This window comes from Bacillus zhangzhouensis (genome assembly GCF_000715205.1).
GTDB classification, from domain to species: Bacteria; Bacillota; Bacilli; order Bacillales; family Bacillaceae; genus Bacillus; species Bacillus zhangzhouensis.
On sequence record NZ_JOTP01000005.1, the window covers coordinates 1 to 57671 of the forward strand.

General features: G+C 41.5%; 61 protein-coding genes, 2 pseudogenes and 1 other annotated feature (1 of these 64 running past the window's edge). Of the genes and pseudogenes, 55 read left to right on the top strand and 8 right to left on the bottom strand.

Going from position 1 to position 57671, the window contains the following annotated elements:
* Positions 1–24: 24 nt before the first annotated feature.
* A pseudogene (locus tag BA70_RS05755) lies at positions 25–258 on the top strand (SGNH/GDSL hydrolase family protein); the annotation flags it as partial.
* Positions 259–816: 558 nt separating this feature from the next.
* On the opposite strand, the pseudogene BA70_RS19385 reads toward BA70_RS05755, so the two are convergent.
* Positions 817–1149, bottom strand: a pseudogene (locus BA70_RS19385) (sigma-70 family RNA polymerase sigma factor); the annotation flags it as partial.
* 234 nt (positions 1150–1383) lie between these two features.
* On the opposite strand from BA70_RS19385, the gene BA70_RS05765 reads away from it, so the two are divergent.
* The 4 genes from BA70_RS05765 (at position 1384) to BA70_RS20270 (ending at position 4465) form a co-directional block, all read left to right on the top strand.
* Positions 1384–2505 (top strand): response regulator aspartate phosphatase, encoded by a 1122-nt coding sequence (locus tag BA70_RS05765; RefSeq protein WP_034319412.1) that lies wholly within the window; start codon positions 1384–1386, stop codon positions 2503–2505.
* Positions 2506–2683: 178 nt separating this feature from the next.
* Positions 2684–3424 (top strand): polysaccharide deacetylase family protein, encoded by a 741-nt coding sequence (locus tag BA70_RS05770; protein ID WP_034319414.1) that lies wholly within the window; start codon positions 2684–2686, stop codon positions 3422–3424.
* 84 nt (positions 3425–3508) lie between these two features.
* Complete coding sequence (locus tag BA70_RS05775) at positions 3509–4237, top strand: SGNH/GDSL hydrolase family protein (RefSeq protein ID WP_034319416.1); 729 nt, start codon at positions 3509–3511, stop codon at positions 4235–4237.
* A 78-nt stretch (positions 4238–4315) separates the two neighbouring features.
* Entirely contained in the window at positions 4316–4465 is a 150-nt protein-coding gene (locus BA70_RS20270; protein WP_003217499.1) for a hypothetical protein, read from the top strand.
* A gap of 135 nt (positions 4466–4600) precedes the next feature.
* On the opposite strand, the gene BA70_RS05780 is transcribed toward BA70_RS20270, so the two are convergent.
* Positions 4601–4741, bottom strand: a complete 141-nt coding sequence (locus BA70_RS05780; RefSeq protein WP_003217327.1) for a sporulation histidine kinase inhibitor Sda — start codon at positions 4739–4741, stop codon at positions 4601–4603.
* Positions 4742–5103: 362 nt separating this feature from the next.
* Here BA70_RS05780 and BA70_RS05785 point away from each other — a divergent pair, with 362 nt between their 5' ends.
* Genes BA70_RS05785 through BA70_RS05820 form a run of 8 tightly spaced genes read left to right on the top strand, consistent with a single transcriptional unit; the run spans position 5104 to position 10123 of the window.
* Complete coding sequence (locus BA70_RS05785; protein WP_034319970.1) at positions 5104–5625, top strand: YqeG family HAD IIIA-type phosphatase; 522 nt, start codon at positions 5104–5106, stop codon at positions 5623–5625.
* Between the two features lie 2 nt (positions 5626–5627).
* Positions 5628–6728 carry a ribosome biogenesis GTPase YqeH gene (gene yqeH / locus BA70_RS05790; protein WP_034319417.1) on the top strand — a complete coding sequence of 367 codons (1101 nt, stop codon included), beginning with the start codon at positions 5628–5630 and terminating at the stop codon, positions 6726–6728.
* Between the two features lie 22 nt (positions 6729–6750).
* Entirely contained in the window at positions 6751–7593 is an 843-nt protein-coding gene (gene aroE / locus BA70_RS05795) for a shikimate dehydrogenase (RefSeq protein WP_034319420.1), read from the top strand.
* Entirely contained in the window at positions 7587–7877 is a 291-nt protein-coding gene (yhbY, locus tag BA70_RS05800; protein WP_034319423.1) for a ribosome assembly RNA-binding protein YhbY, read from the top strand. Before aroE ends, yhbY begins: the two co-directional genes overlap by 7 nt.
* A gap of 13 nt (positions 7878–7890) precedes the next feature.
* The gene (locus tag BA70_RS05805) at positions 7891–8460 is read left to right on the top strand and encodes a nicotinate-nucleotide adenylyltransferase (protein WP_034319425.1); all 570 of its coding nucleotides are present in this window, start codon (positions 7891–7893) and stop codon (positions 8458–8460) included.
* A complete protein-coding gene (yqeK, locus tag BA70_RS05810; RefSeq protein ID WP_034319426.1) occupies positions 8450–9013 on the top strand; it encodes a bis(5'-nucleosyl)-tetraphosphatase (symmetrical) YqeK in 564 nt (187 codons plus the stop codon). The genes BA70_RS05805 and yqeK overlap by 11 nt, the downstream gene beginning before the upstream one ends.
* Before the next feature lie 13 nt (positions 9014–9026).
* Positions 9027–9383 (top strand): ribosome silencing factor, encoded by a 357-nt coding sequence (gene rsfS, locus BA70_RS05815; RefSeq protein WP_034319428.1) that lies wholly within the window; start codon positions 9027–9029, stop codon positions 9381–9383.
* A complete protein-coding gene (locus BA70_RS05820; protein WP_034319431.1) occupies positions 9380–10123 on the top strand; it encodes a class I SAM-dependent DNA methyltransferase in 744 nt (247 codons plus the stop codon). Before rsfS ends, BA70_RS05820 begins: the two co-directional genes overlap by 4 nt.
* 48 nt (positions 10124–10171) lie before the next feature.
* On the opposite strand, the gene comER is transcribed toward BA70_RS05820, so the two are convergent.
* Positions 10172–11020, bottom strand: a complete 849-nt coding sequence (comER, locus tag BA70_RS05825; RefSeq protein WP_034319434.1) for a late competence protein ComER — start codon at positions 11018–11020, stop codon at positions 10172–10174.
* A gap of 90 nt (positions 11021–11110) precedes the next feature.
* Here comER and BA70_RS05830 point away from each other — a divergent pair, with 90 nt between their 5' ends.
* From BA70_RS05830 to BA70_RS05840, 3 genes are all read left to right on the top strand, one after another.
* Positions 11111–11740 carry a helix-hairpin-helix domain-containing protein gene (locus tag BA70_RS05830; protein ID WP_034319438.1) on the top strand — a complete coding sequence of 210 codons (630 nt, stop codon included), beginning with the start codon at positions 11111–11113 and terminating at the stop codon, positions 11738–11740.
* Positions 11741–11805: 65 nt separating this feature from the next.
* The gene (locus BA70_RS05835; RefSeq protein ID WP_034319441.1) at positions 11806–12375 is read left to right on the top strand and encodes a ComE operon protein 2; all 570 of its coding nucleotides are present in this window, start codon (positions 11806–11808) and stop codon (positions 12373–12375) included.
* A complete protein-coding gene (locus tag BA70_RS05840; protein ID WP_034319443.1) occupies positions 12368–14695 on the top strand; it encodes a DNA internalization-related competence protein ComEC/Rec2 in 2328 nt (775 codons plus the stop codon). Before BA70_RS05835 ends, BA70_RS05840 begins: the two co-directional genes overlap by 8 nt.
* A gap of 39 nt (positions 14696–14734) precedes the next feature.
* Here the strand turns inward: BA70_RS05840 and BA70_RS19390 are convergent, their stop codons facing one another.
* Positions 14735–14869 (bottom strand): YqzM family protein, encoded by a 135-nt coding sequence (locus BA70_RS19390; protein ID WP_003217416.1) that lies wholly within the window; start codon positions 14867–14869, stop codon positions 14735–14737.
* A 237-nt stretch (positions 14870–15106) separates the two neighbouring features.
* On the opposite strand from BA70_RS19390, the gene holA reads away from it, so the two are divergent.
* A complete protein-coding gene (gene holA / locus BA70_RS05850; protein WP_034319445.1) occupies positions 15107–16126 on the top strand; it encodes a DNA polymerase III subunit delta in 1020 nt (339 codons plus the stop codon).
* Positions 16127–16260: 134 nt separating this feature from the next.
* On the opposite strand, the gene rpsT is transcribed toward holA, so the two are convergent.
* Entirely contained in the window at positions 16261–16527 is a 267-nt protein-coding gene (gene rpsT / locus BA70_RS05855; protein WP_003217506.1) for a 30S ribosomal protein S20, read from the bottom strand.
* A gap of 198 nt (positions 16528–16725) precedes the next feature.
* Here rpsT and gpr point away from each other — a divergent pair, with 198 nt between their 5' ends.
* From gpr to mtaB, 12 genes are all read left to right on the top strand, one after another.
* Positions 16726–17841 (top strand): GPR endopeptidase, encoded by a 1116-nt coding sequence (gene gpr / locus BA70_RS05860; RefSeq protein ID WP_034319447.1) that lies wholly within the window; start codon positions 16726–16728, stop codon positions 17839–17841.
* 66 nt (positions 17842–17907) lie between these two features.
* Positions 17908–19116, top strand: a complete 1209-nt coding sequence (locus tag BA70_RS05865; protein WP_034319449.1) for a stage II sporulation protein P — start codon at positions 17908–17910, stop codon at positions 19114–19116.
* Between the two features lie 13 nt (positions 19117–19129).
* Positions 19130–19462 carry a YqxA family protein gene (locus BA70_RS05870; protein ID WP_034319451.1) on the top strand — a complete coding sequence of 111 codons (333 nt, stop codon included), beginning with the start codon at positions 19130–19132 and terminating at the stop codon, positions 19460–19462.
* A 168-nt stretch (positions 19463–19630) separates the two neighbouring features.
* Positions 19631–21469, top strand: coding sequence for a translation elongation factor 4 (gene lepA, locus BA70_RS05875; RefSeq protein WP_034319452.1), 1839 nt, complete (start codon positions 19631–19633; stop codon positions 21467–21469).
* 114 nt (positions 21470–21583) lie between these two features.
* On the top strand, positions 21584–22723 hold the full coding sequence (gene hemW, locus BA70_RS05880) for a radical SAM family heme chaperone HemW (RefSeq protein WP_034319453.1): 1140 nt from the start codon (positions 21584–21586) through the stop codon (positions 22721–22723).
* 81 nt (positions 22724–22804) lie between these two features.
* Positions 22805–23836: a heat-inducible transcriptional repressor HrcA gene (hrcA, locus tag BA70_RS05885; RefSeq protein WP_034319455.1), complete on the top strand. Its 1032-nt coding sequence runs from the start codon at positions 22805–22807 to the stop codon at positions 23834–23836.
* A gap of 64 nt (positions 23837–23900) precedes the next feature.
* A complete protein-coding gene (gene grpE, locus BA70_RS05890) occupies positions 23901–24458 on the top strand; it encodes a nucleotide exchange factor GrpE (RefSeq protein WP_034319457.1) in 558 nt (185 codons plus the stop codon).
* Positions 24459–24487: 29 nt separating this feature from the next.
* Complete coding sequence (gene dnaK, locus BA70_RS05895; protein ID WP_034319460.1) at positions 24488–26326, top strand: molecular chaperone DnaK; 1839 nt, start codon at positions 24488–24490, stop codon at positions 26324–26326.
* A gap of 165 nt (positions 26327–26491) precedes the next feature.
* Positions 26492–27625, top strand: a complete 1134-nt coding sequence (gene dnaJ, locus BA70_RS05900; RefSeq protein WP_034319463.1) for a molecular chaperone DnaJ — start codon at positions 26492–26494, stop codon at positions 27623–27625.
* 22 nt (positions 27626–27647) lie between these two features.
* Positions 27648–28583 (top strand): 50S ribosomal protein L11 methyltransferase, encoded by a 936-nt coding sequence (gene prmA / locus BA70_RS05905; RefSeq protein ID WP_034319465.1) that lies wholly within the window; start codon positions 27648–27650, stop codon positions 28581–28583.
* Between the two features lie 23 nt (positions 28584–28606).
* The gene (locus tag BA70_RS05910; RefSeq protein ID WP_034319468.1) at positions 28607–29377 is read left to right on the top strand and encodes a 16S rRNA (uracil(1498)-N(3))-methyltransferase; all 771 of its coding nucleotides are present in this window, start codon (positions 28607–28609) and stop codon (positions 29375–29377) included.
* Positions 29377–30735 (top strand): tRNA (N(6)-L-threonylcarbamoyladenosine(37)-C(2))-methylthiotransferase MtaB, encoded by a 1359-nt coding sequence (gene mtaB, locus BA70_RS05915; RefSeq protein ID WP_034319471.1) that lies wholly within the window; start codon positions 29377–29379, stop codon positions 30733–30735. Before BA70_RS05910 ends, mtaB begins: the two co-directional genes overlap by 1 nt.
* Positions 30736–30776: 41 nt before the next feature.
* Here the strand turns inward: mtaB and BA70_RS05920 are convergent, their stop codons facing one another.
* On the bottom strand, positions 30777–31706 hold the full coding sequence (locus BA70_RS05920; protein ID WP_034319474.1) for a Na/Pi symporter: 930 nt from the start codon (positions 31704–31706) through the stop codon (positions 30777–30779).
* A 183-nt stretch (positions 31707–31889) separates the two neighbouring features.
* On the opposite strand from BA70_RS05920, the gene rpsU reads away from it, so the two are divergent.
* The 25 genes from rpsU to BA70_RS06040 all read left to right on the top strand — a co-directional run bounded on the left by rpsU (position 31890) and on the right by BA70_RS06040 (position 55246).
* Positions 31890–32063 (top strand): 30S ribosomal protein S21, encoded by a 174-nt coding sequence (gene rpsU / locus BA70_RS05925; protein ID WP_003152957.1) that lies wholly within the window; start codon positions 31890–31892, stop codon positions 32061–32063.
* A gap of 14 nt (positions 32064–32077) precedes the next feature.
* Entirely contained in the window at positions 32078–32527 is a 450-nt protein-coding gene (locus BA70_RS05930; protein WP_034319476.1) for a GatB/YqeY domain-containing protein, read from the top strand.
* A gap of 141 nt (positions 32528–32668) precedes the next feature.
* On the top strand, positions 32669–33982 hold the full coding sequence (locus tag BA70_RS05935) for an NfeD family protein (protein WP_034319479.1): 1314 nt from the start codon (positions 32669–32671) through the stop codon (positions 33980–33982).
* Positions 33983–34009: 27 nt separating this feature from the next.
* Complete coding sequence (gene floA, locus BA70_RS05940) at positions 34010–35002, top strand: flotillin-like protein FloA (protein ID WP_008356247.1); 993 nt, start codon at positions 34010–34012, stop codon at positions 35000–35002.
* Between the two features lie 31 nt (positions 35003–35033).
* Positions 35034–35534, top strand: a complete 501-nt coding sequence (locus tag BA70_RS05945; RefSeq protein WP_034319482.1) for a hypothetical protein — start codon at positions 35034–35036, stop codon at positions 35532–35534.
* Positions 35535–35739: 205 nt separating this feature from the next.
* A complete protein-coding gene (gene yqfC, locus BA70_RS05950; protein WP_012010618.1) occupies positions 35740–36021 on the top strand; it encodes a sporulation protein YqfC in 282 nt (93 codons plus the stop codon).
* An 18-nt stretch (positions 36022–36039) separates the two neighbouring features.
* On the top strand, positions 36040–37230 hold the full coding sequence (gene yqfD / locus BA70_RS05955; protein WP_034319483.1) for a sporulation protein YqfD: 1191 nt from the start codon (positions 36040–36042) through the stop codon (positions 37228–37230).
* Positions 37231–37233: 3 nt separating this feature from the next.
* Positions 37234–38193 (top strand): PhoH family protein, encoded by a 960-nt coding sequence (locus BA70_RS05960; protein ID WP_034319485.1) that lies wholly within the window; start codon positions 37234–37236, stop codon positions 38191–38193.
* A 114-nt stretch (positions 38194–38307) separates the two neighbouring features.
* Positions 38308–40419, top strand: coding sequence for an HD family phosphohydrolase (locus BA70_RS05965; protein ID WP_420834677.1), 2112 nt, complete (start codon positions 38308–38310; stop codon positions 40417–40419).
* Positions 40420–40899: an rRNA maturation RNase YbeY gene (gene ybeY, locus BA70_RS05970; protein ID WP_034319491.1), complete on the top strand. Its 480-nt coding sequence runs from the start codon at positions 40420–40422 to the stop codon at positions 40897–40899.
* A complete protein-coding gene (locus BA70_RS05975) occupies positions 40877–41263 on the top strand; it encodes a diacylglycerol kinase family protein (protein WP_034319494.1) in 387 nt (128 codons plus the stop codon). Before ybeY ends, BA70_RS05975 begins: the two co-directional genes overlap by 23 nt.
* A gap of 113 nt (positions 41264–41376) precedes the next feature.
* The gene (locus BA70_RS05980; protein ID WP_008356263.1) at positions 41377–41775 is read left to right on the top strand and encodes a cytidine deaminase; all 399 of its coding nucleotides are present in this window, start codon (positions 41377–41379) and stop codon (positions 41773–41775) included.
* On the top strand, positions 41768–42673 hold the full coding sequence (gene era, locus BA70_RS05985; RefSeq protein WP_034319496.1) for a GTPase Era: 906 nt from the start codon (positions 41768–41770) through the stop codon (positions 42671–42673). The genes BA70_RS05980 and era overlap by 8 nt, the downstream gene beginning before the upstream one ends.
* A gap of 150 nt (positions 42674–42823) precedes the next feature.
* Positions 42824–42967, top strand: a complete 144-nt coding sequence (locus tag BA70_RS19395; protein WP_078061658.1) for a YqzL family protein — start codon at positions 42824–42826, stop codon at positions 42965–42967.
* Positions 42968–43002: 35 nt separating this feature from the next.
* Entirely contained in the window at positions 43003–43773 is a 771-nt protein-coding gene (gene recO / locus BA70_RS05990; RefSeq protein WP_034319498.1) for a DNA repair protein RecO, read from the top strand.
* Between the two features lie 39 nt (positions 43774–43812).
* Positions 43813–43991: a binding site (T-box leader), on the top strand.
* A 114-nt stretch (positions 43992–44105) separates the two neighbouring features.
* On the top strand, positions 44106–44993 hold the full coding sequence (glyQ, locus tag BA70_RS05995) for a glycine--tRNA ligase subunit alpha (protein ID WP_003217487.1): 888 nt from the start codon (positions 44106–44108) through the stop codon (positions 44991–44993).
* Positions 44986–47031, top strand: coding sequence for a glycine--tRNA ligase subunit beta (gene glyS / locus BA70_RS06000; protein ID WP_034319500.1), 2046 nt, complete (start codon positions 44986–44988; stop codon positions 47029–47031). The genes glyQ and glyS overlap by 8 nt, the downstream gene beginning before the upstream one ends.
* Positions 47032–47197: 166 nt before the next feature.
* Positions 47198–47836 (top strand): transcriptional regulator CcpN, encoded by a 639-nt coding sequence (ccpN, locus tag BA70_RS06005; protein ID WP_034319972.1) that lies wholly within the window; start codon positions 47198–47200, stop codon positions 47834–47836.
* 25 nt (positions 47837–47861) lie between these two features.
* Positions 47862–48683 carry a pyruvate, water dikinase regulatory protein gene (locus BA70_RS06010; protein ID WP_034319503.1) on the top strand — a complete coding sequence of 274 codons (822 nt, stop codon included), beginning with the start codon at positions 47862–47864 and terminating at the stop codon, positions 48681–48683.
* 261 nt (positions 48684–48944) lie between these two features.
* Complete coding sequence (locus BA70_RS06015) at positions 48945–49445, top strand: YaiI/YqxD family protein (protein ID WP_034319506.1); 501 nt, start codon at positions 48945–48947, stop codon at positions 49443–49445.
* A 33-nt stretch (positions 49446–49478) separates the two neighbouring features.
* Positions 49479–51308, top strand: coding sequence for a DNA primase (dnaG, locus tag BA70_RS06020; protein ID WP_034319509.1), 1830 nt, complete (start codon positions 49479–49481; stop codon positions 51306–51308).
* A 201-nt stretch (positions 51309–51509) separates the two neighbouring features.
* A complete protein-coding gene (gene rpoD / locus BA70_RS06025; RefSeq protein WP_008342392.1) occupies positions 51510–52631 on the top strand; it encodes an RNA polymerase sigma factor RpoD in 1122 nt (373 codons plus the stop codon).
* Positions 52632–52934: 303 nt separating this feature from the next.
* The gene (cccA, locus tag BA70_RS06030; protein ID WP_034319511.1) at positions 52935–53294 is read left to right on the top strand and encodes a cytochrome c550; all 360 of its coding nucleotides are present in this window, start codon (positions 52935–52937) and stop codon (positions 53292–53294) included.
* A 121-nt stretch (positions 53295–53415) separates the two neighbouring features.
* The gene (locus BA70_RS06035) at positions 53416–54132 is read left to right on the top strand and encodes a tRNA (adenine(22)-N(1))-methyltransferase (RefSeq protein WP_034319513.1); all 717 of its coding nucleotides are present in this window, start codon (positions 53416–53418) and stop codon (positions 54130–54132) included.
* Entirely contained in the window at positions 54125–55246 is a 1122-nt protein-coding gene (locus tag BA70_RS06040) for a Nif3-like dinuclear metal center hexameric protein (protein WP_034319516.1), read from the top strand. Before BA70_RS06035 ends, BA70_RS06040 begins: the two co-directional genes overlap by 8 nt.
* A 38-nt stretch (positions 55247–55284) precedes the next feature.
* Here BA70_RS06040 and BA70_RS06045 read toward each other — a convergent pair whose 3' ends face one another.
* Together BA70_RS06045 and vrrA are read right to left on the bottom strand one after the other, a co-directional pair.
* Positions 55285–56229, bottom strand: a complete 945-nt coding sequence (locus BA70_RS06045) for a 4-hydroxy-3-methylbut-2-enyl diphosphate reductase (protein WP_034319519.1) — start codon at positions 56227–56229, stop codon at positions 55285–55287.
* Between the two features lie 157 nt (positions 56230–56386).
* Positions 56387–57103 carry a VrrA/YqfQ family protein gene (vrrA, locus tag BA70_RS06050; RefSeq protein ID WP_034319522.1) on the bottom strand — a complete coding sequence of 239 codons (717 nt, stop codon included), beginning with the start codon at positions 57101–57103 and terminating at the stop codon, positions 56387–56389.
* A 155-nt stretch (positions 57104–57258) separates the two neighbouring features.
* Here vrrA and BA70_RS06055 point away from each other — a divergent pair, with 155 nt between their 5' ends.
* Positions 57259–57671 carry the 5' portion of a DEAD/DEAH box helicase gene (locus BA70_RS06055; RefSeq protein ID WP_034319524.1) on the top strand. Its footprint extends 907 nt past the window's final position, so only the first 413 of its 1320 coding nucleotides appear in the window; the start codon lies at positions 57259–57261; its stop codon lies off the right edge, out of view.

Below are 57671 nucleotides of genomic sequence, written 5' to 3' on the forward strand. Positions count from 1 at the left end.
GTCGCTGCTTGATGCTCAAAACCAGTGCAGGAAAGCGTCATTGCATTCGGCGACAGTAATACAAGAGGATCAAACTGGGACTTTCGAGATTACCCAACATCTGAAAAATGGGTGAATCTCATGAAAAACGTCGAGCGCGGCCAAATACAAGTGAAGAATGCAGGAATTGGCGGGCAGACGACTGAAGATGCGAAGCTTCGCTTTGAGCAGGATATTTTAAAGCAGAAACCAACGTACGTCCTCATCATGTTCTCCACCATGTTTAGGCCACTGCCTATATCCTCAAATGTATGTATGAAGGTCATAAACTATTTGAGCGTTTTTTAAAAGAAAACAGCATAGTGAAATAAATGGAGAATGTAAACATTACTTAGCTATTTTTCTAGGTGATGTTTTTTATTTAAATTGAAATTTAATTCTTGTTTCTTTTATTAATTGTCTCCTTTCTCTTATCAAATATGAAACAAAGGATAGGGGAAAGATTATAATGACAAAATAAAAACAGACCTAGCTTGGTCTGTTTTAACTAGCTTTTTCAAGCTCCATGTTGAGCTGAATGGTATCAATCACATCTTCACTTTCTGATTTTAAGACATCAATTAATGAAATTTCGTTGCCTTCTTTATCCTGACCGATGGGGTCATGAAGGGAGACATCCTTTTTTGTTTTTTGAGCGCGCGTAAATGCATAAGGATTTCATTATTAATGTCAAGAGGGGGGTGCTTTTATATATGAAGTTTTATTGGAAAACATACGTTCTGTTTTATTTAGAAAAAGAAAAGCCCGAAAAGGGCCTTCAACTATTTTGTTTTAGTTCTCAATACACCGCGCAGCATACGTTGCCAGCTTTGTTCCTTTCCCAGAGGAATAGCTTTCGATGGCTTTAATGAGTCCGATCGTCCCGATAGAGATGAGGTCTTCTGCGTCTTCTCCGGTATTTTCAAATTTTTTTACAATATGGGCGACGAGCCGAAGGTTATGTTCAATCAGCATGTTTCTCGCGTGTTCATCGCCCTGTGCCATGAGGGCTAAGTATTTTTTTTCATCATCTCCTGAAAGGGGCTGTGGAAAGGCATTGTTTTTGACATAGGACACTAAAAACACCAATTCTTTGACCATCAATCCCATCGCTGTAAATACTCCTGCCACGATTTTCACCTCCACCATGTTTAGGCCACTGCCTATATCCTCAAATGTATGTGAAGGAGGGATTGTCTGTGTCTGTACGATGAAAAAATCATCTTTTTCAAAAAAAACGTGCTTCTGTTCGTCTGTTTTTGCTGTCCTTCTCATATGTTTGCGGTTTCTTTGCGGTGCTTGGCGGATAAGAAGCGTGCTAAAATATGTAATATTAGACTGAAAAGGAAGGGGTTTTTTCGGAACATGGGGAAGGTTCTTTCTTCACATGTAGGTATGAAGATTAATGAATGGTATCGAATGATACGGCAGTTCAGTGTGCCAGATGCTGAAATCCTGAAAGCAGAAGTAGAAGCAGAAATTGAACGTATGGAAGAGGACCAGCATTTACTGATTTATTATCAGCTCATGTGTTTTCGGCACCAAATCATGCTTGACTATATACACCCTTCAAAATATCAACCTTTCTCAGTATCTAATCTTGTCGATAAAATCGAAAATTCCAATCATGAGTTATCTGATATGCTGCATTATTACCATGCATTTTTTCGTGGCATGCATGAGTTTAGTCAAAAAGAATATTTAGAAGCCGTCAAATATTATCGAGTGGCAGAAAAGCAGCTGTCCATGGTATTTGATGATATTGAGCAAGCTGAGTTTCATTTTAAAGTTGCAGAAGCCTACTATATTATGAAACAAACGCATGTATCCATGCACCATATTTTAAAGGCGCTGGAAATATACGATCAGCATGATGCCTATGCCATTCGCATTATTCAGTGCCTTTTTGTCATCTCAGGCAACTATCAAGATTTAAAACGAAAAGATCGAGCGCTGCCTCATTTGAAAAAAGCAAAACAGCTCGCATCCCAAATTGATCACCCGCGCATATACAGTTCAGCTCTTTACAATTTAGGTAAATGTTACGGAGAGCTTGGCTATTTAAAGGAAGCGGAACGATATTTAACTGAATCGGCTGATCTTGCCCGCAAAGAGGTGCTTCCCACGCTTCCGCATACACTCTATACGCTGGCGAAGCTACTTTTTAGACAAAACGAACAGGCGCATGCACTGCGTATTTTAGAAGATGGGAAATTAGCCGCTAAGAAGCATGAAGACCAGCTGTTCTGTCATATGTTTGAGTATTTGGATGCTTTATATGTTCAGGGAATCAATGAAGAACAACTGCAAAAAACCATTGATTATTTGGAAAAACTTAGCCTATACTCTTATATAGAGGATATCTCACTAGAAATTGCGACAGCCTTAGAAGCCTCTCAACAATACCAGAAGTCCAACCAGTATTATCAGAAATTATTATGGGCTCAAAATCAAATCCAAGAAGGAGAGTGTCTGTATGAATTCTAAGCAACGTTCGACAGTTGAAGAGAGAAACCAAACGTGAAACAAAAAGCGGGCCTATATGGCCGGCTTTTTTTATGTAAAAAATGAAGTCAGGGAGGAGCAGGTATGATCATGAACCTTGAATGAATTCATTAGAAAGCGGGCAATTTAACCTGTAATGATGTTCTGTGGAGGCGGTCTGATGAAAGGGTTGCATATCTTTATGTGTGTATTGGTATTATGCGTTTTTGTTCCTAATGAAATAGAGGCACGAACATTAAAAAGAATCGATCTAGAAAAAACGGGACGAGCGTTTTGGGACATGAGAGAGGAACGGAAGAAGATTGCGTTAACCTTTGATGATGGGCCTCATCCGGTGTACACGAATCAAATTTTGGACGTGCTGAGGGAGCATGAAGTGAATGCCAGCTTTTTTGTCGTAGGGAGCCGAATTCATTCGTATCCAGAGATTGCGAAGCGGATTGTGGGCGAGGGGAATGAGCTTGGCAATCATACGATGAACCATACGTATTTTGACCTTTTGTCATCAAAGGAAATTAAGCAGGAGCTAAAAGAATCAGCGGCTCATATCGCCTCCCTTCAGCCAGGCGGGCCTTTATTATTTCGTCCTCCTGGTGGCAGGCTGACGATGAAGTCATTCCGCATTCTTTCAAAGCAAGGATACGATGTGGTCATGTGGTCCTTCACGCAAGATCCAAAAGACTGGTCAAGGCCGGGCTCACACAAAATTGCAAGCCGAATTATAGATCATATTCAGGGCGGCGATATCATCCTTTTACATGATGGCGGTGGAAATCGGAAGCAAACGGTAGAAGCGCTTAAACAGGTGATTCCTGAATTAAAGGATAGAGGCTATGAATTTGTGAAAGTAAGCGAACTGCTGCATCATGACAGAGTATATCAACCTGTTCAGTTGCAGTAAGAAGCATTCATCAAAAACAGTCATTTATTGAAACCAAAAGTCAGGTCGTTTACTATATGAAGAGGGCTTTTGGAGGTGAATGTTGTGAAGAAATATGTTTTCCTTTTCATCTTGTTGTGTGTCGCTGCTGGATGCTCAAAACCAGTACAGGAAAGCGTCATTGCATTCGGCGACAGTAATACAAGAGGATCAAACTGGGACTTTCGAGATTACCCAACATCTGAAAAATGGGTGAATCTCATGAAAAACGTCGAGCGCGGCCAAATACAAGTGAAGAATGCAGGAATTGGCGGGCAGACGACTGAAGATGCGAAGCTTCGCTTTGAGCAGGATATTTTAAAGCAGAAACCAACTTACGTCCTCATCATGTTCGGTACGAATGATGCGGCGATTTTAGACGGGAAACATCCCCGAGTGACAAAAAAACGATTTAAAGAAAATTTATCCTACTTCATTTCTGAAAGTAGAAAAGAGGGGATTATCCCGATTCTCATGACCTGTGTACCTGTCGTAGAAGGAGGGAAAAAGGGCTTATATTATTACTCCCGGTATCAGTCATCTTATTTTGCTGAGAGAGGCGGGGCAAGAGCTTGGCAAAACTCATATAATGACATCACAAGAGAAGTAGCCAAGGATCAGCAAGTTCCACTTGTCGACAATTGGGAAGCTTTCATCCGAGAAGCTGGTGAAGATAGTGACAATGCTCTGATTCAGTCAGGTTTAATCGACCCTTCTGGCAATCATATGACACCAAAAGGGGCGAGAATCATTTATGACGAAATCAAAGAGCGTGATGTCATCAAACATTTTTAAATGGTGGCCATCTGCCTAAACAAGATCATTCATCCAGCATAATCTAACAGTATCTCTTCCTAGAAGGAGGTAACTGATATGTGGGGATGCCCTTATCCTTACCCTGCGTGTTCGCCTTATCCAGCTCAAGGAGCAGGAATCGGTTACGCTTTTCTTGTTGTGTTCCTTGTTGTCATTTTGGTCGTAGGCGGAGGGTTATGGTTTTGGAATGAACAGCCTTGTAAATAAGACACCTCTTCTTATATAAGAAGAGGTGTTTTTTACGGAAAATAGTAGTAAGCCTATAGCGCAAGTGATATAATATCAGTCACCTGAGTTTAAAAAAGAAGAGTGCTCGGGAGGCATGGTTCCTGTGATATGGAATTAAGAGGAAACGGAGAGCATATGCCCGAGCGAACGTCTTTTCATTTCTGTCTCAATTAATTCGATGAAGTCGCGATTTAAGTTCATTTCATTTGCTTTATAATACGATTCTATAAGTAAATCATCTGACAGCTTTTTCATACTAGAAACCCATATGATGGGAAAAACACCTCCCCTGAAAAAGTTGGCATAAAACTTGAGGAAAAGACATATCATCATAGGTTGATCGAATGTCTTTGAAGTACCTTTAATCTACCATGAATGGGAAACAAGAACAATCGTTCTGTTATCCACATGGTTAAGTGGATAACTTGTGGGTAGAGTGTTTATAATTGAATGAAAGCGTGATGGAATATAGGTGGATAATGTGTGTAAAATTATCCACACCTGTTGAAGGTCCTCATCATATGTCGAAAACTTTTTCAATGTATTCGATAGACAGACAAATTATGATTTGATTCGACACAATCGCTGAAAAACCAATGGAAGAAAGGGTGCAAGTTGTGCTAAAGAAGTATTTCTTGCCGGATGAATTTGTGAAAAGTATTTTTCATATTTCGCCGCAAAAACTAAAAGAACGAAATGTAAAAGGGATCATTACCGATTTAGATAACACACTAGTAGAATGGGACCGCCCAAGTGCGACACCCCGCTTAATTGAATGGTTTCAAGAGATGAAAGATCACGGGATACAAGTGACGATTGTATCGAACAATAATGAACAAAGGGTCAAGCTTTTTTCTGAGCCGGTTCACATCCCGTTTATTTATAAAGCGAGAAAGCCTATGGGAAGAGCCTTTAATAAGGCAGTCGCTGATATGCAATTGAAAAAGGAAGATGTGGTCGTCATTGGGGATCAGCTCATGACAGATGTTTTGGGCGGGAATCGTCATGGCTTTCATACGATTTTGGTCGTTCCTGTTGCTGCCTCGGACGGATTTTTCACAAAGTTTAACAGGCAGATTGAACGCAGAATTTTAGGAGCCTTAAAGCGTAAGGGCCACATTCAGTGGGAGGAAGAGTAATAATGGAAAAGGTTGTTTGTATTGGCTGCGGTGTAGCCATTCAGACGGAAGATAAAGATCAATTAGGATATGCGCCGGCAGCATCTCTATTGAAAGAAGATGTGATCTGTCAGCGCTGTTTTAGGTTAAAGAACTACAATGAAATTCAAGATGTTTCTTTAACAGAAGACGACTTTTTAAATATTTTACACAGCATTGGTGAGACAGACTCTCTCATTGTAAAGGTCGTTGATATTTTTGACTTTAACGGAAGCTGGATTAACGGGCTGAGCCGTATTGTCGGTGGTAATCCGATTTTACTTGTCGGCAACAAAGTGGATATTTTACCGAAATCCGTGAAAAAAGATCGCCTTGTTCATTGGATGAAACGGGAAGCAAAAGAAAACGGACTAAACCCAATCGATGTTTTCTTAATCAGTGCAAGCAGAGGTCAAGGCGTGCCAGAGGTGATGGAAGCGATCGACCATTATCGTGAGGGAAGAAATGTCTATGTCGTCGGCTGTACGAACGTTGGAAAGTCAACATTTATCAATCGAATCATCAAAGAAGTGTCTGGAGAAGAGAACGTCATCACTACATCCCAATATCCAGGAACAACTCTTGATGCAATTGAAATTCCGCTTGATGACGGGTCTGCTTTATTCGATACGCCGGGCATCATCAATCGCCATCAAATGGCGCACTATGTTAGCAAAAATGACTTGAAAATCTTAACGCCGAAAAAAGAATTGAAACCGAGAACGTTCCAGTTAAATGAAGCCCAAACGCTTTATTTCGGCGGGCTTGCTCGATTTGACTATGTAAAAGGCGGCAGAACGTCATTTGTCTGCTATATGCCAAATGAGCTCAACATTCATCGGACAAAGTTAGAGAATGCAGATGACTTATATGAAAAACATGCAGGAGAACTGCTATCACCACCATCAAAAGAGGGAATGGAAGATTTTCCTCCGCTCGTTCCGCACACCTTTACCATTGATCAGCCGAAAATGGACATCGTGTTTTCAGGATTAGGCTGGGTGACAGCAAATGAAGCGGATAAACAAATAAAAGTATATGCGCCAAAAGGTGTGCATGTCTTTGTTAGACGTTCGTTAATTTAAAAGTTCAAAGGGGGGAGAGACCTTGAAAGCTTTATACGGATTAATCGCAAACCCTGTTGGTCATTCAATGTCTCCAGATATTCATAACGCAGCATTAAAGGATGCTGGGATTGATGGGCATTATCATGGCTTTCAAGTAGAAGAAAACGACCTTGCAGATGCCATCAGTGGTATGAAAGCCTTGGGAATCAGCGGTTTTAACGTCACTGTTCCACACAAGGTAGAGATCATGCAATACCTTGATAAAATTGATGTGACAGCTGAACGCCTGCGAGCAGTCAATACTGTGCGGCTTGAAAAGGGTCAGCTCGTTGGGTACAACACAGATGGAGAGGGCTTCCTTCATTCATTGCTTGAAGCCTTGGATCAGCCGTTATCAGAGCTGTCATTTCTCATGATCGGTGCTGGCGGAGCGGCAAGAGCAATTTATACGACAATTGCTGATTATGCGCCGAAAAGATTTGATATCTCCAATCGCACCATTGAAAAAGCAGAGGCTTTAATTCAAAGTGCGGATGGAAAAGTGACATCAAGTGCAATCGCATTAAATACAGCAGAAGACCGGCTTGGAGATTATGATGTCATCATCCATACAACCTCGATCGGCATGTATCCGAATGTAGAAGAAACCCCGATTTCTTTAACAAACGCAAAAAAAACAGCGGTCGTTTGTGATATTGTGTATAATCCAATTGAAACAAAACTGCTTAGTGAAGCAGCCGGGTTAGGCTTGAAAACAGTAGATGGCGTCGGCATGTTTGTTGGTCAAGCGGCAAGAGCATTTGAACTGTGGACAGGCATCACGCCTGATATCGAAAAAATGAAGTCAATTGTCATAGAGAAATTAGGAGGAACACCATGTTAAAAGGTAAGCAAAAACGTTTTTTACGTGCGCAAGCACACCATTTATCACCTATTTTTCAAGTTGGAAAAGGCGGGGTAAATAACAATATGGTCAAGCAAATTTCCGAGGCGCTTGAAGCAAGAGAACTTTTAAAAGTCAGCATCTTGCAAAACTGCGACGAAGACAAAACTGAGGTCGCTAAAGCACTTGTAAAGGGTGCAAAAGCTGAGCTCGTTCAAACGATCGGAAATGTGATTGTCCTTTATAAAGAATCTAAGGAAAATAAACAAATTAAGCTGCCGTAAAGGTGGATGTGATATGAAAAAAATAGGGTTGTTCGGCGGTACGTTTGATCCCCCGCATAATGGGCATTTGCTGATGGCGAATGAGGTGCGTTTTCAGGTGGGGCTTGATGAAATTTGGTTTATCCCAAATCACAAGCCTCCTCATAAAACAGGCCGAAAACGAGCAGATAGTCATCACCGCGTGAAAATGGTGGAAGCAGCGATTCAGTCTAATCCGCATTTTCAGCTGGAACTCATTGAAATGGAGCGAGAGGGACCATCTTATACAGTAGATACGGTGGAGCTGTTAAAGAAGCGTCATCCTGAAGCTGAGTTCTTTTTTATGATTGGAGCGGACATGGTAGATTATTTGCCAAAATGGCATCGGATTGATGATTTGCTTCAGATGATCACCTTTATCGGGATGAAAAGACGAGGTTATGAAGGAAGTACGACATATCCTCTTTTATTTGCAGATGTTCCAGCTTTTGATGTATCATCGACATTGATTAGGCAGCGAATAAAGCAGGGAGAACCTGTAGATTATTTGATTCCGAAAGCTGTTGAGCGTTATATAAAGGAGCATCATTTATATGAATCGTGAAGAAGCATTGAACTGTGTCAAAGAGCAGTTAACAGAGCATAGATATACACATACACTTGGGGTTATGGATACAGCCATTTCATTAGCGGAACGGTTTGGTGCAGATGTAAAAAAAGCGGAGATCGCCGCTATTTTTCATGATTATGCCAAATTTAGACCAAAGGAAGAAATGAAGGGCATCATTCAAAAAGAACAGATGAACCCCCTATTGCTTGATTATTCACCCGAGCTTTGGCATGCCCCAGTCGGTGCATATTTGGTCAAAAAGGAAGCCGGAATTGACGACCAAGACATTTTAACAGCAATCGAATTCCATACATCCGGCAGACCGGATATGACGTTACTTGAAAAAGTCATCTATGTCGCTGACTATATAGAACCAGGACGCCATTTTCCTGGCGTAGAAGAAGTAAGAGAGTTAGCGGAGCATGATTTGGATGGTGCATTGATTCAATCGTTAAAAAACACAATCAGCTTTTTAATGAAAAAGAGTCGGCCAGTCTTTCCAGATACACTTGCTACTTACAACTCGCTTGTGCATAAGAACAACTAAGGAGGAATTTTGGATGGATGCATCATCAATTTTAAACATCGCAGCAGGAGCATGCGATGATAAGCGGGCTGAAGATATTATTGCCCTTAATATGCAAGGAGTCTCACTTGTTGCAGATTATTTTCTCATTTGTCATGGGAATTCTGATAAACAAGTGCAGGCCATTGCAAGAGAAGTAAAACATCTTGCAGAGGAAAGCGGAATCGAAGTGAAAAAGATGGAAGGCTTTGATGAAGCAAGATGGGTATTGATTGATCTAGGAGATGTCATTGCTCATGTGTTCCATAAAGAAGAAAGAGGATACTATAACCTAGAGAAGTTATGGGGAGATGCGCCGAGAGAAACGCTTTCACTTGGCATTAACTCATGATTTATCAAGGGTTTGCAGGTGTGTATGATGAGCTCATGGCACATGCACCTTATGATGAATGGGTTCAGTGGATACAGCAGTATATCAAGCCAAATGCTGCAATCATCGATGTAGGCTGTGGAACTGGGGAGATTTCTCTTCGATTAGCTGAAAAAGGTCACAACGTCACAGGAATTGACCTAAGTGAAGAGATGCTGGCTTTCGCGCAGCAAAAAGCGCAATCTCACAAGCAGTCCGTTCAATTTTTACATCAGGATATGAGAGAGCTTACGGGCTTTCAACAAGCCTTTCAAGCAGCCGTTATCTGCTGTGATTCCCTGAACTACTTAAAAAACGAAAATGACGTCAAAAAAACCTTTAAAAACATGTTTCAGCTTTTAGAGGCAGATGGGGTTTTACTCTTTGATGTTCATACGCCTTATAAAATGGAAGAGGTATTCCCTGGCTCTACTTATGCAGATCAAGATGAAGAGATCAGCTATATTTGGCAGAGCGATAAAGGGGATGATATGTATTCGGTCATTCATGATTTAAGCTTTTTTGTAAAGGACGGAGACGTGTATCAGCGTTATGATGAGACACATGAACAGCGTACATTTCCATTTGAGACATATGCAGCGTTCCTTGAGTCCGCTGGCTTCGAAAATATTGAAGTGACCGCTGATTTTACAAATCAAGCACCTCAGGAATTCGCCGAAAGATATTTTATCTCAGCCAAGAAATCAAAAACCATCGTTTAATGGAACGATGGTTTTTTAAAACCCTTTTTTCGCTTATTGCAAAGATCGTTAATTTCTGCGATCATCAGTAAACACGCTTGGCGGATATTGATGTGCAACCGCTTCAAGATCTTCATCGAACTTTTCATGGGTGTTCTGAAAAAGACGGTGAAACATATCTTGAACACCTGCTTCAAGAGCTTTAATACCCTCACCAGTGACGCCGCCTTTCACACACACTTTATCTTGCAGTGTCGGAAGGGTATAGACTCTTTTTTCAATTAAACGACCAAGTCCTACAAGCATATCTTCTGATAAGGTGGTGGCTTCTTCTTTTGAAATATCGGTTTCTTCGACAGCTGCTTCAATCATTTTCTGAACGAGAAAGCTAATAAAAGCAGGTCCGCAGCTGACAATATCTGAGGCTGCTCTTGTAATCGAATGATGGATCTCAATTGGTGTTGAAATGCGGGAGGATAACTGTCTTAGCGCAGTTTTCGTCGCGACATTGCATGATGAACCAAAAGTTAAAAGTGATGCGCCTGATAAAGCGCGGTTAGTGATGCTTGGGATCAGTCTAGCTGTTTGACAAGGAACGATATCCTGAAGCTGTTCAGGATGAACCGGACTTGTGATGATGACAATCGTTTGCTGCTCTTCTAAAAGAGGGCTCAGCTCTTTTAATAGTGGATAAATATCAAGTGGTTTCACACAAACAAAGATGAAATCTTTATCTGTTACAGCCCCTGACAGCTGTTTTGTTACTTCAAGCTCTGGATGGTTCTTTTTTATATTGAACGCTTTTTCAATGGTCCGGTTGGTGATGGTGATGGATGAGGGATTGACTGCTTTTGATTCAATAAATGCCTCAGTAAGTATGGTACCCATGTTTCCTGTACCGATTATCCCTATATTCAAACGTTCTCCCTCCTTAGACGCATAGGATCTGTTATCTTCTAAACAGTATGTTGAGCAGTGGAAAAATATGATTGAAAGAAGCGTGAGCAAGTGAAGCGACTCATTCCATTGAAAAAATACAGTCTTTATATCATTGCGGGGATCATGATCGTGATCACCATCAGTTTCTTCGCTTTAGCGGGGAAAGGGGAAAAAAGCGCAGAGCCAAGTGTATTAAAGGAAAATAAAGAAAGCCCAGTCACATTGGAGGAGAAACAAGAGAGTGCAGAAAGTGAACCACCACCCATTGTTGTAGAGGTCAAAGGAGCTGTAAGGAAGCCAGGGGTTTATACGTTTCAATCAGAGGACCGGGTTGAGGAAGCGATTAAAAGAGCAGGAGGCTTTACAAGTAAAGCGGATACGTATGAAATCAATCAAGCGGCAAAATTAGAGGATAGTATGATGATTTATGTTCGAAAGCAGGGAGAAGCTGAGAAGCAGACGCAAACATCAGCAACTGACATGTCACCTGGGATTGAAAAGAGTCAAGGTGTCAATGTGAATCAAGCCGATGCAGCGGAATTGCAATCAATTAACGGAATCGGACCAGCCAAAGCGGAAGCCATCATTGCCTATAGAGAGGAACATGGAGAATTTGAACAAATTGAAGATTTGCGGAACATTTCGGGTTTTGGGGAGAAGACAGTCGAACGGCTGAAAAGTCAATTGACCGTTAAGTAGAATTGACGGTATAGAAGAAAGGCATGTACACTTAATACCAACCATCATTCTGGAGGGATCAGCTCGTGGAAAGAATTTCATGGAATCAATATTTTATGGCACAAAGTCATTTGCTTGCTTTACGAAGCACCTGTGAGCGGTTAGCGGTTGGGGCGACCATCGTAAGAGACAAGCGCATCATTGCAGGAGGATACAATGGCTCCATTGCCGGTGATGTCCATTGTGCAGATGTAGGATGCTATGTCATTGATCATCACTGTGTACGCACAATCCATGCGGAAATGAACGCCATTTTACAATGTGCCAAATTTGGCGCACCAACAGCTGATGCTGAAATATATGTCACGCATTTTCCTTGTTTGCAGTGCTGTAAAGCCATTATTCAAGCAGGCATTCGAACAGTGTATTATGCGAAGGATTATAAAAATCATCCATATGCTGTCGATTTATTCGAGCAGGCTGGCGTTCAAACGGAACAGGTAGAACTAGATGAAATGATCATTGACTTAAAAAATCAAGAAAAATTAGCCTTTGTTGCAGATTTAATCGGCAAGCTAAGTGAATCAGGACTTAGTGAAACAGAAGTACGACACATGCATGAAAAGGCGAATCAATTATTTACTTCCTATGTTTAACTATTTGCCGTTCGGGGCGATTTCGGCAGTAGTCGGAATTGCCCTGGCCGCATTTCATCTTCATATGTATTTCCTTCTCTTTCTTCTCATGATATTACTTCTCAGCCTACTGAAAAAAACACCTCAGCTCTTTCTGATGGTTAGCTTGTGCGGAACTATCTATACACTCATTTTTATGGTTCATCAGTCGTTTGAAGCGGATCATGCTGTAAAAGAAACATCTTTTTCTGGTTCAGTGGTGGTTGAAAGTATTCCAAAAATAGATGGCAATCGTTTTTCAGCGACCGTATCAGAAAAGAATGATCGGCTCGCGGCTTTTTACACGATTCAAACTGAGCAAGAAAAAGAATTGCTGAAAGATATAGAGCCAGGGATGAGCTGTCACGTGATAGGTGATATTCGATTACCTAAACACGCAACCATTCCTAACGGGTTTCAATACGATCAATTTCTAAAAACAAAAGGAATTGACGCTATTTTCTTACCGCAGTCTATCAAAAGCTGTTCAAAAAAAGATAGCCCTTCACATTACCTTGCAGCTATGAGACAAAAGGGCTTGAAATTTTTAGAGGATCATGTTCCAAAGAGCTCTGCTGGAATTGTACAGGCACTCATTTTTGGAGATCGTGAATTGATTGATCCTGACACGTTAAGAGATTATCAAATGCTCGGCATTATTCATTTATTAGCGATTTCAGGACTGCATGTGCAAACGCTTCTCGCTTGTTTATTTTGGTGTCTGCTTCGTGCCGGCGTGACAAGAGAGACAGCGCGTATTCTTTTATTATGTCTTCTACCGGTTTATGCTTGTTTGACAGGTGCTGCGCCATCTGTTTTAAGAGCTTGTCTAATGGCAGGATTCTATTTGGTGATCACTAGCCTGCCAAAAGAAATGAAACAGCCTTCTGCGATGGTATTAAGCGCGACGTTTTTGCTCTTATTGGCCATTCATCCCCTTTATTTATTTGATATTGGCTTTCAGCTTTCATTCGTGGTGACGTTTTTTATTTTGTTGTCCACTAGGATCCTATCAAAAGCGAAAAGTGCAGTGATGCAATTATTCCTCATCTCCTTTGTTGCACAGCTTGCTTCACTCCCTGTTCTGTTATATCATTTTCAGCAATTTTCTTTGCTAAGCGTCCCTTTGAATATGATGTTTGTCCCTTTTTATACAATGGTTGTCATGCCTCTGTCCTTACTCTTTTTTCTTTTGTCTATTATTTACCTTCCGCTTGGTCAAACATTGTTTCAACTGCTTGATACAGTGATCCAGCTGAGTCATCAGTTATCAGCTCATATGGCTGTTTATGATGGGTTCAACCTGATTTTTATGAAATCTACTTGGTGGCATGTTCTTCTTGAAGTTAGTTCCATTATTTTTTTGTTATTTGTGCTGGAGTGCAAAACTTCCGTGAAGTCTTATACTGTGCCAATTCTTTTTCTCATTGGTGTGCTGAGCGTACACTATTTTACTCCGAATTTTCTCCAAAAAGGTGAGGTCACAATGCTGGATGTAGGGCAGGGAGATAGTTTGTTTATTCAGCTACCTTATCGAACGGGGCATCTATTAGTAGATACAGGGGGCAGACTTTCTTTTGAAGAAGAACCGTGGAAAAAAAGACGTAAAGTGTCTACGATTGCTGATCAAACGCTCATACCGTTTCTGCATTCTAAAGGCATAGCAAAACTGGATGTCCTCATCCTCACACATGCGGATCAAGACCATATAGGGGAAGCGGTTCGTTTAATCAAGCGAAATAAAGTAAAGCGACTGGCCGTGCCAAAAGGCTTTGCCCGAAGTCCAGAGGATGCACAGCTATTAAAAGAAGCAGCTGATAAAGGGATACCTATTGATGAATTAGAAAGAGGGGATAAGCTTCAGGTTGGAGGGCAAGAATTCGAGGTTCTTCATCCGGTACGAGATCGGGTGACAAGTAAGAATAATGATTCACTTGTGCTTACCTTTACTCTTGGCGGGAAGCGTTTTATATTCACGGGAGATCTTGAACAAGAAGGTGAACGAGACATCATAGAAGTTTATCCTCATCTGCGAGCGGATGTACTGAAGGTTGGACATCACGGGAGTAAAGGATCAACAAGTGAGGAATGGCTTCAGCATCTGAGGCCGTCGTATGCACTGATTTCGGCAGGTGAACGAAATCGTTATCAGCATCCTCATCAAGAAGTCTTGAAAAAATTAAAGGATCAACAAACGACGGTGTACCGTACTGATATCAATGGAAGTGTGACCTATGAATTTCTCGAAGAGGCTGGAACGTTTTACTCGCATCCTCCATATGATATCTTACAAAATCAATAAAAAAACTGCCAAAATGGCAGTCAAAAAGCATTCATGAAGTTAAGATCCAACGAGGTGTATAATTGTTGCCAAAATAAACATTGAGGCGAAAAATCCGAATGTGACGATAAAACCAACAGCTGAGTCGATCGCATCATTTCGCTTGCTTTGAACATTTTTTTCAAATTCATTCATTTTCATCCCTCCTGGCTAATTTTAGTATACTTGAACTCATTTGGAATTGCTAGAACGTAAAGTAACCGTTTTCCATTTTCATGATCATTTTATGAATATCGTCTGACGCCAGCTGACCCGGGAGCTTGCGCCAGACGTTTACTATAAATGAGGAGGCGGTACTTTCAGCTTCCTCTTTACTAATGTCTCAACACACTTTAGGATAGAGGAGAAAGTGAAAGAGAGGGATTCAGGCGTATGGTCTTTGAGATATGGAACAATTTTAAAAAAGGGGATATCCATCCCGTTTATTGCTTATATGGAAAAGAAACGTATTTACTGCAAGAGACAGCTGCTAAACTGAGACAAGCTGTGGTTGACGAGGAAACAAAGGATTTTAATTACTCTGTCTTCGATATGGAAGAGGTGCCGCTTGAACAGGCTGTCACGGACGCAGAAACATTTCCGTTTATGGGAGAACGACGTCTCGTTGTGATCAAGAATCCTTATTTTCTTACAGCTGAAAAGAAAAAGGAGAAGATAGAGCATCAGCTTTCCGTGTTAGAAGCTTACTTAGAAGAGCCAGCGCCCTACACGATTCTTGTGTTATTAGCACCATATGAAAAACTGGATGAACGTAAGAAAATCACCAAATTGCTAAAAAAGAAAGCTGTTGTGGTCGAGGCGAAAGAGTTAAATCCTAAAGAAACAACTGATTTTACCATCACGCTGGTGAAGACAGAAGGAAAAGCCATCACCGCCGAAGCGGCTGAGCAGCTTGTGATGCTATGTGGTGGGAGTTTGTCCTCTCTGTTCCAAGAGGTTCGGAAGCTAAGTACATATATTGGGCAGCGAGAGGAAATTGAGTTAGCAGATGTCAACCAGCTCGTTGCACGCAGCTTAGAGCAGAATATTTTCGAACTCATTAATCAAATTGTAAACAGACGCCGCTCTGAGGCGATGCAAATGTTCTATGACCTGCTGAAACAAAATGAGGAACCCATTAAAATATTGGCACTCATTTCAAATCAATTTCGATTGATTTTGCAGACGAAGTACTTTGCTCAGCAAGGATATGGGCAAAAACAAATTGCTTCAAATCTAAAGGTCCACCCATTCCGGGTCAAACTTGCCATGGACCAGGCCAGACTGTTTTCAGAAGAAGAGCTAAAGCAGATCGTCAAAGAGCTCTCAACCATCGATTATGAAATGAAAACAGGTAAAAAGGACAAGCAGCTATTATTAGAATTGTTCCTGCTTCGATTATTAGGAGCTTGAACATAAAAAAACGACCTTCTAAAAAGAGGGTCGTTTTTGTTTAGATGTATAATTGCCAGTCTGTCCTTATGGCGAAGCCGGTCAGGACGGACGTACAGTTAAACAGGTGCCTCATCACTGAGGCGTTGCAAACATTATGCAGAAAGTCCGTTTACTTGTTTAGCAAGTCTTGATTTGTAACGCGCAGCTGCGTTTTTGTGTACAAGACCAGTTTTAACGGCTTTGTCAATGCGTTTTGCAGCAGAAGAAAGAGCAGCTTTTGCTTGCTCAGCATCGTTGTTAGCTACAGAAACTTCAACTTGTTTAATCGCAGTACGCATCGCAGACTTAATAGTCACGTTGTGTGCACGGCGTTCGTTATTCGTTTTTGTACGTTTGATCGCTGATTTAATATTTGGCATGTGTTTCACCTCCTAAGATACAACCTAAACACAATTGTCTTAAGGTTAAATCTTCACAATAGAACAAGTTGTATTCTATCAAACACACCTTTAGAATGCAATATAAATGTAAAGTATTTTTCATTGATGAAGTGCTTGAATGTTTCTTTAGAGAGATGGAAAGACTACTGTTAATTACTTGGTGGAAGGAGACTTTTCATGAAGAAACAGAAACTCGATTTAAGTGCTTATCAAATCCGGACAGACTTGGCCGTTGAAACAAAAGAGATATTAGAACAAGAGAACGATCCTAATGTCGTCAAAAAAGATGGCATTCAAGGGATTGTCGAGAAGGAAAAGGAAGAGCACGGGATCCGCATACGTACTGTGGAGATTACGAAAGAAGGAGAAGAGCTGACGGGGAAAAAGGCGGGTACATACTTGACGCTTGAGGCGCAGGGAATTCGGGAGAAGGATTCTGAGATGCAAGAAAAAGTAGTCGAAGTCTTCGCCCATCATTTTGCTCAGTTTTTAAAAGACAGAGGAATTCAGGCAGATGCGAGCTGTCTTGTAGTGGGACTAGGAAACTGGAATGTCACGCCAGATGCTTTAGGGCCACTTACAGTTGAAAGCTTGCTTGTGACCCGTCATCTATTTGAATTGCAGCCGGAAAATGTACAGGAAGGCTATCGCCCAGTGTCCTCTTTATCACCTGGTGTGATGGGACTGACTGGAATTGAAACAAGTGACATTATACAAGGCGTGATCGAACGATCCAAACCCGATTTTGTCATTGCCATAGATGCACTTGCTGCTCGCGCGGTGGAACGGGTGAATACAACGATTCAAATATCTGATACAGGCATCCATCCAGGATCTGGTGTAGGGAATAAGCGCAAGGAATTAAGCAAAGAAACACTGGGTATTCCAGTAATTGCGATTGGCGTCCCGACAGTGGTTGATGCAGTGACGATCGCAAGTGACACGATTGATTATGTTTTAAAGCATTTTGGTAGAGAACTGAAAGATGATAGACCCTCCCGCTCACTTGTGCCGGCTGGTCTGACATTTGGAAAGAAAAAAGTGCTAAATGAAGAAGACTTACCAGATGAAGAAACGCGTCAATCATTCTTAGGAATAGTAGGAACGCTTCCTGATGAAGAGAAAAGACAGCTGATCCATGAAGTGCTTGCACCGCTAGGCCAAAATTTAATGGTGACGCCTAAGGAAGTGGATACATTCATTGATGATATGGCAAACGTACTCGCCAATGGATTAAACACAGCGCTTCATCAAAAAATCTCTCAAGATAACATGGGTTCTTATAATCATTAATCGGTTCTACTTTCTCTAGCTCGCTCATAGTGTAATTACTAGAAAGCGTGCTGGAGGGAGTAAATCATGAAAAAAAGACCCCGCCGTCCTCGACAGTTGGTCGTTGCGATTAATGGAACCAAAGTAGTGAAAAGTATTTTCTTGTTTATTGCCTCTCTTGTTGTCATGTTTGTCATGTCAGGGGCTTTGACGTCTTTAAAACCTGAGCTTAGACCTCAAGCCTCGTTATATGGTGTAGCTGATGAGCTGTCAGGAGCGTTCTTTGCCACACTGATGGGAATGGAAAACCAATATTTCGCCTCAACAGTACCTGAAGATCAAAGAGGGTTCAATTTCTCTGGACTGTCACTCAAGCTTGCGACAAGTATCAATTTAGAAGATCCGCGCAGTTTCCTAGGAAGAGAGCTGCCAGGCTTTGAACATTTTGATACAAAAATCATCTTAGCGGGTGAAGGAACAGACTATACCAACATGCCAATGGAATCGCCGCCGCCAAGTGAAGTCATCAAAGATGAGAAAGAAGCGAATTTAGCTGAACTGGACAAGCTCGATGAGGATGAGCCGAAAAAGCCTGCTAAAGAGCCGGACCGTTCGACAGGGAAACGAAAAGCCGTGTACATTTATCACACACATAATACGGAATCATATTTACCATTTTTAAAAGGAGAAACGAATCCAAACAATGCACGGCACTCAAAAGTGAACGTCACCCTTGTCGGCGATATGTTTGGAAAAGCGCTCGATCAGCAAGGAATCGGTAATACAGTGGACAAAACTGAGATTGAAAAGAGGCTCCTGCAAAAAGGGTTAAAGTATCCGCAGTCGTATAATGAATCCAGATTGGTCGTGAAAGAAGCCATTGCGAAAAATGATGACCTCGAATATTTAATTGATATTCACCGTGACTCAAGAAGAAAGAAAGATACCACTGTGGAGATCAAAGGAAAGAAATTTGCGAGAATTGCGTTTGTTGTGGGGAAGAAGAATCAAAGCTATGAGAAAAATTTAAAGCTGGCAACAGAGTTTCACCATTTGATGGAGAAAAAATATAAAGGTCTCAGCGTCGGGGTGTTTGCCAAAGGAGAAATTGGCGATAATGGAATCTATAATCAAGACTTATCTGATAAAGCCCTTCTTTTAGAATTTGGCGGAGTGGATAATAATATGGAAGAATTGAAAAATGCATCCAGTGCAGCGGCTGATGTGTTCAGTGAAATTTTCTGGGACGCAGAAAAAGTAAATGGCAAAGCAAAGGATGAGAAAAAACGTTCTTAAGGTGGTGACGGGCATGGGCTCATTTATTGGAAAAACCATTATTTTAGGATTGGTTTTACTGTTTGGTGTCTTCTTAGGAATGCAGCAAGCCAATAATGGTATGCTGCAAATGAAGGGCTACCATGATCCGCAATTAAAAGGGGCTTTCTCTATTCAAATGAACGATGATCAAGAAAGGGAAGCTTCTATCTTAGGAACGGCTGTCACAGAAAAGGATTTAGCTGAAAAACAGAAGCAGCTTGAAGAAATAGAGAGCTTTAATGCCTTCTCCAAGGCCGGAAAAGCCCTATCTGATGGCATGACACACGCAGCCCGTTCTCTTTATGACTGGGTGAATGGTCAATAACCATTCAATTTAGCACCACCATGGATTTCATTTCATGAGATATCACCCTTTTGAGAAAAGCCGCTTACACCGATGAGCGGCTTTTCTTGATTTCGATTGAATCTTTACAGCCCTATTGATATAATCTAACCTAGCGCAACCCGCGTTTTATAGTAGGAGTGATAGATTGTGACAGATAAAGAAAAACGATTAGAACGGCAATCAAGAATTCGAAATTTCTCCATTATCGCCCATATTGACCATGGGAAATCCACATTGGCGGACCGAATTTTAGAAAAAACAGCGGCGATTACTCAACGAGAAATGAAAGAACAATTACTTGATTCCATGGACTTAGAGCGTGAACGCGGCATTACGATTAAATTAAACTCTGTCCAGCTGAAATATAAGGCGAAGGATGGAGAAGAATATATTATGCACCTGATTGATACACCAGGGCATGTCGACTTCACCTATGAGGTATCCCGAAGCCTAGCTGCCTGTGAAGGTGCGATTCTGGTTGTTGATGCAGCACAAGGAATTGAAGCCCAGACACTTGCGAACGTTTATTTAGCTCTTGATAACAACTTAGAGATTCTACCGATTATCAATAAAATTGATCTGCCGAGTGCAGAACCTGAGCGTGTAAGAGGAGAAATTGAAGATGTCATCGGGTTGGATGCATCTGAAGCTGTTCTGACCTCTGCTAAGGCGGGCATTGGGATCGAGGATATTTTAGAACAAATCGTAGAAAAAGTGCCTGCTCCAGCTGGAGATCCAGAAGCACCTCTTCAAGCCCTTATTTTTGATTCCCTTTATGATGCGTATCGAGGCGTTATTGCGTACATACGGATTGTTGAAGGAACAGTAAAGCCAGGTCAGAAGATCAAAATGATGGCGACAGGCAAAGAATTTGAAGTACTTGAAGTCGGCGTTTTCACACCGAAAGCAATGCCAACAGACGAACTCACCGTTGGAGATGTTGGCTACTTAACAGCTGCGATTAAAAATGTTGGTGATACACGTGTAGGGGATACGATCACAAGTGCGGCGAACCCTGCGAAAGAAGCACTGCCAGGATACAGAAAGCTGAACCCAATGGTGTACTGCGGACTTTATCCAATTGATACAGCAAAATATAACGACTTACGTGAAGCGTTAGAAAAGCTTGAATTAAATGATTCTTCACTTCAATATGAGGCAGAGACATCCCAAGCACTTGGCTTCGGTTTCCGCTGTGGCTTTCTTGGAATGCTTCATATGGAAATCATCCAAGAACGGATTGAACGTGAATTTAAAATTGACCTCATTACAACAGCGCCAAGTGTTATTTACGATGTGTATATGACAGACGGAGAAAAACTCATTGTAGATAACCCATCCAATCTGCCTGATCCGCAAAAGATCGAGCGCATTGAAGAACCATACGTGAAAGCAACAATGATGGTGCCGAATGATTATGTAGGTTCTGTTATGGAGCTTTGCCAAGGAAAGCGCGGTAATTTCATTGATATGCAATATCTTGATGCAAACCGCGTCAGCATTGTTTACGAAATTCCTTTGGCAGAGATCGTATACGAATTCTTTGACCAGCTAAAGTCCAATACAAAAGGGTATGCGTCCTTTGATTACGAGCTGATTGGCTATCGTCCATCCACTCTAGTTAAAATGGATATCATGCTAAATGGTGAAAAGATCGATGCCCTTTCCTTCATTGTTCACCGCGATTATGCATATGAACGAGGAAAGCTCATTGTAGAAAAGCTGAAAGAACTCATTCCACGCCAGCACTTTGAAGTACCAGTTCAGGCGGCAATCGGTCAAAAAATCGTTGCGCGTTCTACCATTAAAGCGATGCGTAAAAACGTACTTGCTAAGTGTTATGGTGGAGATATTTCCCGGAAAAGAAAGCTTCTTGAGAAGCAAAAAGAAGGGAAAAAGCGCATGAAGCAAGTGGGCTCTGTTGAAGTCCCACAAGAAGCATTTATGGCTGTGCTGAAAATGGACGACAGCACACCGAAAAAATAATATCCTCAAGGCAACCTGCTTTACAATGTATGCCTTGACGTTTATAGTCGAAAACAAACAAAGTTGCCGCAGCGATAAACTGCGGCTCTTTACCTGTAAAGAAGGTGTCATCAAATGAAAGCAGCATACATTCACATTCCGTTTTGTGAGCACATTTGTCACTATTGTGATTTCAATAAATTTTTCATTAAAACGCAGCCAGTAGATGAATACTTAGTCGCTCTTGAAAAAGAGATGCAGCACACGATCGAGCAAAAAGGCGAGCAAGAACTAAAGACGATCTTTATTGGCGGAGGAACCCCGACATCATTGACAGTCAGCCAGCTAGATCAGCTCATGGACAGTATTCACCGCGTATTAAAGCCGACAAAAAATCTGATTGAATTTGCAGTTGAAGCGAACCCAGACGAACTATCGCTCGAGAAGCTGCATGTCCTGAAATCAGCAGGCGTGAATCGGCTGAGCTTTGGCGTTCAAACCTTTGAAGACGATTTGCTCAAAAAAATCGGACGAGTTCATCAACGAAAAGATGTCCTAACGTCTTTCGAACGAGCAAGAGCTGTTGGGTTTGACAATATTAGTCTCGACCTTATGTTTGGTTTGCCTCATCAAGAAAAGCACCATGTCATGAATTCACTTGAGACGGCTTTTTCATTAGGTGCAGAGCATTATTCTGTCTATTCACTCATTGTGGAACCGAAAACGGTTTTTTACAACTTAATGCAAAAAGGGAAGCTGCATTTGCCGCCGCAAGAGCGTGAGGCTGAAATGTATGAGCTTGTCATGGATGAAATGGAGCGCCACGGATTAAAGCAATATGAAATTAGCAATTACGCCAAACCAGGCTTTGAAAGTCAGCATAACCTCACATATTGGAGCAATGAAGATTACTTCGGTTTTGGTGCAGGGGCGCACGGCTATGTAGACGGCATCCGAAATGTGAACGCCGGTCCAGTGAAACATTATTTGGAGCTGATTGAACAAACAGGGTTCCCGTATAAGGAAACGCATCAGGTGACAAAAGAAGAACAGATCGAAGAAGAAATGTTTTTAGGTCTCCGGAAAATCGAAGGTGTTAAAAGCGCCCATTTCCAAGCGAAATATGGAGCAACGCCAGAGACGCTCTTTTCCACTGTTCTTGAAGAATTAGAAGAAAAAGGTCTCATTGTACAAGATGACATCGGGATTCGTTTAACAAGAAAAGGAAAATTATTAGGAAATGAAGTATTTCAAGCATTTCTCGGTGAGTTATAATTGACATTTTAATTTGAGTTTGGTAATTTTGTTTATACAATTAGCACTCGTTGAAAGAGAGTGCTAACAGGGGTGATGATGATGTTAACAAATCGTCAGCTTTTGATTCTGCAAGTCATCATTAATGACTTTATTCGTTCGGCGCAGCCAGTTGGATCAAGGACTCTTTCTAAAAAAGAAGACATCACATTCAGCTCTGCGACGATTAGAAACGAAATGGCTGATTTGGAGGAACTTGGTTTTATTGAAAAGACCCATTCTTCATCAGGAAGAATTCCTTCCGAAAAAGGATATCGTTATTATGTAGATCATTTGCTCTCTCCGCGAAAACTGTCATCTAAAGAGCTTGTGTTCATCCAGTCAGCTTTTCAGGAGAAAATTTTTGAGCTGGAAAAAACAGTTCAAAAATCGGCGGAAATTTTATCAGATCTCACAAACTATACATCGATTGTGCTGGGTCCAAAGCTAAGTGAAAATCGATTAAAGCAAATTCAGCTTGTCCCTGTTCAGCCAAACAAAGCAGTGGCGATCATGATTACAGACAGCGGCCATGTTGAAAACAAAACCATTACCTTCTCTGAGCATCTCGATGTCTCCGATATTGAGAAGCTGATGAATATTTTAAACAGCCGCCTAGCAGGAGTCCCGATGGATCAGCTGAAGGACAGGATGTACAAAGAAGTTGTCATGCTGCTTCGCATGCATTTAAAAGATTATGATCATATTTTAGATGCGCTAGGCAACACATTTACATCGACACAAAACGAATCAAAACTTTTCTTTGGCGGGAAGATTAATATGTTGAATCAGCCGGAGTTTCATGACATTGACCGCATTCGTTCACTGATGATGCTCATTGAGCAAAAGAATGATGTCATGCAGCTGTTTCATCCAAATCAGCAAGGAATCACCATTAAAATTGGCTCAGAAAACAATTTGGAAGCAATGGAGAATTGCAGCTTAATCACAGCGACCTATTCGATTGATCAAAAATCTCTCGGCTCCATTGCTGTCATCGGTCCAACCCGCATGGATTACGGCCGGGTCGTCAGTCTCTTGCATCATGTATCAAAAGACTTGTCAAACGCACTTTCCAATTTGTATGATGAGTAGGGTGATGAAAAGCGGGGGGCACAGCCCCTTCGTATTCTTGAATCTTTTGAGGGAGGTGAACACAATGTCAGAAGAAAAACAGACACCTGAGCAAGAAGCAGAGGTTGAAGCACAAGAAGAAGCAGTTCAAGCAGATACTGAGGAAGCAAAGCATGATGAACAATCTGCCTTCCAAGAGAAAATCGATGAATTGCAACAACTTCTAGATGAAAAAGAAAACAAAATTCTGCGTGTTCAAGCAGATTTTGAAAACTATAAACGCCGTGCTCGAACTGAAGTGGAGACCGTGCAAAAATATCGTTCTCAACATGTTGTCAGCGATCTTCTCCCGGCTCTTGACAACTTTGAAAGAGCGCTTGGAATTGATCCAGACAATGAGCAAACGAAAAGTTTGTTAGAAGGTATGCAAATGGTTTACCGCCAGCTGGTAGAAGCGTTGAAAAATGAAGGCGTTGAACCAATTGAAGCTGTCGGCAAAGAGTTCGATCCAAACCTTCATCAAGCTGTCATGCAAGTTGAAGATGAAAACTTCGATTCAAATATCGTTGTAGAAGAATTGCAAAAGGGCTATAAACTCAAAGACCGAGTCATTCGTCCATCAATGGTAAAAGTAAATCAATAACTACATAACATAATGGGAGGTCATCGAATATGAGTAAAATCATTGGGATTGACTTAGGAACAACAAACTCATGTGTTGCAGTACTTGAAGGCGGCGAGCCAAAAGTCATTGCAAACGCTGAAGGAGCACGTACAACACCATCTGTTGTCGCTTTTAAAAACGGAGAGCGCCAAGTAGGTGAAGTAGCAAAACGTCAATCAATTACAAACCCGAACACAATCATGTCTGTCAAAAGACATATGGGTACAGATTATAAAGTAGAAGTTGAAGGCAAGAACTATACACCACAGGAAATCTCTGCAATCATTCTTCAACACCTTAAATCTTACGCTGAAAGCTATCTTGGCGAAGAAGTAACAAAAGCTGTGATCACAGTTCCTGCTTACTTCAACGATGCAGAACGCCAAGCAACAAAAGATGCTGGTAAAATTGCTGGTCTTGAAGTAGAACGTATCATCAACGAACCAACAGCAGCTGCACTTGCGTATGGTTTAGATAAAACAGATGAAGATCAAACGATCCTTGTATACGACCTTGGCGGCGGTACATTTGACGTGTCAGTTCTTGAACTGGGAGACGGCGTCTTTGAAGTACGCTCAACTGCTGGGGACAACCGTCTAGGTGGAGATGATTTTGACCAAGTCATCATTGATCACCTAGTGGCTGAATTCAAAAAAGAAAATGGCATTGATCTTTCTAAAGATAAAATGGCGCTTCAGCGTTTAAAAGATGCTGCTGAAAAAGCGAAAAAAGATCTTTCAGGTGTATCATCTACACAAATTTCACTGCCATTTATCACAGCTGGAGAAGCAGGACCTCTTCACCTTGAGTTAACGTTAACTCGTGCTAAATTCGAAGAACTTTCTTCTGAGCTTGTCGAGCGTACAATGACACCTGTACGTCAATCACTTAAAGATGCTGGTTTATCTGCTAGCGAGATTGATAAAGTCATCCTTGTTGGTGGATCAACCCGTATTCCTGCAGTGCAAGAAGCGATCAAAAAAGAAACAGGAAAAGAGCCTCATAAAGGCGTAAACCCTGATGAAGTTGTTGCACTTGGTGCTGCAATTCAAGGTGGAGTGATCACAGGAGATGTGAAAGACGTTGTTCTTCTTGACGTGACACCACTTTCTTTAGGAATTGAAACAATGGGCGGCGTATTCACGAAGCTGATTGAACGTAATACTACAATTCCAACAAGTAAATCTCAAGTGTTCTCAACGGCTGCTGACAACCAAACGGCTGTAGACATCCACGTGTTGCAAGGTGAGCGTCCAATGGCAGCAGACAACAAAACATTAGGTCGTTTCCAATTGACGGATATCCCGCCAGCACCACGCGGCGTACCGCAAATCGAAGTATCTTTTGATATCGATAAAAACGGTATTGTGAACGTACGTGCGAAAGATATGGGTACTGGAAAAGAACAAAATATTACAATCAAATCTTCTTCAGGTCTTTCTGATGATGAGATCGAAAAAATGGTCAAAGAAGCAGAAGAAAATGCTGAAGCAGATGCAAAGAAAAAAGAAGAAATCGAAGTGCGCAATGAAGCAGATCAATTAGTGTTTACAACTGAAAAAACACTAAAAGATCTAGAAGGCAAAATCGATGAAGAGCAAGTGAAAAAAGCAAATGATGCAAAAGATGCTTTAAAAGCTGCGATTGAAAAAGGCGAGCTTGAAGACATCAAAGCGAAAAAAGATGAGCTGCAAACAATCGTTCAAGAATTAACGACAAAGCTCTATGAAGAAGCTGCTAAACAAGCACAGGCTCAGCAAGAAGGCGCTGAAGGTGCTCAAAAAGCAGATGACAATGTAGTGGATGCAGAATACGAAGAAGTAAACGACGATCAAGAGAAAAAATAATCACCTTTACTTTTGAAAAAGACTGCTGAAACGTACTCGTCAGAAAGTCAAAGTCAGGATCTCTTGGCTTTGACTTTTTTCTTTTCAACAATGAAAAGGAATTGAAAAAGGTTAAATCAAAATGATACAATCGTATTTATGTGAGAAAATCGGGAGTGTGAAGAGATGAGTAAGCGTGATTACTATGAAGTGCTTGGCGTGGGTAAGAGCGCCTCAAAGGACGAAATCAAAAAGGCATACCGCAAGCTTTCAAAAAAGTATCACCCTGATATTAATAAAGAAGCTGGCTCAGATGAGAAATTCAAAGAAGTAAAAGAAGCCTATGAAACCCTTTCTGATGATCAAAAACGTTCGCATTATGATCAATTCGGTCATACCGATCCAAACCAAGGCTTTGGCGGAGGCGGTTTTGGTGGCGGGGGAGACTTTGGCGGCTTCGGCGGCTTTGATGACATCTTCTCTAGTATTTTTGGCGGCGGAGCCAGAAGAAGAGATCCAAATGCACCGCGTCAAGGAGCGGACCTTCAATATACAATGACGCTTTCGTTTGAAGAAGCGGCATTTGGGAAAGAAGCAACCATTGAAATCCCTCGCGAGGAATCATGTGAAACATGTCATGGATCAGGGGCAAAGCCTGGAACGCAAGCAAAGACATGTTCACATTGCGGTGGATCTGGCCAATTAAATGTCGAGCAATCAACCCCATTTGGTAAAGTTGTTAACCGCAGAGTATGTAACTACTGTAGCGGAACTGGAAAACAAATTGACCACAAATGCTCAACATGCGGTGGATCTGGTAAAGTGCGTAAGCGTAAGAAAATCAATGTAACGATACCGGCAGGTGTTGATGATGGTCAGCAGCTCAGAGTATCTGGTCAAGGTGAACCAGGTGTAAATGGAGGACCTCCAGGCGATCTATTCGTTGTGTTCCATGTGCGTGCGCATGAATTCTTCGAACGTGACGGAGATGACATTTACTGCGAAATGCCGCTTACCTTCGCGCAAGCTGCATTAGGTGACGAAATTGAAGTACCGACATTACATGGAAAAGTAAAATTAAAAGTTCCTGCAGGCACTCAAACTGGTACGAAGTTTAGACTGAAAGGAAAAGGTGTGAAAAATGTACGCGGCTATGGTCAAGGCGATCAGCACATCGTTGTACGTGTCGTCACACCAACGAATTTAACTGACAATCAAAAAGATATCATTAGAAAATTTGCTGAAGTGAGCGGAAATAAACCGGACGAACAAGAAATGAGTTTCTTCGATAAGGTAAAACGCGCATTTAAAGGCGAGTAAGACGGATAAGGAGTTGGTAGTATTGAAGTGGTCAGAGATTAGCGTCCATACAACAAATGAAGCGGTGGAACCGGTCACCAATATTTTGCATGAAGCAGGAGCAAGTGGTGTCGTGATAGAGGACCCGCTTGATTTAATCAAGGAACGTGAAAATGTATACGGTGAGATCTACCAGCTCGATCCGAATGATTATCCGGATGAAGGGGTTATTGTGAAAGCCTATCTTCCGATGAATAGCTTTTTGATGGAAACGGTAGATGAGATCAAAGAAGCCATCAACAATCTTCTTCTTTACGATATTGACCTTGGACGAAATACGCTGTCTATTTGTGAAGTGAATGAAGAAGAATGGGCAACCGCATGGAAGAAATACTATCATCCTGTGAAAATCTCTGAAAAATTCACCATCGTTCCAACGTGGGAAGAATATACACCTGTTCATTCTGATGAACTGATCATTGAAATGGACCCTGGAATGGCATTTGGAACAGGTACGCATCCAACAACAGTCCTTTGCATTCAGGCGCTTGAGCGCTATGTGAAGGAAAGCGATACGGTGATTGATGTTGGAACAGGATCTGGGATTTTAAGTGTTGCAGCAGCGATGCTTGGTGCAAAGGATATTCAGGCCTTTGATCTCGACAGCGTTGCGGTTGAAAGTGCGAAGCAAAACATCGAATTAAATGGTGTTAGTGAACAAGTGACTGTGAAACAAAACAATCTACTTGATGGTATTTCAGGTGAACATGATGTGATCGTTGCCAACATTCTTGCAGAGGTCATCTTACGCTTTACAGATCAAGCCTATGATTTATTGAAGAAAGATGGCTATTTCATTACATCAGGTATCATCGGACAAAAGAAATTACAAGTCAAAACGGCTTTAGAAGAAGCGGGATTTGACATTGTTGAAGTGCTGTCAATGGAAGATTGGGTCAGCATTATAGCGAAAAAATAAAGCGAGTAGGTGTCAGGACACGTATGCAACGATATTTTATCGACCTCACGAAAGAAGAAGTGATGGCAAAGGGAGCCATCGTCATAAAAGGTGAAGATGTACATCACCTTTCAAATGTCATGCGAATGAAAGCAGGGCAGGAAATCCTTTGCTTAACGACAGACGGCTTTGAAGCGCTCAGTAAAATTGATACAATAACAAAGGAAGAAGTCATTTGCCACCTTGAAGGCTGGACGAATCAGAACAGAGAACTTCCGATCATGGTGACGATAGCGAGTGGTCTGCCAAAAGGAGATAAGCTTGAGCTGATTATCCAAAAAGGCACCGAGCTTGGCGCAAGTGCTTTTGTCCCGTTTCAAGCGGCTCGTTCTATTACAAAACTTGACCAAAAAAAGTCACATAAAAAACGTGAGCGCTGGGAGAAAATTGCGAAAGAAGCAGCCGAGCAGTCCTATCGGAATATCATTCCCCGTGTTCATAAAGTATCAACGTTTAAAGAGCTGACTCAACTGGCTGGTGAATTCGATAAATGTGTCGTTGCATACGAAGAATCATCGAAAGAAGGAGAGCAAAGCCGATTTCAAACTGTGCTTCAACAGATGAAAGGCGGACAAACCTTATTAGTGGTTTTTGGTCCTGAAGGCGGTTTGGCAGAAAAGGAGATTGAAGAACTTGAAAAGCTTGGTGCAGTCATTTGTGGGCTCGGACCACGCATTTTAAGAACAGAAACAGCTCCTCTATACGCGCTTTCTGCTATATCTTATCAAACAGAGTTATTAAGAGGTGAATCATGATGGGAACAGTAGCGTTCCATACACTTGGCTGTAAGGTCAATCACTATGAAACAGAAGCCATCTGGCAGCTGTTTAAAGAAGCTGGCTATGAAAGAAAAGATTATGAATCAAAAGCAGACGTATATGTGATTAATACATGTACGGTCACGAATACAGGCGATAAGAAAAGCCGTCAAGTCATTAGAAGAGCCATTCGTCATAATCCAGATGGTGTCATTTGTGTAACAGGCTGTTATGCGCAAACATCTCCTGCAGAAATCATGGCGATTCCTGGCGTTGATATTGTAGTTGGAACACAAGACAGACATAAATTACTTGGTTATATTGAAGAATACCGCAGAGAAAGACAGCCGATTAACGGGGTTGGCAATATCATGAAAGCGCGGGTGTTCGAAGAGCTTGATGTTCCAGCCTTTACAGACAGAACGCGTGCTTCATTAAAAATCCAAGAAGGCTGTAACAATTTCTGTACATTCTGCATCATTCCGTGGGCTCGCGGACTTCTTCGTTCTCGTGATCCTGAAGAGGTTATCAATCAAGCGCAGCAGCTTGTTGATGCCGGCTATAAAGAAATTGTGTTAACAGGTATTCACACAGGCGGATACGGAGAAGACCTAAAGGATTATAACTTTGCTAAGCTTTTGAAAGAATTAGATGAACGTGTCAAAGGCTTAAAACGAATCCGCATTTCATCAATTGAGGCAAGTCAAATTACAGACGAAGTGATTGAAGTGCTGGATCAGTCAGATAAAATTGTCAGACACCTGCACATTCCGCTTCAATCTGGCTCTAACACTGTGCTGAAAAGAATGCGCCGTAAATATACGATGGAATTCTTTGCAGAGCGTTTAACAAAGCTGAAAAAAGCATTGCCAGGCTTGGCTGTGACCTCTGATGTGATTGTTGGATTCCCTGGGGAAACAGAAGAAGAATTTATGGAAACGTACAATTTTGTCAAAGACCATCAATTCTCTGAGCTCCACGTATTCCCTTACAGCAAACGTACAGGTACTCCGGCTGCAAGAATGGAAGATCAAGTGGACGAACATGTGAAAAACGAACGCGTTCACCGCTTGATCGCTCTTTCTGACCAGCTTGCAAAAGAATATGCATCAGCATATGAAGGGGAAGTGCTAGAGATTATTCCAGAAGAATCCTTCAAAGAACAAGACGGACAGCACAATCTCTATGTAGGTTATACCGATAACTATATGAAGGTTGTATTTGAAGGTACAGAGGACATGATCGGTCGTTTGGTGAAAGTGAAAATAACAAAAGCGGGCTATCCTTATAACGAAGGACAATTCGTCCGTATCAGCGATGACGTGCAAACAGACAAAGTGAGAATGACCTCATAAGAGATAAAAAAACCGGTTGCCATAGAGCAAGCCGGTTTCTTTTATTTCGACTGATTCGGTAAAAGAAATAAGATCAAGGCGTGAAAAGGACGAATGAAAGGGAAGAAGAGTAGAGAGCTTGCGACATTAAACAGCAGACTGAAATGCGCAATCTGCTGGGCAGGAGAGCTCGCCAGAAGTGCGACGAACTCTGTGATCAGGGCGAGAAAAGGGAGGCATAAAAGAACCCCGAGAACATTAAACACGACGTGTGCGTAAGCAGTTTGACGTGCTGCATAACCGCCAGATATTGCAGCCATCACAGCGGTAATACATGTCCCGATATTGGACCCTAAAACAAAGCTGATGCCTTCTTGCAGTGCCACACTTCCTTCATTCATAAACCCCATCAAAATGCCGATACATACAGAGCTCGAATGAACAATAGCCGTAAAAACCGTACCAGAGAGAAGAGCTGTCCAATCAGAGTGCTGCATCATTTCAAGAAAACGCAATGTCTCTGGCTGGCTTGTCATCATCCCCGCAATTTTTGAAAAGCCTTGAATGCAAAAAAAGATCATCCCAAGCCCAAATAGACTCTTTCCTGCATGTTTGAAGGACCTTTGACCAAAAATGATACATACAAGACCAGTAGCAATTAAAACCCACATGAACACGTCCATTTTAATCGCAATAAATTCTGTCGTGAACGTGGACCCGATATTGGTCCCAAGGATCATTGGAATTGATTTTTTGAAAGTCAGGATGCCTGTACTCACAAAGCCGATGACAATGACCATAAACGCCGAACTGCTTTGAAGCACGCCTGTAAACACAATACTGACCAAGAATGCTTTCATCGGGTGATCTGTAAAGAGAAGAAGCGATTTCTCAATACGAGATGACGTCAGCGCCATTAATCCTTTTCTTAGCAAACCCATGGACCATAAAAAAATGAAAATAAGTGCACAAAAATAAATGATCGCCATCATAGAAAAGTCCTCCTTTTACCAATGAATATATGGACTTGTCTACCTGCTCATGACGAAAATATATTTCCAAATCACTTAGTTGACCTCGCACTAGGCTTATATTATAATGTCTAGGTACATGTTTGCATGTATATCTTTTTTTTAAATGCAGTCGATTGGTGTATTCGGAGGGAGGGAAAGAGAATGTCAAAAACGGTCGTTAGAAAAAACGAATCGCTTGAAGATGCTCTTCGTCGCTTTAAACGCAGTGTATCCAAAACTGGAACATTGCAAGAAGCAAGAAAGCGTGAATTTTATGAAAAGCCTAGCGTAAAGCGCAAGAAAAAGTCCGAAGCTGCTAGAAAACGTAAATTTTAAAAGAGGGTGGATTTATGAGTCTTCTTGAGCAATTAAATTCTGATATGAAGCTGATGATGAAAAACCGTGAGAAAGACAAGCTTGTTGTCATTCGAATGGTAAAGGCTTCACTACAAAATGAAGCAATTAAGCTTAAGAAAGACAGTTTGACCGGCGATGAGGAACTAACCGTTCTTTCTCGTGAGATTAAGCAACGTAAAGACTCCCTCCATGAATTTTCGAAAGCTAATCGCTTAGATTTAGTAGATAAAGTTCAAAAAGAGATTGACATTTTAGACGTTTATTTACCTGAGCAACTTTCTGAAGAAGAACTGAAAAGCGTCGTGCAACAAACGATTGCTGAAACAGGTGCTTCATCGAAGGCTGATATGGGTAAAGTGATGAGCGCTATTATGCCAAAAGTAAAAGGTAAAGCTGATGGAGCTGTCATTAACAGACTTGTCAGCGAGCAGCTGTCTCAATAAAAAAGTATCCTTCTATTGTTAGAAGGGTACTTTTTTTATGCCACCATAAATCTGTCATATAAAAATGAAACCTATGATACATTTGTAACGTATGTAAAGGAACGGTAAAATAAAAGAAAGAGAGGAGGGATCACCAAATAGATGAAAAAAATAAAAATTTCTATTGCTCTCTTCAGTTGTTTTATAATATGCTTGTTATTAGGGGTTCAATTGACCGCGAAATCAGCAGATCAGAAAGTTCATGTCATCCCAATTGAAGATACAGTAGAAAAGGGACTTTCTAAATTCGTTGAACGATCATTTGAGCAAGCAAAGTCGGAACGGGCGAAGCATATTATTCTCGATATTAATACACCAGGTGGTGCAGTTGATGCGGCGCTTGAGATCGCAGATACCATTCGTGCGTCTGATATCCCTGTGACAGCGTTTGTGAATCATAGAGCGCTTTCAGCCGGGGCCTTCCTTGCATTAAATGCCGATCAAATTTATATGACCCCGAACGGAAAGATGGGGGCTGCTGCGATCATTGATGGAGAAGGCAATGCTGCCGATCAAAAATCTGAATCTCTATGGCTTGCTGAAATGAGTGATGCTGCCGAAAAGCAGGGGCGTGATCCAAAGTATGCTCTTGCGATGGCAGATGTAGATATAGATGCAAAAGAAGCCGGTGCACCAAAAGGAGAATTGCTCACCTTCAACACCGACCGAGCGCTTCAATTCGGTTATGCAGAAGGGGAAGCGACAAATATGGATGACTTGCTTCAGAAGCTGAACTTAGCAGACACTTCTGTTCAATACGATGAAGTGAGCTTTGCTGAAAAGGTTGCGCGCTTTCTCACGCATCCAATCGTCATTCCAATCCTTTTATCCATCGCAAGCTTAGGGTTAATTGTTGAGTTATATTCTCCCGGCTTTGGGGTCCCAGGCACCATGGGAGTCACAGCGCTTCTTCTATTCTTTTATGGTCATCTCGTGGCGGGTTTTGCAGGATATGAGACGTTGTTCCTGTTTTTAGCAGGGATTGCACTCATTATTCTGGAATTGTTTTTGCCAGGGGGAATCGTAGGTGTCATTGGATTAATCTGTGTCGTTGTCAGCTTATTTTTAGCAGCTGGAAGCTTTACAGAAATGGCGATTTCCATCTTGATTGCCACTGCTGTTTCAATCATAGCAGTTATTTTATTGACAAAGGTGTTGGGGAAACGTATGAAATTTTTTAAAAAGTTCATTTTAACCGATTCAACCAATAAAGAAAGTGGTTATGTCTCAAATGAAACAAGAGAGGATCTTGTTGGACAAATCGCAGTAACAGCAACAGCACTTCGTCCATCCGGTACGATTGTACTCGGAGATGAGCGCATTGATGTTGTATCAGAAGGTGCATTTATCGACAAGGATGAACAAGTAAAAATTGTCAAAGCGGAAGGCTCACGCATTGTCGTGAGGAAAGTATAGATATACTGAATTTATAGGAGGAATAAAATGGATCCATCTACTTTACTATTATTTGTGATTATCGCAGCAGGTTTGATCGTTCTATCGATCTTCTTCACCTTTGTACCGGTGATGCTGTGGATTTCAGCCCTAGCGGCTGGCGTAAGAGTGAGCATTTTTACACTTGTAGGAATGAGACTTCGCCGAGTGATTCCAAACCGAGTGGTCAACCCGCTTATCAAAGCGCATAAAGCAGGTCTTGATGCGACGATTAACCAATTAGAAAGCCACTACCTTGCAGGTGGTAACGTTGACCGCGTGATAAACGCACTGATTGCGGCTCAACGTGCGAATATCGAATTGAACTTTGCACGCTGTGCAGCGATCGACCTAGCAGGCCGTGATGTACTTGAAGCGGTACAAATGAGTGTTAACCCTAAAGTGATTGAAACACCATTTATCTCTGGTGTTGCGATGGACGGGATTGAAGTAAAAGCAAAAGCACGTATCACAGTTCGTGCAAACATCGACCGACTTGTCGGTGGTGCAGGAGAAGAAACAATCATTGCTCGTGTAGGTGAAGGGATTGTCTCTACAATCGGTTCATCAGATAATCATAAAAAGGTTCTAGAAAATCCTGATATGATTTCTCAAACGGTTCTTGGTAAAGGATTAGATTCAGGTACGGCGTTTGAAATCCTCTCGATTGATATCGCAGATGTTGATATCGGTAAGAACATTGGAGCTATTCTACAAACAGACCAAGCAGAAGCAGACAAAAACATTGCACAGGCTAAAGCGGAAGAACGCCGCGCAATGGCTGTTGCACAAGAACAAGAAATGCGTGCGAGAGTTGAAGAAATGCGCGCGAAAGTAGTAGAAGCAGAGGCTGAAGTACCACTTGCAATGGCTGAAGCACTACGAGAAGGCAATATTGGAGTCATGGACTACATGAACATTAAAAATATCGATGCTGATACGGATATGAGAGATTCTTTTGGTAAAATGACAAAAGGTCCATCTGATAATGAAAACAAATAAGCATCCTCTCACGCTTTAAGGAGGGAGCCCAATGGACATTCTATTTGAAAATCCGCTACTAATTGCGATTATCATCGGTATCATCTCTGCTATCTTTGGGAAAATCGGCAAACAAGAGGAGAATGAACAAAAGAACCAGCAAAACAAGCCGGCTCCTCAGCGTAAGCCAATGCCTCAAAAGCAGCAAACAAAACAAAAAAGTCCAGACCCAGTCGCGGCGGACCAGCTAGACGATTTTGGCGATGTACATGATCATGGCGGGATGAAGAAAAAAACATCACAGTCCTTACAAGATCGCTATACGGATACACTTGCTGAAATGGAAGAAAGAAAAAGCGAGCTGAGTAGAGAGTTCCAATCGCTTGAAAGGCAGCTCACAAGGCCAAAATCAGCATCTGCTGAAGTGAAGCCAAAAATCATTGAGAAGCTCAACCAAGATACGGTTGTTCAAGGCATGATCCTTGGAGAAGTATTTGGAGAGCCGCGTGCTAAAAAGCCGCATCGAACGATGAAACGGCCGTATAAAAGATAACGAAGAAAGCCTCCCTTTACTAAGGGGGCTTTTTTGTGGTCTGATGGCAATTTTTCATAAGCAAAATAATGAACGGGCTGTTTTACGGGATTCATTAGCATGATATGAACCGCTGAGGAATAGGATGATATAGAGGCTTTCTCATCAGTCTCACCATCTTTCAGTTTGATCTCATACACATGAGGTGGGAAGGGGTTCTTATTGAATGGGAAAAAGAAAAAATCGACTTAAAGCATGGCTGACAAGAACACTTGAAATCCCTCCAGACGTGATGATGGATCTTCCCCGTATTACGATGGTTGGCAGACTCCACATTTACATAGAGAACCATAAAGGACTTTTACTTTTCAGTGATCAAGAGGTAAGGCTTATGCTCAAACAAGGACAATGCATTATTTCAGGGAAAGATTTTGTGATTAAAACGATTTTGCCAGAAGAGATCTTATTAGAAGGGAAAATCGATGAGGTCCGTTATATTGATTCTTAACTGACGGAGGGGAGAAGCGTGAAGAATAAATGGTTCACCTATTTTATTGGCAAAGTGGAAGTGGAGATCAAAGGAAACGGGATTGAGCGGCTCATGAATGAGTGCACGAGACAGGGGATCACAATTTCTCAAGTGAGCCGCCATCAAGACAGCGTGCGCTTATTTATTCGCTTATCAGATGTACATGCCTTTAGAAAATTGCGCAGACATCATGAGGTGAAATGTTCATTTCATCAAAGGAAGGGTCTTCCGTTTCTTCTCATGTGGTCAAGGAGGAATATTGGGTTCACCCTTGGGATTGTTTTCTTTCTGGTGACGATATTGGCCCTTTCAAATATGGTGTGGAAAATAGATATCACAGGAGCGAATCCAGAGACAGAGCATCAAATGAGAAAGCATTTAGACGACATTGGTGTACAAAAAGGCCGGTTTCAATTTCTAATGGGAACACCTGAAAAAATTCAAAAGTCCCTGACAACCAATATTAAAAGCATTACATGGGTCGGCGTTGAATTAAACGGTACGACATTTCAAATGAAAGTCGTTGAAAAAAATGAGCCTGAAAAAGAGAAATATACAAGTCCGCAGCACATTGTTGCTAAGAAAAAGGCCGTCATCACGAGGATGTATGTAGAAAAAGGGGAACCGCTAGCCGCGGTCGATGAACATGTGAAAAAAGGGCAGATGCTCGTTTCTGGACTAATTGGCAGCGAAGATCAACAAAAAACGGTAGGAGCCAAAGCGAAAATCTATGGTGAAACATGGTATCGTTCTGAAGTTTCTGTCCCTCTTCGAACATCTTTTGACGTCTTTACGGGTAAAATGAAGACAAAGCACAAGCTCTCCGCATTTGGAGGTTCATTGCCATTTTGGGGATTTTCCTTTAAAGAAGATGATTTTGAGCAGCCAAAAACAGAAACAGAAGTACATCCACTTCAGTTCTTAAACTTTCAGCTCCCATTCTCCTATGAAAAGGAAATCACACGCGAAAGTGAAAAAATCAATCGAGAATACACAAATAAAGAAGCAGTTCAAGCAGGGATTAAAATGGGTAAAAAAGAATTAGAAGAGAAGCTAGGTCAAACAGGAGAGGTGAAAAGTGAAAAAGTTTTGCACGAGACAACAGGGAATGGTAAAGTTAAGTTAATCATCCTTTACCAAGTAATAGAAGATATTGTTCAACCAACACCTATTGTTCAGGGAGACTAGAGAATGACAGAACATTTACTTGAGATTCAACAAAAATTGGATAGCCCAAACGAAGCCATCGCTTTATTTGGCAATCAAGATGCTTATCTGAAACTGATGGAAAACGAGCTGAATGTCTCCATTATTACACGTGGAGAGAAAGTGTATGTTTCCGGTCAGGAAGCATCAAGAGATACAGTGAGCCAGTTGATTACATCTCTCTTACATCTCATCCGTAAAGGAATCGAGATTTCTGAACGGGATGTCGTCTATGCGATTAAAATGGCGCAAAAAAACAAGCTGAATTATTTTGAGAATATGTATGAAGATGAAATTACGAAAAATGCCAAAGGAAAGTCGATCAGGGTGAAAACGATCGGCCAGCGTGAATATGCTGCGGCGATGAAAAAAGATGATCTCGTCTTTGGGATTGGGCCTGCTGGTACAGGTAAAACGTATTTGGCAGTCGTTAACGCGGTACATGCACTGAAAAATGGACATGTGAAACGGATTATCCTGACAAGACCAGCCGTTGAAGCAGGAGAGAGTCTTGGCTTTTTGCCAGGCGATCTAAAGGAAAAAGTAGATCCTTATTTAAGACCACTATATGATGCCTTGCATGATGTGCTTGGCAGTGATCATACGGAACGTTTAATTGAGCGCGGTGTCATTGAAATAGCGCCTCTCGCCTATATGAGAGGGCGGACGCTCGATGATGCATTTGTTATTTTAGATGAAGCGCAAAATACAACGCCAGCCCAAATGAAAATGTTTTTGACGAGACTAGGGTTTGGCTCTAAAATGGTCATTACAGGAGATATTACACAAATTGATCTGCCAAAGGGCATGCAGTCAGGTCTTGCGGCTGCAAAGGACATGCTTGCAGAGATCAAGGGCATCTCATTCATTGAATTAGACCAGACAGATGTGGTCAGACACCCGCTTGTGGCGAAGATCATTGGAGCATACGAAAAGCAAAAATGAACTGAGTGACCCGATCGTCTTCATCGGGTCATTTTGTTTCGATCGTGGTTTAAAGTAAAAAAGGAGGTACTTTCCTTGAGAAAGAATCAGAAAGGCAGTAAGCGCAAAAGACTGCTGTCTAAAAAAGAACCTCAGAAAATGGAGCGCTCACGTTATTTAAACGTTTTGCTATACGCTGGTTTAGCAGCCATTCTGTTCGTGGTGCTCTTCTTCCATGTAAAGCCTGAATCGCTCGACTTAGATTTGTTTTCAGTGAGCGAACAGACCATCTATTCTCCGTCAACCGTCGATGATCAAGAAGCGACAGATGAAAAGAAGCAAGAAGCAACGGATCAAGTAGAAGATCAGTATACGCTCAAAAAAGCATATTCTGACAATCGTGTTGACCTCATCTCATCCCTCTTTGAAGCCATTAAAGAAGAGAAGAAAGCCGCTGATGAAAAAGAGAACCCGCCAACAGATCAAGAAATGGTCAAGCGTGTAAAAGAAAAACTCACAACAGATATGCAGGAAGCTGTTTCGGATAACTCCATCAAAGCACTGCTCCAAGCAAGTGACGAAAATCTCTCTTTTACTAAGGATTCCATCATCACAGTGGTGAATTCACTGATGAGTAAAGAAATCACAGCAGCTAAGTTACAAAATGAAAAAAAACAAGTGAAAACAGAGCTTGAAAACAATTCGATTCCTTCAAAGTATTTAAATGCAGCGAAAGAAATCGGTGAATTTGCGATTATTCCAAACTATGTATTTGACCCAGTGGCAACAGAGAAGAAAAGACAAGAAGCAGCTGATAATATTCAGCCGGTTCAAATTAAGCAAGGGCAAATTTTAGTGGAAGAAGGGGAACTGATCGACCGTGAAGTTTATCGCAAATTAGAGCTGACCGGCCTGTTAAATAGCTCAAATTTGTTTAAGCCTGTAAGCGGTCTTATGATATTGATCGGTCTTTTCTTAGCGGCGATTATTCACACATTAGAAACGAGGAAAAAATCGCTCGTCCATAAGAATAAATCGTTACTGCTTTACTCGCTTATTTTCACCATTATTTTAATCATCATGGAAGTATTCAGTCTCTTCCAAGAAACGAAATACACGACGATAGGCTATGTCGTGCCAGTTGCACTTGGGACGATGCTGATCAAGCTGTTGATCAATGAGCGGTTAGCGATCTTCTCTGGCCTTGTATTTGCCCTTTGCGGCAGTATGATGTTTAATCAAGGAGTAACCGGCGTCTTTAACTATGTCATCTGCGCTTATTATCTCATTAGCGGAATGGCGGGCATTTTGTTTTTGAGAAAACATAATGCGAGATCGAAAATTTTGCAAGCAGGGCTTTTGGTGGCTTTGACGAATGTTCTTGTGGTTTTATCAATCACGCTAATCCAAAATTCCTCTCCATCAGGACTTGAAATCGGTGTGAACCTTATGATGGCGATTGTGTCAGGATTTGCATCAGCTATTTTGGTTATCGGGTTAATGCCTGTCTTTGAAAGCATGTTTGGCATTCTTTCAACAATGAGGCTGATTGAATTATCTAATCCAAATCACCCGCTGCTCAAAAAGATTTTAACAGAGACACCAGGTACATATCATCATAGTGTCATGGTGGCGAATTTAGCGGATGCGGCATGTGAAGCAGTTGGCGCAAACGGGCTTTTAGCAAGGGTCGGCGCTTATTATCATGACATTGGGAAAACGAAAAGACCGCAATACTTTATTGAAAATCAAATGAACATTGATAATCCGCACGACAAGCTTTCCCCTCAGCTGAGTAAAAATATTATTATTGCCCATACGACAGATGGTGCTGATATGCTGAGAGAAAAGAAGTTTCCTGAAGAGCTGATCGATATTGCAGAACAGCACCACGGGAAATCGCTTTTAAAGTTCTTCTACTACAAAGCAAAAGAACGTGATGATCAGGTGACAGAAGAAGAATTTCGTTATCCTGGTCCAAAACCGCAATCAAAAGAAGCGGCGATTATTTCAGTGGCTGACAGCGTTGAAGCTGCGGTTCGTTCGATGCATAACCCAAATCCAGAGCGGATTGAAAAGCTTGTCAAAGGCATTATTTCAGATAAAATGCAGGATGGGCAATTTAGTGAATGTGATCTGACATTTAAAGAATTAAATATTATTAGCCAAACGATTTGTACAACATTAAAGGGGATTTTTCATTCTCGGATTGAATATCCAGATGCCCCGAAGCAGAAGGTGAAGTAAATGACATTGTTAATCGATTTAATAGATGAAACAGGACAAGTATCAAAAGAGCAGCTTGAAGAAGTGGAAAAGCTTCTTCAATTTGCTGCGGATGCCCTTGAGGTAAAAGATCAGGCAGAAGTATCAGTAACGATCGTTTCGAATGAAGAAATTCATCAGATCAACAAAGAATATCGGGGAAAGGACGCGCCAACAGATGTGATCTCCTTTGCACTTGAGGAAGAAGGAGAAGGGGAGATTGAGATTATTGGCGCCGATGACATCCCGCCGGTACTCGGTGACATTATCATTAGTGTTGATCGAACGAAAGAGCAGGCAGAAGAATATGGACATTCCTTTATGAGAGAGCTTGGATTCTTAACGATTCATGGTTTCCTTCATTTACTTGGTTATGATCATATGACAGAGGAAGATGAAAAAGAAATGTTCGCCAAACAGACAAAAATATTGGATGATTATGGCCTTTCGAGATCATCGTAAGAAACGAAAACCGCTTGCCCGTTTTTTTCGGAGTTTTTATTATGCATTTAGAGGAATCTGGCGAACTTTCTTGAATGAACGGAATTTTCGATTTCACACAGTCGCAGCCATCATCGTGGTGATCTGCGGCTTTTGGTTTCACATTGAACCGGTCGAATGGATGATCGTGCTGCTTTTATGCGGGGGGATGTTTGCGCTTGAACTTGTCAACACAGCCATTGAACATACAGTGGATCTTATGACAGAAGAAAAGCACCCGCTTGCAGAAAGAGCAAAGGACGCTGCAGCAGGCGCTGTTTGCGTTTACGCCACGATTTCGGTTATGATTGGGTTGATGATCTTCCTGCCGAAGATCATGCAATAGAACAATATTACTATTTATTAACATTTTTAGAAATGGGCGTGAAAATGTCACGTGAATTATGTAAAATATAAATGTGACAGTGGGTCCATTTCTTCTGAAAGTGGGAACTAGGAATGAACAAACAAGAGTTGATTTCAGAAGCAATCAAAGCAAGAGATTTTGCATATGTACCCTATTCTAAATTTAAAGTTGGTGCAGCATTATTGTCGAATGATGGAAAAGTGTATGGCGGCTGCAACATTGAAAATGCAGCATATGGCATGTGTAATTGTGCGGAAAGAACAGCACTTTTTAAAGCTTATTCAGAAGGCATCACATCTTTTCAAATGCTTGCAGTAGTGGCTGATACAGATCGACCTGTTTCACCGTGCGGCGCATGCAGACAGGTCATTTCAGAACTCTGTGCACCAGATATGCCAGTGATCCTAACAAACTTAAAAGGACATATATACGAAACAACAGTAAACGAACTATTGCCAGGCGCATTTTCACCGGAGGATTTAAATGACTAACGAAAGCTTCAAATCAGGATTCGTATCAATTATTGGAAGACCAAATGTAGGAAAATCAACCTTTCTGAATCGTGTCATTGGACAAAAAATTGCCATTATGAGTGATAAGCCCCAAACGACGCGAAATAAAGTTCAAGGTGTCTTGACAACTAACACGTCACAAACGATTTTTATCGATACACCAGGAATTCATAAACCTAAGCATAAGCTAGGTGATTTTATGATGAGGGTGGCTCAAAATACACTGAAGGAAGTCGACCTGATCTTGTTTATGATCAACGCAAAGGAAGGCTATGGCAAAGGTGATGAATTTATCATTGAACGACTAAAGCAAACATCTACACCGGTGTTCCTTGTCATCAATAAAATTGACCAAATTCACCCAGATGAACTGTTCCTTTTAATTGATGAATACCGCACACGTTATCCGTTTAAGGAAATTGTGCCAATTTCAGCACTTGAAGGCAACAACATTGACACGCTTCTTCAGCAAATTGAAGGTTACCTTCCAGAGGGCCCTCAATTTTATCCTGCAGATCAAGTAACAGATCATCCAGAGCGGTTTATTATTTCTGAATTAATTCGTGAAAAAGTGCTGCATTTAACGAGAGAAGAGATTCCTCACAGTATTGCAGTTGCGATCGAATCTATTAAACCAGATGAAAATGGCAAGATCCATGTTGCGGCGACGATTGTCGTCGAACGTGATTCACAAAAAGGGATCGTCATTGGTAAACGAGGCAGTTTATTAAAAGAAGTGGGACAAAAAGCGCGCAGAGATATTGAAGCACTTCTAGGCTCAAAAGTATACCTAGAGCTTTGGGTGAAAGTTCAGAAGGACTGGCGTAATAAATCCACTCACCTGCGTGACTTTGGATTTAGAGAAGACGAATATTAAAAATCGCTGCATCAGTTGTCAAGAAATCTGACAATGGTGCGGTTCGATTAGTAAAAATTGTTTATCATGAAATGGAGGTCGTCTGGTCAAGATAAAATTAATATGTTGGATGTAGCGTTGCTGCTTCTAATAAAGAAAGGTGGGGTTTTTATGTTGAATTTTACATGGAACGTATTTTCACAAACAGGAAGCGTTGACACGTATCTGCTTTTCAAAGAGTTAGAAAAGGAGAACCTGGAAAGACCCGATGGACTTGAAGAAGAGATAGCACGATTTGATTTTCCAATCTTATAATTCTTGACCCCCTCCAACGCTCGGAGTGTAGACAAATGCTCATTAAAAGTGAAGGAATCGTCCTTAGAACAACAGATTATGGCGAAACAAACAAAATTGTCACGCTGCTCACTAGAGAGCATGGGAAAATTGGTGTGATGGCAAGAGGCGCTAAAAAATCAAACAGCCGCCTGTCAGCCATAAGCCAGCCGTTTTTATACGGAACCTTCCTCATCCAATCATCAACAGGACTTGGAACGCTCCAGCAAGGTGAAATGATCGAAAGCATGCGGGCTATTCGGGAAGATTTATTTCTGACCGCATATGCCGCATATATGACTGAATTACTTGATAAAGGAACAGAAGAAAAAAGGCCAAACCCTTATTTGTTTGAGCTCCTTCTTCAATCTTTACGTCATCTCAATGAAGGCACAGATGCTGATATTATTTTATTTATTGTAGAGGTCAAAATGTTATCAGTGATGGGGATGAAGCCCGAACTGGATCAATGTGTGCACTGCGGTCAAAAAGAAGGGCAGTTCCATTTCTCGATTAGAGATAACGGATTTATTTGCCAAAATTGCTTTTCTAAAGATCCATATAAACTGCCCTTATCCCCAGCAGCTGCAAGACTGCTTCGTTTGTTTCATTATTTTGATTTATCAAGGCTTGGTCAGGTTGACGTGAAACCGCAGACTAAACAAGAAATTCGCCAAGTACTGGATCACTACTATGACGAATATTCAGGCCTTTATTTAAAATCAAAAAAATTCATGAATCAGATGGAATCGATGAAAAAGCTAATGGGTGACGAAAACAAAAGTTGACATCTCCCATGACTTTTTGTAAGATCATCTAAGATAAAATATGTTGCATTGACAGAAAGAAGTACTTACGTATAATCCATAAAAGCGACCTTAGGGCGGTGTAAGCTAAGGATGGGAGGCGTAACGAAAGGCATTCTTGAGCAACGTAAAACAAAGCGGCTGGGTGCTACGACACCAGCAAATAGGGTGGAACCGCGGGAAAAACTCTCGTCCCTATGTTTGCAAGGAACCTTGTGAGCATAGAGACGGGAGTTTTTGTGTTCTCTTATGAGGTTCTAGTCCCCACCCGCCATACATAGCGGATGGTGTAGAAAAAGATGGAGGTGCGATCATTGAATATTCAAGACATGATTTTGACGTTGCAAAAGCATTGGTCAAATGAAGGCTGCGTCTTAATGCAGGCGTATGACACAGAAAAAGGTGCTGGAACGATGAGTCCATATACGTTCCTCAGAAGCATCGGACCAGAGCCGTGGAAGGTAGCGTATGTAGAGCCTTCTAGACGCCCGGCTGATGGTAGATATGGAGAAAACCCAAATAGATTGTATCAGCATCATCAATTTCAAGTGATCATTAAGCCATCACCTGATAATATTCAAGAACTATATCTTGAATCATTAAAGGCACTTGGCATTGACCCGTTGAAACATGATATTCGTTTTGTTGAAGACAACTGGGAAAATCCATCTCTTGGCTGTGCAGGACTTGGCTGGGAAGTATGGCTTGATGGCATGGAAATTACGCAATTTACGTATTTCCAGCAAGTCGGCGGCTTAGAATGTAAGCCAGTTTCTGTTGAAATCACATACGGTATTGAACGTCTTGCCTCTTACATCCAAGACAAAGAAAATGTCTTTGACCTTGAATGGACAGACGGATTTACTGTAAGAGATTTATTCTTAATGGCTGAATATGAGCACTCTGTTTATACATTTGAAACATCTAATACTGACATGCTGTTCGATTTATTTACAACCTATGAGAAAGAAGCGCATAGCCAAATGGACAAAGGACTTGTTCACCCGGCATACGATTATGTACTCAAATGTTCTCATACGTTTAACCTGCTTGACGCAAAGGGCGCTATATCTGTCACTGAGCGAACTGGCTATATTGGAAGAGTACGTCAGTTAGCGCGAAAAGTGGCTAAAACGTATTACGAAGAGCGAGAAAAACTTGGATTCCCTATGTTAAAAGAGGAGGCGGCTTCTCATGAATAAACAAGATGTATTACTTGAAATCGGCTTAGAAGAGATGCCGGCTCGTTTCATGCCAGAGAGCACTAAGCAGCTAGGTGAGAAAGTAAAAGCTTGGTTTGAAACGCAAAATATTTCATTTGAAGATGTTGTTTTATTCAATTCACCAAGACGTCTTGCTGTGCTTGTCAAAGGTGTCGCAGAAAAACAAGAAGACATCAAAGAAGAAGCAAAAGGCCCAGCTAAAAAGATTGCTCAAGACGCTGAAGGCAATTGGACAAAAGCGGCTGAAGGCTTTGCCCGTGGACAAGGCGCTTCAACAGATGATCTTTATTTCAAAGAGATCAAAGGTGTGGATTATGTCCATGTCCAAAAGTTCCAAGAAGGAAAGCAAGTCAAAAACCTTCTCCCAGCGCTAGGTGAGATTGCCGCTTCATTAAGCTTTCCAAAGAACATGAGATGGGGAAGCAAAGATTTACGCTATATCCGTCCGATTAAATGGATTGTTTGCTTATTTGGTCAAGAGATCGTTCCTGTTGAAATTGCAGGCGTGAAAAGCGGCCGGGAGACAAGAGGACATCGCTTCCTCGGTAAGACAGCCAGCATTGACTCACCTGCTTCTTATGAGCAAACATTACACGATCAATTTGTTATTGCAGATTCAGATAAAAGAAAGCAATGGATTACTGAGCAGCTAAATGCTCTTTCTTCAGAAAAAGGCTGGGTTATTCCAGTTGATCCTGAGCTTCTAGAAGAAGTCAACGATCTTGTTGAATACCCAACAGTGTTGTTTGGCTCCTTTGAAGAAGAGTTCCTTGCATTGCCAGAAGAAGTATTGGTCACGACAATGAAAGAGCATCAGCGCTATTTCCCTGTGAAAAATGAGCAAGGGGAATTGCTGCCTCATTTTATTACAGTCAGAAACGGAAACAGCGAGGCGCTGGAAAATGTCGCAAGAGGAAACGAAAAAGTACTTCGTGCGCGTTTATCAGACGCTGCCTTCTTCTATAAAGAAGACGAAAAACTAGTCATTGAAGACAATATTAAAAAGCTTGATAAGGTTGTATTCCATGAGAAGCTTGGAACAATTGGTGACAAACTGAAGAGAGTGACAGACATTGCGACCCGCCTAGCAGCGCATGTTGGTGCAGATGACGAAACAACAAAACGTGTCGCAAGAGCAGCAAGCATTTCTAAGTTTGACCTTGTGACTCAAATGGTCTATGAATTCCCAGAATTACAAGGAATCATGGGTGAGAAATATGCAAAAGCACTTGGCGAACACGAAGAAGTCGCAAAGAGCATAAACGAACACTACATGCCGCGTTTTGCCGGTGACAAGGCGCCTTCGACTCTGATTGGTGCGATTGTCGCAGTAGCAGATAAACTAGATTCTATTTGTTCATTCTTTTCAATTGATGTTATTCCAACGGGTTCTCAAGATCCTTATGGACTCAGAAGACAAGCGAGCGGTATCGTTCAAATCCTGCTCGACCGTCATTGGAACGTTACATTTAAAGAGCTGTTAGCACTTGCTCAAGTAGAGACACAACATGAAGCTGCTCTGATTGAATTTTTGACGCAGCGTTTAAAATATGTCCTCCAAGCAGAGCATATCCGTCATGATGTGGTCGATGCAGTGCTTGATGTTGAAAATATTGAGCCTTATGCGGTCGTGAAAAAAGCAGCTGTTCTTGAAGAGAGCGTGAAACAAGAAAGCTTCAAAGAAACGGCTGAGGCTCTTGGCCGCGTCATTTCAATCAGTAAAAAAGGGAAAGATACAGAGATTCAGCCTGCACTGTTTGAAAATGAGTACGAACAAAAGCTATTTGAGGCGTATCAGCAAGTAGAGAAAGCTGTTAAGGAACATGTGGCAGCAGGACAATACAACTCAGCACTTAAGGCGTTAGATACCTTAAAAGCGCCGATTGTTCATTATTTCGATCACACAATGGTTCATGCGGATGATGAAAAACTGAAGCAAAATCGTTTGGCGCAGATGGTCAAACTAGCCAAAGTCATTCAATCATTTGCGAATATGAACAATTTAATAGTAAAATAAATACCTAAGAACGGTTGCCTTTTGAGAAGGGCAATCGTTTTTTACTCATTTAATTCACGGTTTTTGAGTGGATTTTTGTTTCATTCGGACAAAGATGCGCTATAATATGATGAGTTATGAAAATGATATACATAAAGTAAAGATTCGCTCTCTCTATTTAAAGGTGGTGAGTACAATCGAGTTAAATAAACGGCAAGAGCAGATTTTACAGATTGTCAAAGAGAATGGCCCGATCACTGGAGAGCATATCGCCGATCGGCTGAACTTAACAAGGGCTACCCTCAGACCGGATCTAGCCATTTTAACAATGTCTGGCTTTTTAGAAGCAAGACCAAGGGTCGGCTACTTTTTTACAGGAAAAACAGGCACGCAGCTTCTGGCAGATAAGCTGAAAAAACTTCAAGTGAAAGATTTTCAATCCATTCCAGTGGTGATACATGAGAATGTTTCGGTTTATGATGCGATTTGTACGATGTTTTTAGAGGATGTGGGCACATTATTCGTTGTGGACGATCACTCTATTTTAACAGGCGTGTTATCAAGAAAAGACCTCCTTCGAGCAAGTATTGGAAAACAAGAGCTTCCATCTATACCTGTCCATATTATTATGACAAGAATGCCGAACATCACCGTTTGCCGCAAGGAAGATTTCATTATGGATGTGGCCAAGCACTTGATTGAAAAGCAAATAGACGCACTTCCTGTCATAAAAGATACGGATAAAGGCTTTGAAGTTGTCGGCAGAATTACGAAAACAAACATGACGAAATTACTTGTTAGCTTATCGGAGAATGAAATTATCTAATTACAGAAGACTGCGAGGGGATGTTATGAGTAATCGCGTAATTTTTGTTGTATCAGATTCAGTAGGAGAAACGGCAGAGCTCGTGGTCAAAGCGGCACTTAGCCAATTTGATGGCGGTTCATCAGACCATTCAAATATTAGAAGAATCCCATATGTTGAGGATATTGGTACGATTAAAGAAGTTATTTCACTGGCGAAAGCAGATAACGGAATCGTCTGCTTTACTCTTGTTGTGCCAGAAATGCGTCAATTCTTAATAGAAGAGGCAGAAGCAAACGGAGTCGTTTACTATGACATCATCGGTCCACTTATTGATAAAATGGAGACCGCATATGGAAATGAAGCGAAACATGAGCCGGGTCGTGTACGTCAATTAGATGAGGACTATTTTAAAAAGGTAGAAGCCATTGAGTTCGCTGTAAAGTATGATGATGGCAGAGATCCAAGAGGCATTCTAAAGGCTGATATTGTGCTCATTGGTGTATCACGCACGTCGAAGACACCACTTTCTCAATATTTGGCGCATAAGCGGCTGAAGGTAGCGAACGTTCCGATTGTTCCTGAAGTTGACCCGCCAGAGGAGTTATTTTCAGTTGATCCAAAGAAATGCATTGGCCTGAAAATTAGTCCAGACAAACTCAATCATATTCGTAAAGAACGTTTAAAATCTCTAGGTTTAAATGATCGAGCAATTTACGCGAACATCGAGCGGATTAAAGAGGAACTAAAGTATTTTGAAAAAGTGGTGGACCGAATTAACTGTCAAGTTGTCGATGTATCGAATAAAGCAGTTGAGGAAACGGCAAATGTCATTCATCAAATGCTGACCAAAAGAGGTTCCGAATAAACTCAGGATGCTCCTCCTGGGTTTTTCCTATGGTGGGAAACGGGTAAACAAAAACAATAGCATATTTGCTGCATTTGTATTATAATAAAAAATTGTGATAAAATGATTGATTTTAGGTTTAAGTTAAGTCAAGAACGAATAAACTAATATTGGCAGAAGTCAAGTGATTCTGAACATAACTTTTCGACAAAATGAGTTTTACTGTTGATTGCTTTATGGGGGAAAAGTATGGTCTTTTTGCTTCTCTAAAGCAGGAATAAGGTGGAGGGATGGAGAATTAGTCACCTGAATGAACGTAAAAGAGAGAGGACGATTTATGTCGATGCAGATGCTTGTCCTGTAAAAGACGAAATCCTTTCTGTCGCATCTCAATTTCAAGTACCTGTGACTTTCATTGCTTCATATGAGCATTTTCAAACCAAAAGATCACCACTTGAAGATTGGCGGTTTGTAGATACACATAAGGAAGCAGCGGATTTAGTTATTGCGAACTCAGTTGCCGCACATGATATTGTCGTCACGCAAGACATTGGTCTTGCCTCCTTACTGCTTCCAAGGCATGTCATTGTTCTGTCTGAAAGAGGACGGATGTACACAAACGAAACAATTGATTTTGATTTGGAACGCAGGCATGTTTCCAGCAAACAGCGAAGAAAAGGTGTATACGGAAAAGGTCCCAAAAAGCTTTTAGAAGAGGATAAAAAGCGATTTATTGCACAACTACAAAAAATCCTGTCGAATCATGAAGGATTTTTGAATTAAAAGGCGAATAATGTACGACGGAGTGTAATTAGGATGAGCAAACGTATACCAGATGAACTTTTGGAGCAGATCCAAAAAAACGCAGACATTGTCGAAGTGATTGGAGAATACGTACAGCTTAGAAAGCAAGGTCGAAATTACTTCGGTCTTTGTCCATTCCATGGTGAAAATACTCCTTCATTCTCTGTTTCAGCAGATAAGCAAATCTTCCATTGTTTTGGCTGTGGTGCTGGAGGTAATGTGTTTTCGTTCCTCAGACAAATGGAAGGCTACTCATTTATTGAAGCCGTTTCACATGTTGCTGATAAGTACCATATTGATTTGCCTGATCATGTAGCGAATGCTCAGATCAGTTCCTCTCAGCAAGAGGATACAGCAAATCATAAAATGATTGAGGCACATGAGCTTCTTAAGAAATTTTACCACCATTTGCTGGTAAATACAAAGGAAGGTCAAAACGCACTCGATTATTTACGGTCCAGAGGCTTTACGGATGAAACAATTGCCAAGTTTGAGATCGGGTATGCTCTTGACTCTTGGGATTTCATGACCAAGTTTTTAGAAAAACGAGGGTTTGATCCTGTGATGATGGAGAAGGCTGGTCTTTTGATCCAACGTGAAAACGGCACAGGTTTTTTTGATCGTTTTAGGGATCGTGTCATGTTTCCAATTCATGATCATCACGGGACGGTCGTCGCTTTTTCTGGAAGATCACTTGGTAATCAGCAGCCTAAGTATATGAATAGTCCTGAAACGCCACTTTTTCATAAAAGTAAGCTGCTCTATCACTTTCATGACGCGCGTATGCATATTAGAAAACGCGAACGGGCGGTCCTTTTTGAAGGATTTGCTGACGTCATATCAGCTGTCACATCTGGTGTTGGCGAAAGTGTTGCAACAATGGGTACGTCTTTAACAGAAGAGCACGTAAAACTTCTCAGGCGGAACGTAGAAGAGATCATCCTATGTTATGACTCTGACACGGCCGGATATGAAGCGACCATGAAAGCGTCAGATTTGCTTGGAAAAAGGGGATGTAAAGTTCGCGTTGCCATGATACCAGATGGACTCGATCCAGATGATTACATTCGTAAATATGGTGGCGAGAAATTTAGGAATGACATCATAGATGCAAGTGTGACATTAATGACATTTAAGATGAATTTTTTCCGAAGAGGAAAGAATTTATCAGACGAAGGAGACCGTCTTGCTTATATGAAGCAAGTTCTCCGAGAAATCAGCCGGTTAAACGGCTCCTTGGAACAAGAGATTTACATGAAACAGCTTGCTGGAGAGTTTTCGATCTCACTTGACTCATTAAAGGAACAACTGGAGCTGTTTGAAAAGCAGCAGCGGCAAGAAGCCAAAAGCACGCAAGAAGAAAGCGGGCTTGAAAAACGGCGTGCACATCTGTCAACACAGGTGAGAAGAAAGCGTCTACGTCCGGCATATGAAAACGCAGAGAGAATGCTGCTTGCTCATATGTTAAAAAGCGATGACGTGATCCGCAAAGTGCTTGACAGAGTAGGGATTGAATTTAATATAGATACGCACAGGGCGCTGGCAACGTACATTTATGCATTGTATGAAGAAGGCAAAGAACCGACGCCGCAGCACCTGATGAACCGTTTGGAAGATGATGTCATGAATCAGCTTCTGACGGATATATTAATGATTCAAGTTGGAGACGAACTAAGTGAAGCTGAATTAAGTGATTATGTAAAAAAAGTGTTGAATCATCGGAATTGGTCAATGATAAAGGAAAAAGAACTAGAACGTGCAGAGGCGGAGAGGCAAAAAGATTTCTTCAAAGCGGCAACACTTGCAAAAGAAATTGTTCAGTTGAACCGTTCGCTGAAGTAATACGTCTAATATTTATGACAAGACTTACGGCTGGCAATGAATCCTTTAGGGGAGGAGCATAAGACCGCAAGCATCTTGCCTTCATCATTATTTATTTTATTCCTATTTGCTCATCTGTTTGATAGAGAGAGAAAAGCAGAGCGGAAGCAAATCGCAAGTTACTTTAGAATTCGTTGCAAGCTTTGGAAGGAGGGATCCATAATGGCTGATAAACAAGCCCACGAAACCGAAACTGAATTAACCTTTGAACAGGTGAGAGATAAGCTCACTGAAACGGGTAAAAAACGGGGCGTTTTAACATACGAAGAAATTGCAGAGCGTATGTCTAGCTTTGAAATTGAATCAGACCAAATGGATGAATACTATGAATACTTAGGCGAACAGGGTGTAGAGCTCATCAGTGAAAATGAAGAGACAGAAGACCCAAATGTTCAGCAGCTGGCTAAAGCAGAAGAGGAATTTGACCTGAATGATTTAAGCGTACCACCAGGTGTCAAAATTAATGATCCTGTTCGTATGTACTTAAAAGAAATCGGACGCGTCAATTTGTTATCTGCTAAAGAAGAAATTACGTATGCTCAAAAGATCGAAGAAGGCGATGAGGAATCAAAAAGAAGATTAGCGGAAGCGAACCTTCGTCTTGTTGTCAGTATTGCAAAACGTTACGTTGGTCGTGGTATGCTGTTCCTTGACTTGATCCAAGAAGGAAACATGGGGCTCATGAAGGCAGTTGAGAAGTTTGATTACCGCAAAGGATACAAATTCTCAACATATGCGACTTGGTGGATTAGACAGGCGATCACGCGTGCCATTGCTGATCAGGCGAGAACGATCCGTATTCCAGTTCATATGGTGGAAACCATTAATAAATTGATCCGTGTTCAAAGACAGCTTCTGCAAGATCTAGGCAGAGAACCAACGCCAGAGGAAATTGCTGAAGACATGGATTTAACACCAGAAAAGGTAAGAGAAATTCTTAAAATTGCACAAGAGCCTGTATCTTTAGAAACACCTATTGGTGAAGAAGATGACTCGCATCTTGGTGATTTTATTGAAGACCAAGAGGCGACATCTCCATCTGACCATGCTGCATATGAGTTGTTAAAAGAGCAGCTTGAAGATGTATTAGACACGCTAACGGACCGTGAAGAAAATGTGCTGAGACTACGTTTCGGACTAGATGACGGAAGAACACGTACATTAGAAGAGGTTGGTAAGGTGTTTGGCGTAACAAGAGAGCGTATCCGCCAAATTGAAGCTAAAGCTCTTCGTAAATTAAGACACCCAAGCAGAAGTAAACGATTAAAAGACTTCTTAGAATAGAAACCGGACGGATCTTGAAAGAGATCCGTTCTTTCTTCATCAAAAATGAAAACGCTTTTTTCAATCTGATTATATTTTACTGAATAACAAATGAATTTGCAACGTTCTTAGAGAAAAGATGTATAAAAAATACATCAAAATGTGCTGAAGGCTTCATTTCTCATCTTGATTCATTTTTGTCTAATCTGTGAACTTGACCAAAGTTTTATATCATAATTCGTTTACTTTTTGTAAAATTAAAGTAGAATTAGAATTGTTTGCATAGTCTCAAAGGGGTTTTTCACAAAGGGGAGGATGAAAGAAATGAAACGGAATCCACTTATACCATTTTTATTGATTGCCATTTTAGGTATTGGACTCACTTTTTTCTTATCAATGAAGGGGCTGAAAGATGAAGAAAAAATTGCCTCTGGTGGCGAAGAGCAAAAGCAAGAAGAGACAGCAAATGCGACGCCGGAAGAATTGTATAAGCAGAACTGTTTGAGCTGTCACGGGGAAAACTATGAAGGCGGAGCAGGACCTGCATTAAAAGGTGTTGGCGATAAGCTTGAAGTGGCAGACATCAAGAAGAAAATTCAAGAAGGCGGAAACGGGATGCCAGGCGGGCTGATTCCGAATGAAAAGCTAGATGAGATGTCGGAATGGGTATCCAAAATTAAATAATGTTACGCAAAAAGCTCTTTTTGATAAGAAGAGCTTTTTTCATTTGAAAACGACTTTTAAAAAGTCCATAATTTATATAAGATAGACAAGGGATGAACATTAAAGAAAAGTAGTGATACGTATGAATGAAATGAATTTATCGAAACGATTAAAAAGAGTGGCAGACTTTTTACCAAATGAGGCTGTCTTTGCTGATATCGGCTCAGATCATGCCTATTTGCCATGCTATGCGATATTACATCAAAAAGCAGTAAAAGCCATTGCTGGTGAAATTACAGATGGACCGCTCCAATCTGCGAAGCAGCAAGTACATAGACTTGAATTAGATGAACAGATCTCGGTCAGAAAAGGAAATGGCCTTGAAGTTATTGAAAAAGGCGAGGTGACTGCTGTAACGATTGCAGGTATGGGCGGGGCACTCATCGCAAGCATTCTAAATGAAGGCAAGCATAAGCTCTCAGGAAACGAGCGGCTCATTCTTCAGCCTAATATCCATGCTCACCATATTCGTTTATGGCTGTATCAAGAGGGGTATAAACTGATGGATGAAGTGATTTTAGAAGAGGATGGCAAAATATACGAAATCATCATCGCAGAAAAAGGCGATAAAGATAAAGCCTATGAAGGCATGTCAGTTGAAGCGGGCATGCTAGTTGGCCCGTTTCTTGCCAAAGAGCAAAATGACGTCTTCCGGCGCAAGTGGATGCAAGAGCTTCACCATATGGAGAAAATAGAAGGTCAAATTCAAGGAGCAGCTCCGACAGAAGAAAACAAGGAGCGCCAGAAAGAGCTGAAAGCGAAAATAAAGATTCTAAAGGAGGTTTTGACTGTTGGCTAAAACAGTAAACGGGCATGAAATCATCCAATTGTTTGAACAATTTTCACCAAAGGCATATGCTATGGAAGGTGATAAAATTGGGCTCCAGATTGGGACATTAAATAAAAAAGTAACCAATGTCATGATCACCTTGGATGTATTGGAGAACGTGGTAGATGAGGCGATCGAGCGACATGTGGATCTCATTATTGCCCATCATCCTCCAATTTTCCGTCCTTTAAAAAATGTAGCGACAGATCAGCCAGCTGGACGAATCATTGAAAAGTGCATGAAACATGATATTGCGGTATATGTGGCACATACGAATTTAGACGTAGCAGATGGAGGAGTCAATGACTTGCTTGCTAATGCATTAGAGCTGAAGGAAACAAGTGTGTTAATTCCGACATATGAAGATCAAATCAAGCAGCTTGCACTTTATGTCCCAGAGGAATTTGAAGAGGCCATCAGAACGGCTTTAGGAAATGCGGGAGCTGGTCATATTGGCAACTACAGTCATTGTGCTTTTTCAAATGAAGGGACAGGCAGCTTTCTACCATCAGAAGAAGCCGCGCCATTTATTGGAGAGTCGGGTAAGCTGGAGTTTGTGAAAGAAGTGCGGATTGAAACCATTTTTCCAGCAAGTATTGAAAAACAAGTGATTCGTGAAATGATCAAAGCACATCCTTATGAAGAAGTGGCCTATAGTGTACATACGACAGATCTTCCTCCTATTCAAAAAGGTCTCGGCCGTATTGGAGAGTTAAGAGAGCCTATGACACTTGGAGACTTTACACAGTTTGTGAAAACAAAGCTAGATGTGAATGGGGCTCGTTTTGTAGGAGATCAGGAAGCGGTTGTGAAAAAGGTAGCTGTGCTTGGCGGAGACGGAAATAAATACATCCATCAAGCGAAAAGAATGGGTGCTGATGTGTATGTGACAGGAGACCTTTATTTCCATGTCGCCCACGATGCAATGATGCTTGGACTGAACGTAGTGGACCCAGGTCATTACGCTGAAAAGATTATGAAAGAGGGCGTGAAGGCGAAACTTCAATCGCTTTGTACTGATAAAAAGTATGATGTACAGCTCTTTGTGTCAGAAGCAAACACAAACCCATTTCAGTTTATGTAAACAAGAAAACGTCAGAGCACAGCAGCTCTGACGTTTTCTTATTTCTTCGTTTTTACGCGAGGTAATATTTTCGAAAGAGGAACAGCATGTTCAACCTTCCAAGTCGATTCATCGTCCGGTTCATAGTTTTCTAAGAAGCGAATGACTTCTTTTGTAATAGGTGTTGGTGTTGAAGCGCCAGCAGTCACGGCGACGGTTTTTACGCCTTGCAGCCATTCCAGCTTGAGCTCACTGAGGTCACCAATACGATAAGCCTGTGTTCCTGCAATCTCCATTGACACTTGTGCTAGACGGTTGGAGTTATTACTTTTCGGATCGCCAACAACAATGGTTAGATCAGCTTGACCTGCTTGCTGTGAAACGGCTTCCTGACGCACCTGTGTCGCAAGACAAATTTCTTGATGGTATTCGACGTGCGGATATTTCTCCTTAATGAGCTCCATCAAATCATAGACATCCCACTGTGACATCGTCGTCTGATTGGTAATGAGCAGCCTACCTGACGTTAAATCCAGCGCCTCAATGTCGGCTTCTGTTTCAACAAGATGCACTTTGTCTGGTGCAACTCCGACAGCTCCTTCTGGCTCAGGGTGACCTTTTTTTCCAATATAAATAATGTCATAACCATCGGCAGTTTTTTCTGAAATTAGTTCATGTGTTTTCGTTACATCTGGACAGGTCGCATCAATGGCTACAAGACCTTTTTCTTCTGCGATTTGGCGAACCTCGGGAGAAACGCCGTGAGCGGTGAAAATCACCGTTCCGCTTTCAACCTGCTTTAAAATGTCCAAGCGGTTTGGTCCGTCCAGTGTGTAGATCCCATCCTCTTCAAAGGCATCTGTTACATGTTTGTTATGCACAATCATACCTAATATATAAATTGGGCGTGGCAAGTTTTTATCCAGTGCGGCATTTTTAGCAATGACCATTGCATCCACAACGCCATAGCAATAGCCACGCGGCGATATTTTAATCACATTCATTTATTCGTCCTCCTGTAGGGAAGTGCTGCTAGAGAAGAACAATATAAAAAGCCGTAAAAAACGGCTTTTTATCATTCTCTTCCTCCCATTATAGCCAAAGTAAGCGCATATATCAAAGATTGTTATACATGGTAACCACTTTGCCTTTCAAAGATCACTAGACATATAGTTTTGGAACAGAACTGCCAGCTCTTTTTTGCGGCTTTTCTTTAGGAGCAGGTGATGTGTGTGCCGCAGTTTTTTTCACAAGAATGTCCTCTGGTTCTTCATTTTCTTTTATTTCCTCTGCCTCATCAACTGGTGCTGTTTGTTCATTCGTCACTTCTGTTTCCTCGCCGAGCTCTTTTGGTTCTGCGTCTGTATCGTTTGCGTTCGTTTCATCATCATCTGCACTACCAAGCTGGCTGTACAGCTTAATCATCGCAGGCAGATTTCTCACTAAAGGGCCGTATTGCTGAATCATTGGCGTGAATTGCTGCGCCATTCCGAGCACTTTTTGAACATTCCCTAACATGCTTGAGAGGGTCGCAGGATTTGTGAAGCTCTGGATTCCTTGTAATCCCGCACCACCTCCAGAGATCCCTGCTCCCCCGGCTCCAGGAAGGAATTTAGCGAGCATGCCCTTAATGCCGGCTCCACCGCCCAGTGCACGGCTCTCACCCCCTGGAATACCGCCCATCCCGCGTAAACCACCGCCCTGTACAGACGGGGAGCGAGGCATCATTTGTTGAAATTGATTCCCTTGCCCTTGAAAAGGCTGTTCGATAGGAGCCTGCTGTCTCCTTTGAAAAATCCCGGGCTGTCCGCCATTTCCAAGGTGCCGGCGTGAGGGACGATGCGGCTGAAAATCGCCCATAGGCCTTTGCCCTAACATACTTGTACCTCCCTTACTGCATTCTCTTTCTCTTCATAGGTTATGCAAGGAAGCATCAATTGGTTTCCTGTAAGAAAAGCGGACATGGTTTTTTTGTTGAAAATCAGCTATAATGAGGAGATGAGCAAAAAGGCATTGCCTTAAGGAGTGAAAACATGAAAGAAACGAAATTTACGACATATGAATTAAAGCCATTTATTATAGATGCTATTCATGAACTGGGCTTTTATGAGCCAACTGATATTCAAAAAAGAATCATCCCTGCTGTTTTAAAAGGTGAAAGCGTCATTGGCCAATCACAAACAGGAACAGGAAAAACCCATGCGTACTTATTGCCGCTTATTCATTCAATCGATCCAGGCAAAGAGCAAGTACAAGTGGTGATTACTGCACCAACACGAGAATTAGCCAATCAAATTTTCAAAGAAGCTCAAACGATCTTAAAGAATACTTCTCCAGAAGAAGACATTAAAGCAAAGCTTTACATTGGCGGAACGGACAAGCAGAAATCCATTCAAAAGCTAAAGAACCAGCCGCATTTGGTTGTCGGTACACCTGGACGTATTGC

Bases quoted from the DNA above. Each gene is read 5' to 3' on its own strand.
- BA70_RS05765 (WP_034319412.1), top strand. From the start codon at position 1,384: ATGGGGAAGGTTCTTTCTTCACATGTAGGTATGAAGATTAATGAATGG.
- BA70_RS05770 (WP_034319414.1), top strand. From the start codon at position 2,684: ATGAAAGGGTTGCATATCTTTATGTGTGTATTGGTATTATGCGTTTTT.
- BA70_RS20270 (WP_003217499.1), top strand. From the start codon at position 4,316: ATGTGGGGATGCCCTTATCCTTACCCTGCGTGTTCGCCTTATCCAGCT.
- BA70_RS05780 (WP_003217327.1), bottom strand. From the start codon at position 4,741: ATGAAAAAGCTGTCAGATGATTTACTTATAGAATCGTATTATAAAGCA.
- yqeH (WP_034319417.1), top strand. From the start codon at position 5,628: ATGGAAAAGGTTGTTTGTATTGGCTGCGGTGTAGCCATTCAGACGGAA.
- yhbY (WP_034319423.1), top strand. From the start codon at position 7,587: ATGTTAAAAGGTAAGCAAAAACGTTTTTTACGTGCGCAAGCACACCAT.
- BA70_RS05805 (WP_034319425.1), top strand. From the start codon at position 7,891: ATGAAAAAAATAGGGTTGTTCGGCGGTACGTTTGATCCCCCGCATAAT.
- yqeK (WP_034319426.1), top strand. From the start codon at position 8,450: ATGAATCGTGAAGAAGCATTGAACTGTGTCAAAGAGCAGTTAACAGAG.
- rsfS (WP_034319428.1), top strand. From the start codon at position 9,027: ATGGATGCATCATCAATTTTAAACATCGCAGCAGGAGCATGCGATGAT.
- BA70_RS05820 (WP_034319431.1), top strand. From the start codon at position 9,380: ATGATTTATCAAGGGTTTGCAGGTGTGTATGATGAGCTCATGGCACAT.
- BA70_RS05840 (WP_034319443.1), top strand. From the start codon at position 12,368: ATGTTTAACTATTTGCCGTTCGGGGCGATTTCGGCAGTAGTCGGAATT.
- BA70_RS19390 (WP_003217416.1), bottom strand. From the start codon at position 14,869: ATGAATGAATTTGAAAAAAATGTTCAAAGCAAGCGAAATGATGCGATC.
- holA (WP_034319445.1), top strand. From the start codon at position 15,107: ATGGTCTTTGAGATATGGAACAATTTTAAAAAAGGGGATATCCATCCC.
- rpsT (WP_003217506.1), bottom strand. From the start codon at position 16,527: ATGCCAAATATTAAATCAGCGATCAAACGTACAAAAACGAATAACGAA.
- gpr (WP_034319447.1), top strand. From the start codon at position 16,726: ATGAAGAAACAGAAACTCGATTTAAGTGCTTATCAAATCCGGACAGAC.
- BA70_RS05865 (WP_034319449.1), top strand. From the start codon at position 17,908: ATGAAAAAAAGACCCCGCCGTCCTCGACAGTTGGTCGTTGCGATTAAT.
- BA70_RS05870 (WP_034319451.1), top strand. From the start codon at position 19,130: ATGGGCTCATTTATTGGAAAAACCATTATTTTAGGATTGGTTTTACTG.
- hemW (WP_034319453.1), top strand. From the start codon at position 21,584: ATGAAAGCAGCATACATTCACATTCCGTTTTGTGAGCACATTTGTCAC.
- hrcA (WP_034319455.1), top strand. From the start codon at position 22,805: ATGTTAACAAATCGTCAGCTTTTGATTCTGCAAGTCATCATTAATGAC.
- grpE (WP_034319457.1), top strand. From the start codon at position 23,901: ATGTCAGAAGAAAAACAGACACCTGAGCAAGAAGCAGAGGTTGAAGCA.
- dnaK (WP_034319460.1), top strand. From the start codon at position 24,488: ATGAGTAAAATCATTGGGATTGACTTAGGAACAACAAACTCATGTGTT.
- dnaJ (WP_034319463.1), top strand. From the start codon at position 26,492: ATGAGTAAGCGTGATTACTATGAAGTGCTTGGCGTGGGTAAGAGCGCC.
- BA70_RS05910 (WP_034319468.1), top strand. From the start codon at position 28,607: ATGCAACGATATTTTATCGACCTCACGAAAGAAGAAGTGATGGCAAAG.
- mtaB (WP_034319471.1), top strand. From the start codon at position 29,377: ATGGGAACAGTAGCGTTCCATACACTTGGCTGTAAGGTCAATCACTAT.
- BA70_RS05920 (WP_034319474.1), bottom strand. From the start codon at position 31,706: ATGATGGCGATCATTTATTTTTGTGCACTTATTTTCATTTTTTTATGG.
- rpsU (WP_003152957.1), top strand. From the start codon at position 31,890: ATGTCAAAAACGGTCGTTAGAAAAAACGAATCGCTTGAAGATGCTCTT.
- BA70_RS05930 (WP_034319476.1), top strand. From the start codon at position 32,078: ATGAGTCTTCTTGAGCAATTAAATTCTGATATGAAGCTGATGATGAAA.
- BA70_RS05935 (WP_034319479.1), top strand. From the start codon at position 32,669: ATGAAAAAAATAAAAATTTCTATTGCTCTCTTCAGTTGTTTTATAATA.
- floA (WP_008356247.1), top strand. From the start codon at position 34,010: ATGGATCCATCTACTTTACTATTATTTGTGATTATCGCAGCAGGTTTG.
- BA70_RS05945 (WP_034319482.1), top strand. From the start codon at position 35,034: ATGGACATTCTATTTGAAAATCCGCTACTAATTGCGATTATCATCGGT.
- yqfC (WP_012010618.1), top strand. From the start codon at position 35,740: ATGGGAAAAAGAAAAAATCGACTTAAAGCATGGCTGACAAGAACACTT.
- BA70_RS05960 (WP_034319485.1), top strand. From the start codon at position 37,234: ATGACAGAACATTTACTTGAGATTCAACAAAAATTGGATAGCCCAAAC.
- ybeY (WP_034319491.1), top strand. From the start codon at position 40,420: ATGACATTGTTAATCGATTTAATAGATGAAACAGGACAAGTATCAAAA.
- BA70_RS05975 (WP_034319494.1), top strand. From the start codon at position 40,877: ATGGCCTTTCGAGATCATCGTAAGAAACGAAAACCGCTTGCCCGTTTT.
- BA70_RS05980 (WP_008356263.1), top strand. From the start codon at position 41,377: ATGAACAAACAAGAGTTGATTTCAGAAGCAATCAAAGCAAGAGATTTT.
- era (WP_034319496.1), top strand. From the start codon at position 41,768: ATGACTAACGAAAGCTTCAAATCAGGATTCGTATCAATTATTGGAAGA.
- BA70_RS19395 (WP_078061658.1), top strand. From the start codon at position 42,824: ATGTTGAATTTTACATGGAACGTATTTTCACAAACAGGAAGCGTTGAC.
- recO (WP_034319498.1), top strand. From the start codon at position 43,003: ATGCTCATTAAAAGTGAAGGAATCGTCCTTAGAACAACAGATTATGGC.
- glyS (WP_034319500.1), top strand. From the start codon at position 44,986: ATGAATAAACAAGATGTATTACTTGAAATCGGCTTAGAAGAGATGCCG.
- BA70_RS06010 (WP_034319503.1), top strand. From the start codon at position 47,862: ATGAGTAATCGCGTAATTTTTGTTGTATCAGATTCAGTAGGAGAAACG.
- dnaG (WP_034319509.1), top strand. From the start codon at position 49,479: ATGAGCAAACGTATACCAGATGAACTTTTGGAGCAGATCCAAAAAAAC.
- rpoD (WP_008342392.1), top strand. From the start codon at position 51,510: ATGGCTGATAAACAAGCCCACGAAACCGAAACTGAATTAACCTTTGAA.
- cccA (WP_034319511.1), top strand. From the start codon at position 52,935: ATGAAACGGAATCCACTTATACCATTTTTATTGATTGCCATTTTAGGT.
- BA70_RS06035 (WP_034319513.1), top strand. From the start codon at position 53,416: ATGAATGAAATGAATTTATCGAAACGATTAAAAAGAGTGGCAGACTTT.
- BA70_RS06045 (WP_034319519.1), bottom strand. From the start codon at position 56,229: ATGAATGTGATTAAAATATCGCCGCGTGGCTATTGCTATGGCGTTGTG.
- vrrA (WP_034319522.1), bottom strand. From the start codon at position 57,103: ATGTTAGGGCAAAGGCCTATGGGCGATTTTCAGCCGCATCGTCCCTCA.